We start from the raw sequence: 57,184 nt of genomic DNA, 5'->3' as shown, positions 1-57,184 counted from the left end.
TCTGGGCCTGCGGATCGCCCTTACAACAAGCGTGAGAATGCGAAATACCGAGGCCAGAGCTCTGCGGTTGGCAGTCGTATTAGTGGCGACAAATAAAATCTTGTTACCTTATAACATTTAAAGCCCGAGTAGAACGAAAGTCTATTCGGGCTTTTTTAATGCTTCGCTTTAGTGCAGGGTGTGTGTCGTTTTTGAGCATATTGAGTTAAGTCGTGAGGTCTATCGTTAACCCGCGAATAAAAACAATACTCAACAGGAGTTACATATGTCTCAATCGACTAACCGCGGAGTTGTATACAAAGGTCCTGGTAAGGTAGCAGTAGAGCCTATTGCATACCCAGAGCTGGCGCTAGGTGATCGTAAGTGTGAACACGGCGTTATTCTAAAAGTACTGACCACCAATATTTGTGGCAGTGATCAGCACATGGTTCGAGGGCGCACAACGGCACCAGAAGGCTTAGTGTTGGGACATGAAATCACAGGCATCATTTTGGAAAAAGGCCGTGATGTTGAGTTTGTTGATGTGGGTGACATAGTATCTGTGCCATTCAACATTGCCTGTGGCCGCTGCCGTAACTGTAAGGCAGGTCTTACAGGTATCTGTCTAAACGTGAACCCTGCCCGTCCTGGTGCAGCCTACGGTTATGTAGACATGGGGGGCTGGGTTGGTGGCCAAGCGGAATACGTGATGGTGCCTTACGCAGACTTCAACTTGCTGAAATTCCCTGATTCCGACCAAGCTATGGAAAAGATCCAAGACTTGACCCTATTGTCTGATATCTTCCCAACTGGCTTCCACGGCTGTGTTACAGCTGGAGTCGGCCCAGGTTCTACGGTTTACATCGCTGGAGCGGGGCCGGTGGGTCTTGCTGCCGCAGTGTCTGCACAACTTTTGGGGGCAGCCTGTGTCATCGTTGGGGATATGATCGAAGACCGTCTAGCCCAAGCTCGTAGCTTTGGTTGTGAAACCATTGACCTGCGTGAAGAAGGTTCCATGGAAGATAAGATCGAAGCCATTATTAATGATCGCGAAGTGGATTGCTTCGTGGATTGTGTTGGCTTTGAGGCTCATGGCTGTGGCTGTAATTCTCACAAAGAGGCCCCAGCGACGGTATTGAACTCTGCCATGCAGATTACTCGTGCGGGTGGTCAGATCGGTATCCCTGGTTTGTACGTCACAGATGATCCAGGCGCGGAAGACGAAGCTGCTCGCGAAGGAGCCTTGAGCATGCGTTTTGGTCTAGGTTGGGCAAAATCTCATTCTTTCCACACAGGACAATGTCCAGTGATGAAATATCACCGTGGTCTGATGCAAGCGATCTTGTTTGACAAGGTAAAAATCGCTGACGCTGTTAATGTGCAAATGATCTCACTAGAACAGGCACCTCAAGGCTACGCTGACTTTGATGGCGGTGCTGCGAAGAAATTCGTTATAGATCCCCATGGATCGTTCAAAGCCTAACCATTTCCCATCAACATGAAAAAAATGCCACGCATGTCGTGGCATTTTTGCTTTTCGTCTCGCAAAAAATGTCTAAACTCAGCACATTGCCCTAAATGTCAGGCTCCCAATTTATTGGGCATTTCAATCGTGGTGTTATATAGGTAAAGGAGAGCTGTATGAATATCATGACCGGGTACAACCCAACTTACGATGACTCAGATCTTGTTGTTGAAGAGGTTTTGCAGGCAGAAGACGAGCTGCTGATCGAGTTCGGTACACCTTGGTGTGGTCACTGTAAACAAGCGTTGCCAGTGATTGAATCCGTTATGGATGAGTACTCGGATGTTTCCCATCTAAAAGTGTTCGACGGCAAAGGAAAGCGACTAGGACGACACTTTAGCGTGAAATTGTGGCCCACTTTGATTTTAGTGCGCAACGGTAAGGAAGTTGGGCGCGTCGTGCGCCCTGATTCGGAAGCCGAATTAAGAGATTTATTAGAGCAGTAGATAGAGGATTCATGTCGTATAAAGGGATCAAGGTAAACATCATTACGGGGTTTTTAGGGGCGGGTAAAACGACTCTTATTAAACAATTGCTAAAACAGGTGCCAGACGGGGAGTCCTGGGCAGTACTCGTGAATGAGTTTGGTGAAGTAGGGATAGATGGGGCGCTTTTAGAAACTGAGCAAGTTGCCATAAAACAAGTCCCCGGCGGATGCTTATGTTGTGTTTCCTCTGCAGCCTTCAGTGTCGGTTTAAACGAACTGATTAAACAGGCTGCTCCTAGCCGAATTTTGATTGAACCGACTGGGATTGGACACCCCCAGCAAATCATGCAGCAGTTGCTGGCCGACCATTATCAGGGCGTATTAGATATCAGGGCTTCTATTTGCCTTATGGATGTACGTAACTTGTCCGATCCAAGGTATCTAGGGCACCCTGCTTTTTTTGATCAGATCGAGCAAGCGGACGTGCTTTTGGCGAGTAAAGCAGATACTTATGACGAGAAGGATGAAGAAGGTTTTGTGACGTTCGCCAAACAGTTTGCAGATGCAAAGTCTGTGGTGGCTTTGAGTGCTCAGGGTTCATTTGACCTAAGTTGGCTGGATTTACACACCAAGCATCGCACCCATTCTCACGACCACGACCACGACCACGACCACGACCACGACCACGACCACGACCACGACCACGATCACGATCACGATCACGATCACGACCATGGCATTAACAAAGTTCAAACAGCGTTAAGAGGTGGGGTCATGCGATATCAGAAAGTTGATCAAAATCTACTCAGTGTTGGGTGGCTATCTGAGGGGGCTTTGAGTGCTACCGATGATCGATTTAATCAGTTAGTTTCAGTTTTAACCGATTGTGACAGCTTTTGGCGTTTCAAAGGTGTTGTGGAGATTGATGGTCGTGTGATGAACATCAATATTACCTCCAAAGAGATTCATGTCAGCCCCAGTGATTCATCTCTAACTTCAAGATTTGAATGCATTTTTTCAGATTTTGACGGTGTTTCAGAGGTGTTGAAAACCATAGAAAACACCTTCCGGATTTATGAGTAGGATCAGTGTTTTTTAGATCGGTCTCTGTTGTAAAACGCGTCTGCGTGGCGCGTTTTGTTATTTAAGTTGGTTTTAAATGTTATTGAGAGGAATGCGGCTTTAGACAAAGCTTAATACATCAATACAAACCTACTGATGCAGAATAACAATACAGAGGTAATACACCATGCCGGAATACAAAGCACCGTTACGAGATTTAAAATTCGTTACAGAGGAAGTGCTCGGAATCCACGATCACTATGCCAAATTGTCAGGTGCAGAAGACGCAACCCCAGATATGATTGATGCCATCTTGGAAGAAGGGGCAAAGTTTGCAGAGCGAGTGCTTTCGCCTCTCAATCAAGTGGGTGATCAACAGGGTTGTCAGTTTAAAGACGGTCAAGTCACTACCCCTGAAGGTTTTAAAGAAGCCTACCAGCAGTACGTAGAAGGTGGCTGGCCATCACTGTCTCATTCTCCTGAAATGGGTGGGCAAGGCCTTCCTGAATCACTTGGCATGATGGTGACTGAGCTGGTTGCCACCTCTAACTGGGCTTGGAGCATGTACCCAGGATTGAGCCATGGGGCCATGAATACCCTAGAGCAACACGGCACAGAAGAGCAGAAACAAGCCTACCTAACTAAGCTGGTATCTGGAGAATGGACTGGCACCATGTGCTTGACAGAGCCTCACTGTGGGACTGACTTGGGTATGCTAAAAACCAAAGCAGTGCCAAACGAAAATGGCAGTTACGCCATCACAGGTACCAAGATTTTCATTTCTGCCGGTGAGCATGATATGGCAGACAATATTGTGCACATCGTATTGGCCCGCTTGCCTGACGCGCCGGAAGGCACCAAAGGTATCTCCCTATTTATCGTTCCAAAATTTAAAGTCACTGAGGCTGGAGAAGTGGGCGAGCGCAACCAAGTTGCCTGTGGGTCAATCGAACACAAGATGGGGATTCACGGCAATGCTACCTGTGTCATGAACTTCGATGGCGCCGAAGGCTTCCTAATTGGTCCACCTAATAAAGGTCTAAACTGCATGTTTACCTTTATGAATACGGCCCGTCTTGGTACGGCTTTACAGGGCCTAGCCCATGCGGAATGGGCTTACCAAAACTCTTTGGCTTACGCGAAAGATCGTCTACAAATGCGCTCTTTGACTGGCGCTAAAGCTCCTGACAAAGCGGCTGACCCAATTATCGTGCACCCAGACGTACGCAAAATGCTGCTGACTCAAAAAGCCTTTGCTGAAGGTGGTCGTGCCCTGATCCATTACTGCTCCATTCTAGTGGATACTGTTAAGACTGGATCAGACGCAGAAAAAGAGGAAGCGGAAACTTTATTGTCTTTGCTGACTCCAATAGCTAAAGCCTTTTTGACAGAGACAGGCTTTGAGGCCGCAAACCAAGGCCTACAGATTTTTGGTGGTCATGGTTACATCGCAGATTGGGGGATGGAGCAAAACGTACGGGATAGCCGTATCTCCATGCTTTATGAAGGCACCACAGGCATTCAAGCGTTAGATCTTTTGGGACGTAAAGTGTTAATGACTCAAGGTGCGACCTTGAAGACTTTCACCAAGGTGATCCATAAATTCTGTAAAGCGAACAGCTCAGAAAAGAGCATCGCACATTTGATTAAGCCCCTAGCAGAATTAAACAAAGAATGGGGGGACATCACCCTGAAAGTGGGCATGAAAGCGATGAAGAACCGAGATGAAGTAGGTGCTGCCTCAGTGGATTACTGTATGTATTCAGGTTATGTGACCCTAGCGTACCTATGGGCGCGCATGGCGCTGGTAGCGAAGCAAAAATTAAATGAAGGCACCTCAGAAGAAGCTTTCTATAAAGCAAAGATGCAGACAGCTACCTTCTATTTTGAGCGTATTCTGCCGCGTACCAAGGCCCATGCTCAGATGATGTTGTCCGGGGCGAGCTCCTTGATGGAAATGGACGAAGACCAGTTCTTTTTACGCTAATTGAAGTAAATAACAGATTTTTTGGAGTTTATCTATGAGTGACGCTAAGATGATATTTGATGCAATGGTAAAACGTTTTGATGCCAATGCGGCAGATGATATGGACGCTATTTTCCAATTTGAATTGGAAGATGCCGATGATCACTATGTGATAGTATCAAATGGTTCCTGTGAGTTGGCTCAAGGGGAGCACGACGATCCAACCGTGACACTCAGTATGGATTCTGAGACTTTAGAGGCTGTCATGGCGGGAGAGCTAGATGGAATGGAAGCCTTTATGGAAGGTAAAATTCGTGCGGACGGTGATATTATGCTGGCTACCAAGCTGACAGAAATTTTTCCTAATACCTAACTCATTAGGGACGACGCGTGGAGTGAGAGCTTCCCGCGTCGATCACCAGAAACGACTTTATATCTCCATATAACGACAATAACGGAGAAGCTATATGTTAAACGACAATACTGCCGCCAAGCTTAATTTTGAGCCGGGCAGCTACGTACCCGATAACCTAAACCCACACGGCTTTAAGTCGGTTGTGGATGTTTTGGAGTTTGGCTGTACGAAATTCGGAGCGCTCCCTGCGTTCACGAGCCTTGGTCGAACCTTGACCTATCAAGAGCTGAAACAAAAGGCTGATGCCTTCACAGCCTACCTGCAGAATTACACGGACCTGCAACCTGGTGATCGCATAGCGGTTCAACTTCCTAATGTTATTCAGTTTCCTATTGCTGTGTTTGGCGCGATGCAGGCCGGCTTAGTCGTAGTCAATACCAACCCCTTGTACACCCCTAAAGAGTTAGAACATCAGTTTAATGATTCCGGTGCCAAGGCAGTGGTTGTGTTTGCTAACATGGCAGCAAACGTTGAGAAAATTCTTGCCAAAACTCAAGTTCGCCACGTCATTGTGACCGAAATTGCAGATCTGCATTCACCGGTGAAACGTTTATTAGTTAACTCGGTAGTGAAGTACGTCAAAAAAATGGTGCCAGCGTACCATCTCCCTACTGCTATGACTTTTAATGAAGTTCTAAAACTAGGAGCAGGCCATAAACCTAAAGCCGTTAGTCTCAGCCATCCGGATTTAGCGGTTCTACAGTACACTGGTGGTACTACCGGTGTTGCTAAAGGGGCAATGCTGACCCACGCCAACTTGCTGGCCAATATGCAGCAGCTCAAGGGGCGACTGGAAACGGTATTAGATGAAGGTAAGGAAATCTTTGTTGCTCCGCTGCCTTTGTATCACATTTATGCTTTTCTGATTCACGCTTTGACCCTGCTTGAGTTTGGTGCTCATACCATTCTTATTCCAAACCCAAGGGATTTACCTGCCTTTGTTAAAGAACTTAGTAAATGGCGTATTACTGGCTTTATTGGTCTTAATACCTTGTTTGCTGGCTTGTGTAATCGAGAAGACTTCAGAGCGTTGGATTTTTCAGGATTAAAATTAACCGCTTCTGGTGGTATGGCGCTCACCCATGCGGCGGCAGAACGCTGGAAAGATGTCACCGGCTGCCAAATTACAGAAGGGTATGGCTTAACCGAAACCTCACCTGTGGTGTCCTTTAATCCTGTTGGTAAAGAACAGCTCGGCACCATTGGTAAGGCGGTCGATGAAACAGACGTGAAAGTCATTGATGACAATGGCAATACGCTACCAGCAGGAGAGCCAGGCATGTTATGCGTCCGTGGACCTCAAGTGATGCGTGGTTATTGGCATCGTGAGAAGGCCACCCAAGATGTGACGACTTCTGATGGTTACTTCATCACAGGTGATATTGCTTCGATTCAAGAAGATGGCTTTATTCGCATTGTAGATCGAGCAAAAGACATGATCATTGTGTCTGGCTTTAATGTGTATCCTACGGAAGTAGAAGACGTATTAACTCAACATCCAGACGTGCTCGAAGCGGCCGCCATTGGGGTTGAAAATGAAAAAACCGGTGAAGCGGTAAAAGCGTTTGTGGTGTTAAAGGCGGGCGTTAGCCTTGACGAAGATGCCATGGTTAAGTTTTGTCGCGAAAGCCTTGCAGCTTACAAGGTACCCCATCAGTTTGAAGTTCGTTCTGAGCTTCCTAAAACCAACGTTGGTAAGGTTCTGCGACGAGCATTACGTTAACGGATATGGCTCTGTGTCTACTTTGGCCACAGAGCCAGTGTTTGTCTTTAGCACTGGTTTCCTGAGCAAATAGGGGTTAAAAGTCCCATGAATGATCACATCAACGAGTCCATCGAGCAGGGTGTTCATACCATCTGTTTGAACCGTCCCGATAAGAAAAACGCGATCACAGTCGACATGTATCAAATGCTCAGTGAAGCGTTACATCGAGCGGAGAAAAACGATCAAGTTAAGGTGACCTTGATTACAGGAACGGGCCCTGATTTTTCGGCTGGCAATGATATTCGAGAATTCGTAGAAATTGCCAAATCTCCGGAGAAAATGGCTTCTGTGATGGCCTTTTTGCAGGCTTTAACCGCCTATAAAAAGCCTTTGATTGCAGCAGTTGAGGGGTGGGCGGTAGGCGTCGCCAGTACTTTATTACTCCATTGCGACATGGTGATTGCGGCCCGAAATACGCAAATGGTGTTGCCCTTTGTGCAACTCGGACTGGTGCCGGAAGCAGCCTCCAGTTACCTCTTGCCAAAGCTCATCGGTCATCAAAGGGCCTTTGAAATTCTCATGCTTGGGGAGCCACTGACGGCGGAATATGCGTCAGAGCTTGGCCTGGTCAACCATCAGTGTGAGCCGGGAGAGGCATTGGAGATGGCGACCCATTACGCGAATCGAATTTGTGCTCTGCCAACGGAGGCTGTGCTGCTATCTAAAGAATTATTGAAATGCCGAACCATTGATGACGTGCAAATGGCGTTGATGCGGGAAGGGCGGATTTTCAAAGATAGACTGAAATCTCCAGAGGCCATCGCCCAGTTCGCAAGCTTTATTCAAGGGAAAGGCGGACAATAATGTGCATAATTTAACCATGGAATTTACATGGCGAAAACTCGCATAACCCCCAAACCTGTCTATAATTTAAACAGTATGGTTTATCCCTAATAGGCTATGCTCCTAGTTCGCCAACCTCAGACTCTGCCCCAATCGACCCGCTTGATTGGGGCTTTTTTTGATCTTTAAAAATTTTGTTGCGACAAAATGTCATAAAACAGGGGCTTTTTTGTTATTGAGGAAAATACCCATCAAACTAATCTTTACTAACGGAATAAAAATTAATGTGCGCATCAGCGCGGTGAGCCGTAAGGCCATATAATAAAAGGTGGAGGCGACTATGATCTTCGAAGGTAAATCACTTCGATTGGCATCAGGTGACGATGGGATAGCGACATTGACGCTAGATCTGAAAGACAGTTCTGTCAATAAATTTGGGGCTTTGGCATTAGGCGAGCTTTCGCAAGCGATTGAGCAACTAAAGACGGCAGACGATGTGCGTGGTTTAGTGATTTGTAGTGCTAAAGATGCATTTGTCGTAGGGGCAGATATCACCGAGTTCATGGGGTGGTTTCAGCTTAACGATGAAGACCTTTCCCAAAGATTACGTGATACCCATGATATTTTCTCAGAGTTATCCAATCTACCTTTCCCAACGGTTGCGGCCATTAATGGCCTAGCATTAGGTGGTGGTTTTGAATTGTCTCTGGCCTGTGATTATCGTGTCATGGGGCAAACTGCAAAAATTGGCCTACCGGAAACTCAGTTAGGTATTTACCCTGGCTGGGGCGGAACGGTGCGTTTACCTCGACTGATCGGCGCAGACAATGCCTGTGAATGGATTTGCAGCGGTGCACAGAAGCGTAGCGCAGATGCAATGAAAGACGGTGCTGTGGACGCTGTGGTGGATACGGCCCAAGTATTAGAATCGGCCTACCACCTTATTTCACAAGCGGTTGCAGGTAAGTTTGATTGGCAAGCTCGCCGAGATGCTTTGCGTGCCCCAATGACATTCTCTCCGATTGAAAAAATGATGGTGTTTGAATCCGTGCGCGGTGTAGTGGGTGCCAAAGCGGGTAAACATTACCCAGCGCCAATGGAAGCCATCAAAGCCATTGAAAAAGGCATTTTCCAACCGATCGACAAAGCGATCGAAACGGAAATCAAAGGCTTCGTAAAACTGGCGAAATCTCCGGTTGCTCGCTCATTAGTGGGTCTTTTCTTGAATGATCAGGTAGTGAAAAAAGCCGCGGGATCTTACAGCAAAGAAAGTAGCAAAATTGCTCACTCGGCGGTGCTTGGGGCCGGCATCATGGGGGGCGGCATTGCCTACCAATCTGCGTCAAAAGGCACGCCAATCATTATGAAAGACATTCGACCAGAAGCTCTAGATCTGGGTATGAATGAAGCAAGCAAGTTGTTTGGTAAGCAAGTTGAGCGGGGCAAACTGACCACAGACAAAGCGATGACCGCGCTAGGTAAAATCACCCCAGTTTTAACGTATGGTGAATTCAGTAACGTGGACATGGTTGTGGAAGCTGTGGTTGAGAACCCAAAAGTGAAGCAATCTGTATTGGCTGAGACGGAGTCTCAAATCAGTGACGATGCCGTTCTGGCTTCCAATACTTCAACGATCTCTATCAACTTGTTGGCGAGTGCTCTGAAGCGCCCTGAGAACTTCTGTGGCATGCATTTCTTTAATCCTGTGCATCGCATGCCCCTAGTAGAGGTGATCCGTGGAGAGAAGACTTCTGATGCCACGATTGCCAAGACCGTAGCCTATGCTCAAGCATTGGGTAAAACCCCAATTGTTGTGAACGATTGCCCAGGATTCTTGGTGAACCGAGTCTTGTTCCCATACTTTGCTGGCTTCTCGGCTCTATTGCGTGACGGAGCGGATTACCAAAATGTTGACAAGGTTATGGAAAAATTCGGCTGGCCAATGGGCCCTGCGTACTTACTCGATGTGGTAGGTATTGATACGGCTTTCCATGCGGACCAGGTGATGGCTGAAGGCTTCCCTGATCGAATGGGGCATGAGGGAACAAATGCTATCGATTGTTTCTATGAAGCGGGCCGATACGGTCAGAAAACGAGTCAGGGCTTTTACCAATATGAAGTAGATCGCAAGGGTAAACCTAAAAAGCTCCCTTCAGAAGAAGCTCAAAAAATGATCAAGGAAATCCACGTAGATTCTGCAGAGTTTTCTGACGAAGATATTATTGCTCGTATGATGATTCCTTTGTGTATTGAGACAGCCCGTTGTTTGGAAGAAAACATCGTTGCTTCCGCTGCCGAAGCGGACATGGGCTTGATCTATGGTATTGGTTTCCCTCCCTATCTCGGTGGCGCGTTGCACTACATGGATGAAATGGGGTTGGCGGCATTCTGTGAACTTGCAGATCGCTTCCAGCATTTAGGTAAGTTGTATGAGCCAACGCAAACCATGCGTGATATGGCGGCATCACAAAGTCGTTACCATAACCATTAATCCATCACGGGAAGAATTAGGAGCTATATCATGAAAATGAATCCAAACGATGTCGTTATTGTCGACGCGATACGTTCTCCGATGGGGAAATCTAAAAACGGTATATATCGCAATGTTCGCTCAGAAAGTTTGTCAGCGGAAGTTGTAAAAGCTTTATTGTCGCGCAACCCTGAGGTAAACCCTAAAGACATCGAAGACTTGATCTGGGGATGTGTGAACCAAACCCTAGAACAGGGTTTTAACATGGCCCGTGCGGTGGCCCTGCTGGCTGGAATGCCTGTGACGACCGCAGCGCAAACGGTTAACCGCTTATGTGGTTCCTCCATGTCCGCCATTCATACGGCTTCTCAAGCGATTATGACAGGCCAAGGCGATATCTTTGTGGTGGGTGGTGTCGAACACATGGGCCACGTGTCCATGATGCATGGCGTCGATGTGAACCCTGAGCTGTCAAAGCACATGGCCAAGGCCTCCATGATGATGGGAGTCACGGCTGAAATGCTAAGTAAAATGCACGGTATCTCCCGTGAGGCTCAGGATCAGTTTGCCTTGCGTTCGCATCAAAAAGCCCATGAAGCAACCCTAGAAGGTCGCTTTGCCGCTGAGATCGTGCCGGTTGAAGGCCACGACAGCGTGGGCAATAAAGTCTTGGCTGAGATCGATGAGGTGATTCGCCCAGAAACCTCTCTTGAAGGTTTGGCGGCACTGCCAACAGTCTTCATGCCTAAAGGGGGAACAGTCACAGCGGGCTCTTCCTCTGCCTTATCAGACGGTGCGTCTGCCTTGTTAATGATGTCTGCGCAAAAAGCGCAAGAATTAGGCTTAAAGCCAATGGCTCGGGTGCACAGCATGGGGCTAGCTGGGTGTGATCCAGCGATTATGGGTTATGGCCCAGTACCCGCAACTAAGAAGGCGCTTAAGCGCGCTGGGTTGACGATTGACGATATTGGTTTAGTTGAGCTTAACGAAGCTTTCGCGGCACAATCGCTACCTGTTCTTAAAGATCTGAAATTGCTGGATCAGATGGAAGACAAGGTAAACCTAAACGGTGGTGCAATCGCCCTAGGGCATCCACTGGGTTGTTCTGGCGCTCGTATTTCCACGACCTTGTTACATCAAATGGCAGCGAAAGATGTGCAATTTGGTTTGGCAACCATGTGTATCGGTATGGGGCAGGGGATTGCGACGGTTTACGAGAAGCTTTAGACCGAACCATATCAAGTTCTAACGGGTGTAAACAAAAAAGGGGGCGTTCATCGCCCCCTTTTTATATTCGTCTTTGGCATGTGCATTAAGTGATGTGGTAAAGCATGCGTAATTCATTGCGTTTTTCATCTCGTTCTTGTTTCAAAGTAGCTAACATTTTCTCTGCAATGCTACGTGCTGTGGTGGTATCAAGCTCAGTGCCACCAGACAGTTTGACTTGCTTTAGGTCATTTTCATACTGATCTAACACTTGATCGACACTTTCTTGGTAGTTCTCTTCTAGCTCATCCAAGGCTTCATAATAGGCGGTAAAGGCTTGGGTGATGCTTTGTTTGTAAGCGTAGTTGTGAACATTGCTAATGGACAGTGCGAGCTGCTGTTTTTCAGGGTAAATAACACTGGTAGGGTAAGCATTATCTGTTTTTACGGTACGGTGTTCCGACTCATAGACTTTTACTTCAAAGTCATTCAAATCTGTCTTGTCTGAACCTGATAGGTCTTTAGCGTTAGCAGCAGGCTGTAACAGCGTCAGAAATAATAGGGACGACAAGGAACCAAATCGTTTTTTGCGTATGAGTATTTTCACGGTAGCGCTCCCGCACTTTAATCTGTCAGAAGGTGTCAGAATATTCAGAGGTTTGTAGCTACGCAATAGGCCTTCTCTAACTTGCATATTGTTAAGTCTAAAAATAATGTGTAGTCCTTTTAGTTAAATAGGTATGGGTGTTCAGCCCATTTTCAGATCCACAATCAAACAACTTCTTTACAAACGAAAAGTCACTATAAAATAAAAAATTCGCCGAATTGTAATGCTCCTATTTCTCAAGATTATGTGTTTTATGGTAGCTTTGGTTTCTTATCCCAGCCTTAATGGAAGTCAAAGAATGGCCAATTACCCGATATCTGGAGCATGTCAGTGCGGCAAGGTAACGTATGAGTTACTTGCGCCACCTAAGCTTGTGGTGGCTTGCCACTGTAAAGAGTGTCAGAAGTTGTCTACCAGTGCTTTTAGTATTACGGCAATGGTGGATCTAGCAGATTTAAAGATCTCGGGAGATCTTAGTGAGTGGAGCCGCATGGCAGACAGCGGTAATAGGTCTGCGGCGAAGTTTTGCTCCACATGTGGTAATAGAATTTACCACTTTGACCCAGCAAATCCGACAGCCATCAAGCTAAAGCCTTCGAATTTGACAGATACAAGCATAATTCAGCCAGTCGCTCACATCTGGGTCAGTGAAAAGCAAGAGTGGTATCAGATCCCGGAAGGCGTTAAAACTTTTGATAAGCAGCCTTCCTAAGATGTTCCTCTTCATGGATGCTATCAGGCTTCGATAGCATCCAAGTCATTGCGCTTTTCAACTTTGTGTTGGTCTTCGTTCAATCCCATTTTCCAATAGCTGGAAACATAGAAATCGGCTTTAGAGACGTCTCCACGATCTTTAAAATAAGCTCGAATATTGCGCATTGAGCTGAATTCACAAGCGGCCCACAAAGATAAACTGCCGTCTAACCAGTCTAGAGACTTAATGTTGTCCAATAGGGCGTTGCTGTCCTGTCCTGGACGATCGTTGATCAGCCATTTAATTTGGATGCCTTCTGGCTTATTCAGTGGTTGAATATCCGATTCAGTTTGAACTTCTAAAAGCGCATAGCCTTTTGCGTCAGTTGGTAACTGCTCTAAATTCACGCTGATGGCGGGTAGAGAGGTCATGTCGCCCACAAACAACATCCAATCAGTATTCTCGGAGGCGAGTTTTTTAGGGCCAGGGCCGCCAATCAAAATTTCATCCCCTGGTTGAGCGTTCAATGCCCATTTACAGGCGATGCCTTGATGTTCGCCTTCACCATGAATAGCAAAGTCGATGTCCATTTCATCTTCTCGCTGTTTGCGAATGGTGTAGGTTCGCATCAGTCGACCATGTTCGGATGGAAAAATAAGCTTTATGTAGCCGCTTTCTTGATCCTTAGGGAAGTTCTTCATAGCCTCGCCACCAACGGTGACACGAAGCATATTAGGTGTGACATATTCGCTACGCACAACGGTAAATAATTTAGGTTCTGGTTTAGCCATAGTGGTTCTTAGCTCTTTTTTATTTGAGAATGATTATTAATTTATATTGATCTGCTGACTAACACAATCGTTCAGCGAGGTATTTGGTTGACTTACGCAACTATTTCACATTTATAGGGTCACTGTTTTCATCGCAGATATTGCTAGAAGATGAGCTCTCCTATCAAGTTGCATTATGGTCAAGGGTGAGGTCAGTGGTATGGATGCGTATTGGTTCGCTGCTTTGTTTCGCCATGTACATGGCGTGATCGGCGGTGTTTATCAGCTCTATTAGATTTGACTGGTTATTGTTAAAGATCACAAGTCCAATGCTGGCACTAATGTTTACCTGGTTTTCTAAGTTTTTATAAGGGGCGCTTAGGGCCTCTATAATGGACGAAGCTAATTTCTCCGCTTGGGTATGAGTTTCTAGATTGGTGGCAAGGAGGGTGAACTCATCACCCCCACGGCGAGCCACACAGGCATCTTGCTCACAAAACCCCTGTAAACGAGTTCCTACTTCTTTTAGAACCTGGTCGCCTTTATTGTGGCCAAATAAATCGTTTACCTGTTTAAAACCATCTAAATCAATAAACATAAGGCAGTGATTATGGGCTGAAGATAAAGCAGGGGTGACCTCTTTGAGATGTTGTTCAAAAGCCGCTCTGTTGAGTAGTTTGGTTAATGGGTCTGTGAATGCCAAGGTGGCAAGTTGTTCCTGCTTCTCACAGTCTTTACTTACGTCTTCAATGCGCCATACGGTAATAGCTTGTTCCCCATCGGTGGCGCAAGATTGCTCAACCTTTAGACGGGCTCGATTAAAGGCTATGTCTGACAATGTCCAAAAGCCCGAGTTGTTCTCATCGGGAGTAATGAGATCTTGTATGCGGTGTTGTTTAAGTTCTGTGTGCGAAATCCCCAGTAGCTCTATAAATCGTGGGTTTTCGTTCAATAAATATCCTTCACTGTCTGTGAAGACCATGGCAGAGGGCATGTCATTAAGTAAGGCGTCAATGAGAGAGTGTTCACTTTCTAACTCTTTCACTCGGCGACGATAGAATACCGAGGCGGCGATAAAATTTAATATGGCCAGTGCTAATGCCACGGCTTGATAAACTCTAATTTGGTAAGTTTCAGAACGGGCCTGGCTCTCAATGGCAAACGCAAGATCATTCATATTATTTAACAGAGTTAGATTATGCTCCTGCAGTTGCTGATTTAGCCTAATAAACAATTCCGGAGTGGGTGTTTTGGTGTATTGGTAAATAGACTCCCTAAGGGGTGACCATATAGTCCAACTGGTTTCTATAATGTTGGAGTAGGGGCGAGGGCTAAAGCTCTTAATGGTAACCAAGGAATTGTCAGTGTTAACTGTGGTGCCGCCCTGACGAAAAGCATTCAGAGTGCGATCAAATAGGGTGGTGGTTTGTGCTAGTAAGGCAAGCCGTTCGGATGACGCAGCACCAGGTGGCGTGGATAAAAACTCTTTTACAATTTTTTGCGTCAGCATACGCTGACGGCCTGCTAAGTTAAGCTCGACAGCATGGTTTTGGATTTTTTCTGTAATCCAAACGTTTAATCCCAGTGCAAGCCCATCAAAGATAAAGAAAAGAACAATGGCATAGGCGATGAATGAGCTGGCTTTATTGCGTCGCCAAAACATGCAGTACTCCTTGTGGTATTTATGTGCGACTTGTTCCTGTTGATCAGTTTCAAATGTCTAGTGAAACTGTAGTCGCTTTTTCATGTTTTTATAAGCAAGATCCTAGCCAAACGGACAAAAAAAAGGGAAGCAAAGCTTCCCTGAACGAACAACACACTAAAGTTAGTGTGGAATAATTTCGATGAGGGTTTCCCCAGGGGTTACCCGGTCGCCTTTCGTCACATTGACGGCGGCAACCTTGCCCGCGATAGGGGCTTGAATTTCAGTTTCCATTTTCATGGCTTCGGTAATCAGTACCGCTTGCCCAGCAGTGACGTCGTCGCCAACTTGCACTAAAACATCCACAATATTGCCCGGCATGCCCGTTGTGATGTCACCTGGGCCTGAAGCTTTTGTGCGTTTGCTGGCTGAGCTGGCATTACCTTCGTACTCGTTAAGGGATTCAAACAGCACTTCTTCTGGCATGCCGTCCAGTGTGAGGTAGACATGGCGTTTGCCACTGGAGTCACCACCAACGCCTGTGATCTCAACTTGGTAAGTCTCACCGTGCACATCGATCTTGAACTCCGTGGAGATGCCTGCTGAGCCTTTGGCATTAGGGGCGACCGGTGGTGACAGGGGTTCTGGTACTAGGGTGCCCGCGGCACGCTGTTCAAGGAACTGCTTACCAATGTCTTGGAACATGGCATAGGTCAAAACGTCTTCTTCAGACTGAGCTAGGTCGCCAATTTCTGTGCGAAGACGGGCCATTTCTGCCCCCAATGCGTCCGCAGGGCGACCTTCGATCACGTCTTCTTTACCAATAGCTTTGGTGCGCACCTCTGGGTCCACTGGCGCTGGCGGGTGACCGTAGCCACCTTGTAGATAACGCTTCACCTCATTGGTGATGGTTTTGTAGCGTTCTCCAGCCAAGATATTCATTACCGCTTGCGTGCCTACGATTTGCGAAGTGGGCGTCACCAATGGCGGGTAACCTAGGTCTTTACGTACTCGAGGGATCTCAGCAAACACGTCGCGGATGCGATCCAGTGCTTGTTGTTCTTTAAGCTGGTTGGCAAGGTTCGACATCATGCCGCCCGGTACTTGGTTGATCTGTACCGAAATGTCTTCTTTGGTGAACTCGCTTTCAAACTGGTGGTATTTTTTACGTACTTCACGGAAATAGTCTGCAATCTCAGACAGCAGCTCCAGATCCAGTCCTGTGTCCCATCGGGTGCCTTTCAGTGCGGCCACTTGTGATTCCGTGGCTGGATGGCTAGTGCCAGAGGCAAAGGCGGAAATGGCTGTATCGATGTGCTCTGCCCCAGCTTCAATAGCTTTTAGTTGGCAAAGTGGTGCTAAGCCTGCTGTAGAGTGGCTATGGATAAACAGGGGGAGGTCGATCTCAGCTTTGATGGCTTTCACTAGGTCATAGGTATCGTATGGGGTTAGCAGACCTGCCATATCTTTGATGGCAATGGAATCTGCCCCCATGTCTTTCAAGGCCTTAGCCTGTTCCACAAACAGTGCCGGAGTGTGAACCGGGCTGGTGGTGTAGCAAATCGTGCCTTGGGCATGTTTGCCCGCTTTTTTCACCGCTTTGATGGCCGTTTCTAAGTTGCGTAGGTCATTCAATGCGTCGAATACTCGAAACACATCAATGCCGTTTTCTGCGGCTTTTGCCACAAAGGATTCCACTACATCGTCTGCGTAATGGCGGTAGCCAAGCAGGTTTTGTCCTCGCAGTAGCATTTGTAGACGGGTGTTTGGCAGTGCTTTACGAAGCTCCCGCAAGCGTTCCCAAGGGTCTTCTTTTAAGAAGCGAACGCAGGCGTCAAAGGTGGCGCCACCCCAGACTTCAAGAGACCAAAAACCCACTTGATCCAGCTTGTCACAGATAGGCAGCATGTCTTCGGTGCGCATGCGGGTAGCAATCAGAGATTGGTGAGCGTCTCGTAGGATAACGTCGGTAACTAGAACTTTACTCATGTTTGTTTTTCTCCTAATTCTTTTTCCTAAACACCCGCGTGAGCGACGATTGCGGCGGCAATGGCTAATGCAATTTCACTTGGTGCACGTTTGTCGGAGTAATTCAGTAGCTCTGGGTGATTAGGAACGAAGCTCGTATTAAAGCTGCCACTGCGGAATTCTTCGTTCTTTAGAATCTCTTGGTAATAGTTGGCGGTGGTTTTCACGCCCTGCACACGCATGTCCGCTAGGGCGCGAGCGCCACGGTCTAAAGCGTCTTCCCACGTAAGTGCCCAGACCACTAGTTTTAAACACATGGAGTCAAAATAGGGCGGGATGGTGTACCCCGTGTAGATGGCTGTGTCGGTGCGTACACCAGGGCCACCCGGAGCGTAGTAACGGGTAATGCGGCCAAAGCTTGGTAAGAAATTATTCTTAGGGTCTTCCGCGTTAATACGGAATTGCAGCGCAAAACCACGGAAGGAAATGTCTTCTTGGCGATAGCTCAACGGCAAGCCTGACGCCACACGGATTTGCTCACGGACGATGTCTACACCGGTGATTTGTTCGGTAATGGTGTGCTCAACCTGAACTCGGGTGTTCATCTCCATAAAGTAGATGTCATTGCCCGTGACAAGGAATTCTACGGTACCGGCATTTTCATAACCCACAGCTTTTGCTGCCTTAACGGCCAGTTCACCCACGTAGGAGCGTTGTTCCGGGGTTAATTGTGGGCTGGGGGCAATCTCGATCAGTTTCTGGTTTCGGCGTTGAATTGAACAATCCCGCTCATAGAGATGAATGGCTTCCCCTTGGCTGTCGGCCAAAATCTGCACTTCGATGTGTTTAGGGTCAAGGATGCACTTTTCTAAAAAGACTTCGGCAGAGCCAAATGCTTTAGTGGCCTCAGAGATAACACGAGGGTACTGATCACGAAGTTCTTTTTCGCTGTCACAACGGCGGATACCTCGGCCGCCACCGCCGGATGTCGCCTTCAACATCACAGGGTAGCCAATGGTATTGGCCAGCTTAATGGCTTCATCGATGTCAGTAAGATTGTTTTCTGAGCCGGGAGTAACAGGGACCCCAGCGGCGATCATGCTTTTTCGAGCTTGGGTTTTGTCACCCATTTTTGAGATCACATCCGCTTTAGGGCCGATAAAGGTGATGCCTCGCTCTTGGCAAATTTTTGCGAATTCCGCGTTCTCAGACAAAAAGCCATAGCCTGGGTGGATGGCATCACAACCGGTTTCAACCGCTAGGTTAACGATACGGCGAGCATCTAGGTAACCCGCTAGTGGGTCGTCTCCCATGCTGTAGGCTTCATCTGCACGTTTAACGTGTAGGGCATTTCGATCTGCTTCGGTGTGGATGGCAACCGAACGTATTCCCATTTCGGCGCAGGCCCGTACGATACGTACGGCAATTTCTCCACGGTTAGCAATTAGTATTTTTTTTAGCATGACGGTCTCCATGTGCTCATTCGAAGCATGGGAATTACAGTATTGGATCTAGAGTTAAATAAAAAATTGATATTTTTTTGGTAAACTATAAGCAATGGCTTATAGTTGTTTTAAAGTTCAAATAATTCAGTAGGTTAGTGATGGCTTATACATTAAATCAGTTGCTAAATAGGCTCACTTTTAGGCAGCTACAGGTGTTTCAAGTGGTGTTCCGCAAACTGAGTTACTCCAAAGCGGCAGAGCAGTTAGGGCTGACACAACCTGCGGTGAGTGCTCAGATGCGGCAGTTAGAAAGCGCTCTAGGTCAGCCCATGTTTGATTATGTGGGTAAGCAGCTTTACGTGACTCCTGCTGGAGAGCAGCTTGAGCAGGTGATTCGTGGCATATTCAGTGATCTGGAATCCCTGCAAATGAATCTTTACCAATTAGAGGGGCAGCTTCGTGGAGAGCTAAGAATCTGTGTGGTGAGTTCCGCGGAGATCATAGTGCCTTATCTGTTAAAAGGCTTTTTGGAGCGTTACCCCCAAGTGAACGCGCGTCTGACGGTGCTCAACCGAGCCAACGCCACAGAGCGCCTGCTGCAAAACCGAGATGACATGGTGATTATGGGAATCGTGCCAGACACCCGCTTACTGAGCCGTCAGCCCTTCTTTGACAACCCTTTGATACCCGTGGTGAAAGCTGGGCATCCTATTTTGCAGCGGGAGAATATCGACCAGCAGGCATTTTTTGACGCGGGAATATTGATGCGTGAGTTGGGGTCTGGCTCTCGGGCAGCCATTGAAGACTGGTGTAAGAGCCAGCGGGTGCAACTTAAGCCAGTAATGGAGCTTGGATCAAACGAAGCCACTAAGCATGCGGTTTTAGCGGGATTGGGGGTGGCGGTGTTGCCCTATGCCAACGTGCTCGCGGAGCTTCGTTTAGGGACTTTGGTATCTCCTAGTATCAAGGGATTTCCGCTTAAACGAAGTTGGTGTGCCGTGTACCCCAGTAGCAAGCAGCCTACACCAGTGATGCAGGCATTTTTAGATCACATTGGTGGTGAAGGGGCGTCCAGGCTGGAAGCGGAATTCGCATACTCCTGAGCGTCAGAAAAGACCCAAAAACTAATGCTGTAAGGGCTCACTAGGTCTAATTTGGAGAGTTTCGGAAAGTCCTTAAGAGATACCTTGCCCTTGCGGAATTTTGGCTCTACTCCATTAATTAGAAGTTTTTTGCTGGTGAGCTTTGCCCCTGTGACTTCAAAACGGCGCTTGGCCTTACCAACGTTTTGAAAGCGTACTCGCTGGGGTTGGTTGGTCATATTGATGATCAGTAAGGTGCGGCGATAGCGTTTATGCCCCCCATGACAATAGACGATTAGGTTTGGGTTCTGGCTCGACACCGAATACACGTCAGGCCCCATAAGTCTTTTCCATAGCCAACTGACCCAGAAATCTGGGTTGGGTTTTAAACTTTCCCGCTGTATCAAGCCATAATCCCCGCCGATTAACGACTGACGAATCATGACTTTTTGTCCAAGGCGTGCTCCACGACCTAATTGATCTGCCCACCAAAAACAGGAGGCAAATCGATCTGATAGTTTGGGCTGTCCCCCGCATTGGGCAGAGCCGGACTCGCCGGTCCATAATTCCGCTTGAGGCTGATAAGCCAGACGATATTGATTTAATCGGTTGGAATAGGTTTCAAAGTCCCTTAAAGAGTTAGGGTCTAAGAGTTTTTCTAAGCGGGCGGTGCGGGTTCGTATTGGAGACCGTTGACTTTGGAATGGGTAATAGTGCCAGTCCACTATGTCCAGTTGACCGGCTAGCTGCTCTAGAAACGTAGGGGTGATATTAGAGAAGGGTTTAATGGTTTCCCCTAATAGGGGCCAAAATGCGCTCCCAGGCCCCGCGATACGGCTGTTTGGGCTCATTAAACGTACTTGATTAATAAAGCGCTGATAATCCAATGCCAGTTGTTTAGCTTTAGGCTGGGCGCGCATACCATGAAAAGCCCAATAGGCATTTAGCTCATTCCCTAATTCACAGACGTCGATTTCCACGCCACGTTTAAGGGCGTGTTGATGAAGGGCTGCACTGTCTGCACCATTCCAATTACCATGTCGCGAACGATCAAATGCCCCGTATTTGAAGGTGAACATAAACTTCAGTTGGTGCTGTTTAATGAAGTCTAATAATCGATTCCAAATGGCTTCCGACAGTTCTGGCTCCTTGTCGTTGGGGGCATCCTGAGAACAAAAATAGTGAATGGTATCCGCTTCGCTTCCCCCCACTCTTAGGTAAGCGGGTTGTAAGTGGGACACAAATTGATTGAGCTTAGGATGTTGTAAATTGAGGGGGGGGACTCGATTTGTGCCAAGGCCACGCTTAGAGTCGTTACTGCCTTCCCACCACTGTCCGCCAATGATTAAAGAGATGTCGATGGAGAAAGATAAGTAGCGATCATCTACCCGGTGAATCGGGGCTTCTTGTTCCAATTGAATGGTATTAAGACTGGATGGGCGCAGTGCTGGTCGACGTCGGAATGGGTAAAACATCGAAATTACCTTTTCTAGCATGGACGACCAGTTTGCCAAGGGAATGTGACATCAAGGTGACGTGAGTGAATCTGTTAGCAAAACCTATATAGAGATTTCTCATGTAAAGATCGAAATAATTCGTGTGATTTAAAAGCGACTGAGGTTGCATTGAAATCCAATAAAGCCAATGATTTAGCTACCCCTTTAGCAAAATAAAAAAGCGAGTTGCCAGTGAATCCCGTCGTCAATCCTTATGGGTTAACCATGCATTCTCAGCGTGATGATTTATACGCTGAGTTGCATTCACGTCCTTTCCAAGTAATCGCCAGTCCTGCTCGGGTCAGCTACCTTGCGGTACTGATGAATGTTGAGCAGAAGCGCCGTGATTTTCAGCATTTTTCTGCCCTGTATGAGCGTTACGGGGTAGTACCTCCAGCCAAAGATTCAGTGTGTTTGGAAGTGGTGTTTGGTGATGTTCGTATTCGTCGTGAGTCCCACTTAGAGTTTATTTCCTACACCATCATTAACCAAGGTGCGCCATTTCTAGCGGATCCTTTTGCCAATAACGGTTTAAGCTGTTTGCCAAGGGATTGGATAGAAGGCATTGAAGGTACGGTTGTGTCAGCGTTTCATGTGGCTATTGAAGATGCCAAAGAACAGCCTGAGCCGGAACTTGCCCATGTGAAATCTTACTTTGAAGGGATGCGCTTGGTGGGCAGTCGGCCACAAAACGGCGACGCACAAGTATGGACCACTTTCCAAGTGCATAGCGATGGCTGTGGTCGTATTCTGGTGTACAACCGCAATATGAGTGACAGTCAGTTGGGCCGGATGGTGCAGCGTTTAATTGAGATCGAATCCTACCGACTGTTTGCTTTGTTAGGTTTGCCCACGGCGCGTTTGTATAACCAACGACTTGCCACCATGGACCAACGATTATCCGAGTTGACCGCACAATTAGCGGAGACGGAAGCGGAAGTGGACGAGCAGGCGGTCCTTACACAGATTATTGATATGGCGGCATGGGTAGAAGCAGCCCGAGCTAAAACCACCTTCCGCTTTAGTGCTACATCTGCCTACCATGATCTGGTGCTCATTCGCTTGAACGAATTGAAAGAAGACGAGGTGTCTGGACACTTAACCATTACTGAGTTTATGACTCGTCGTCTGACTCCGGCCATGCGTACCTGCAAGGCTACCAGTGACCATTTAGAAAACCTTTCGCGGCGTATTGACCGAGTATCGGACATGATGCGCACCCGAGTGGAAATGACCATTCAATCTCAAAACCAACACCTGTTAGCTTCTATGGATCGTCGCTCTAAGATTCAGCTGGCCATGCAGCATACGGTAGAAGGCCTGTCAGTGGCGGCCATTTCTTACTACAGTATTGGATTGATCAAATACCTAATCGAAGCCGCCTATGAGCACGGTGCGCCAATCGATAAGAGCCTGGCGGTAGGTGTGTCAGTGCCCTTGGTGATAGGTGGTGTCTGGTGGGCTACTCGGCGTATCCATAGGCGCTTTATTAAGCTTGCGAAAGAGCGGGGTGAGGACCTTTAAGGTTATTTAGAGTAGGCCAATGGCCGTCATGGACGGCCTATGGCTCTATTGGATTACTTCACCACTTTGTACACTGCTGCGATGTCTTGATCCGCACAGCCTTCTTTGCGGGCTTGCTTAAAAAGCTCGTTAGCGGCGGCTGCGGTAGGCAGAGGTTGGTCCAGTTTATCTCCCAAGGCAATGGCAAGGCGCATGTCTTTCTGCATGTGCTTTAGGGGAAAGCTGGTAGCGTAGTTGTCGTCTAATAGCATCTGGCCTTTGACTTTGAACATAGGGTTGGCCATAGCGCCGTTAGCGAGCACTTCCAGTAATTGATTGGCGTCGAGGCCGCTTTTTTGTGCCAAAGACATGCCCTCTGAGAAGGCGGTTAACATGCTGCCCATGACCATATTCACCACTAATTTCATGTTAGCGCCTTGGCCAATAGGACCAAGATAAGGGGCCATCTTACCCATCACTTCAAAGCAAGGCAGGGCGTCTTGATAAAGAGACTCGTCCCCAGCCGCGAGAATGATCAGGGTGCCATCAATGGCCGGTTGCTTGGTGCCAGACACTGGGGCTTCGAGAAAGCGTCCTCCAGCGGTTTGGATGGCCGCTTCAATGGCTTTTGAGGTGTCGTCATCGACCGTGGACATGTCCACATAGCCACGACCTTCGCCAATACCTTTCGTGACACCGTTTTCCCCCAACGCAATGGCCTTGGCCGCTTCTGGGTCAGACACCATAGCAAAGGTGATGTCACACTGAGCTGCCACGTCTTTTGGGCTCTTGCCTTGTTTGGCTCCTTGTTCAATGAGCTCAGCGCAGGCTTCTGGAGAGCGATTCCAGACGGTGACATCAAACCCTGCCTTAAGGAGGTTAAGTGCCATTGCTTTACCCATGATGCCTAAGCCTAGAAAGCCATAACTTGCCATAGTGTTTTCATCCCTTGTTAATCAGTTATTTCAGTTCATCACAGTGTAATGAGATTCTCTATGGGTTTCATCCATCCTAGGAAATGCTCATTATCACTTGGCGCTGCATAGCAGGCATTAAAAAGGCCACTTTGTAGTGGCCTCTTGTTGTGAGTGCGGTTTTCTAGGCAATGTCTACCAAGGCAGCATCTTCGGGGCTAATGGCAGCCTGTGATGCTAAATAGCGTTCTAGGGTTTGTACTTGGTTGTCATCAAACTCTAAGCCCAGTTTAGTGCGACGCCAGAGAATGTCTTGAGCCGTATGAGCCCATTCGTGTTCGATGAGGTAGTCCACTTCTTTTTGGTACAGGTCCGAGCCAAAGCAGGTGCCTAAGTCCTCTTCGCTGGTGGCGTCACCTAATAACACGTAGGACAGGGTGCCGTAACTGCCAGTAAAACGGCGGGCTAAGGATTCACTTAAGAACGGAAACTCTGCCATCAGCTTGCCGATCAGGACGCTGTAGTCGTTGCTCATGTCGCCACCAGGTAGCGGCTTTGCATGAGTCCACTCTTTGCCCATGGCTGGGAAGTATTCCTTCAGGTCATTCATGGCAGACAAGGCCAGTTGGCGGTAAGTGGTGATCTTGCCTCCAAAGATACTGAGCAATGGGGCTTTGCCGTTTTCATCTTCCACGTGCAAGGTGTAGTCGCGGGTAACCGCTGAGGCATTGGACGATTCGTCATTTAGCAATGGACGCACACCTGAATAGGTCCAAACTACGTCGCTGGGTTTAAGCTGAGCTTTGAAGTGCTGGTTCGCCACGTCCAGAATGTAATTGGTTTCTTCTTCGCTGATGGCCACATCCTTAGGGTCGCCCTTGTATTCTTGATCGGTGGTGCCGATTAGGGTGTATTTGTCACGGTAAGGAATGGCAAACACAATGCGCTTGTCAGCGTTTTGCATAATGAAAGAGTTAGACTGGGAATATAGCTTTGGCACAACAATGTGACTGCCCTTGATCATGCGAATGCCGTATGGCGCTTTGCGCTGTACTTTTTTCTCAATGAAGCTCGACACCCAAGGGCCAGCCGCATTGACAATGCCCTTGGCAGTGAATTGATGGCGCTCGCCGGTGACAGTGTCTTCAGTCTCGATCACCCATTGGCCATTTTCACGGTGGGCAGATTCACAACGCATGCGTGGCATGATGAGGGCGCCGCTTTCTTGGGCGCTTTGAGCATTTGCCACCACAAGGCGTGCGTCATCGACCCAGCAATCTGAGTATTCAAAGCCTTGGGTAATTTCGCTTTTTAGGGCACTACTGGCATCGTATTTTACCCCTTTAGAGCCCGGTAACAGCTCGCGCTTACCCAAATGGTCGTAGAGGAACAGTCCTAATCGAATCAGCCAAGCAGGGCGTAGGTGAGGGCGATGGGGCATTTGAAAACGCATAGGCGTCACTAAGTGAGGTGCAATTTTCAACAGCACTTCACGTTCGCTCAAGGCTTCTCGTACTAGGCGGAACTCGTAATGCTCCAAGTAGCGTAAACCCCCATGGATCAACTTACTGCTGGCAGAGGATGTGGCGCTGGCCAAATCGTTCATTTCACAGAGGGCAACAGATAAACCGCGTCCAGCCGCATCGGCTGCGATCCCTGTGCCATTGATGCCTCCCCCAATGACGAAGAGATCAAAATGCGTTTGTTTCATGGTTTACCTCTTTTGAAAACGAATATGGATGTTCAAAAACGAAAATATATGTTCGATATTAGACGTGAAATAGTCGTTTCGCAAGTTCAAATGATGAAATAAACGAGATGTCATATAACCGTCATTGGACGGTCATATGTATAGAGAGAAGAAACTGGATTTGGAAATCAGTGGTGGCAAAGTTCCAGCTTGACGGAATGCTCTTTCAGCAAGGCTTGGATGGTCTTAGGGGGGACGTCGTCCGTAAACAGACGATCAACCTGGGTGATGTTACCCAGTCTGACCATAGCGTTACGGCCAAATTTTGCATGGTCGGCGGCTAAAAAAACGTGTCGTGAATTGGCGATGATGCCTTGAGCCACGCGTACTTCTTGGTAATCGTAATCCAGCAGTGATCCATCTGTTTGATCGATGGCGCTGATACCGATGATGCCGTAGTCGACACGAAATTGATTAATAAAGTCTACGGTGGCTTCACCAATAATACCGCCGTCTCTAGAGCGTACGGACCCCCCTGCCACAATCACGTTAAAGTCTTCTTTTACCCGCAAGATCGACGCAACATTGATGTTATTGGTGATGATTTTTAATCCTTCATGTTGCAGCAGGGCACGGGCAACTTCTTCGGTTGTGGTACCGATATTGATAAATAGAGAAGCACCATTAGGAATCTCTTGGGCGATACGTTTAGCGATCTGCTTTTTGGCATCCAGTTGTAATGCTTGGCGAGTATTGTAATCCACATTGGTGGTCGAGGAGTCAATACTTGCGCCCCCATGGTGGCGGCGTAACTTGTTTTCATCTGCCAAAGCGTTGATGTCACGGCGAATCGTTTGCGGTGTGACTTTAAAGAGAGCGGCTAACTCCTCAATGGAGGCATAACCTGACTCACTCACCAGTTGAATGATTCGATCTTGACGTGTTTGTTGCCCCATAGGTGTATTAATCTCCTCGATAGTGACTTGCTAAACGCTGCGATTATCGCTTTAATAACTATATTCGATTTTGAACATTTATGTTCGAATAACAAAAATAACAAACACCCATCGATTTTGGTTCATTGGATGGGTGACACTGATAAGAGAATCCTTCCATGAGTCAGTATCTACTTGCAATTGACCAAGGCACCACCAGTAGCCGTGCTATCCTGTTTGATACCCAAGGCACTCGAGTGGGGCAAGCCCAGCAAGAATTTCCGCAGATCTTTCCTAATGACGGCTGGGTAGAGCATAACCCTGATGATCTCTGGTCAACAACGTTAACCGTTTGTCAAAACGTGTTGAAGGATACAGGCATCGATGCCAGCGCGGTAGCCTCAATCGGCATTACAAATCAGCGCGAAACCACCATTCTTTGGGATACCGAAACCGGTCAGCCCGTTTATAACGCCATTGTATGGCAAGATCGCCGTACCAGTGAATACTGCCAATCTTTAGTGGAAGCAGGGCACAGTGAATCAGTGCAAGCCAAAACAGGCCTTTTAATTGACCCTTATTTTTCTGCTACCAAGATTCGCTGGATTTTGGAAAACGTGGAAGGTGTGCGCGAACGAGCCCAACAAGGCCATATTGCTTTCGGTACAGTGGACAGCTATTTACTTTGGCAACTCACCAGCGGGCGTTACCATCGCACGGATGCGACTAACGCAGCACGCACCATGGCGTTTAATATTCATACGCAAAATTGGGACGACGAACTCATTGAGTTGCTGGGCATTGGGGATGTGATCTTTCCTCAAGTCATGGATTCCAGTGATGATTTTGGGGTGATCGATGAACAGTGGTTGGGCGCGGCGATTCCGGTTAATGGCATTGCTGGAGATCAACAAGCGGCGTTAGTAGGACAGGCCTGTTTTACACCTGGCATGGTGAAAAGCACCTATGGTACTGGCTGTTTCTTGATCCTTAATACCGGCGATCAAGCCCTGAAATCAGAACATAAAATGCTGACAACTGTTGGCTACCGTATCAACGGTAAAGTGACCTATGCCTTAGAAGGCAGTATTTTCGTTGCTGGTGCCGCGATTCAATGGTTACGAGATGGCTTGAAGCTGTTTGCGGATGCCTCAGAAACCCAAAGCCTTGCCCAGCGCGCATTAAATGCGGATACGGTTTACTTGGTGCCCGCGTTCACGGGGTTGGGGGCGCCTTATTGGGACCCTGATGCTCGGGGAGCCATGATAGGTTTGACCCGAGATACCAGTGCCTCTGACATCGTCAGTGCGGGGTTGCGCTCCGTGTGTTACCAAACTAAAGATCTTGTGGATGCCATGGCCCAAGACGGAGCCGACTTTGCCACCTTACGTGTGGACGGTGGCATGGTGGTGAACGATCTGGTGGTGCAATTCTTAAGTGATTTGCTTGGTATCACGGTGGAGCGTCCGAAGGTCACAGAAACCACTGCCCTAGGGGTGGCCTTCTTGGCAGGCTTAAAAGTCGGTATTTATGAATCCTTAGAGCAAATCAGTGAGCTTTGGCAGTCTGAACATCAGTTTACCCCTGATATGGATGGGGACAATCGTACTAAGTTGTACGACGGTTGGTTGGATGCGGTCCGTCGAGTGCGCACAACGCTGTAATCATCGAATATGGTATTCGACGAAAGTAAGGGGGCTTTGGCCTCCTTTTTTCGTTATGGTAGTGAGTATGACCTTGGGGGTGGGCTACAGTTTGCTACACAATCCCCCAATACTGGTCACAAACTCTCGAGATGGCTTGGGATATACTCGCCATATTAGGCTGACAAACCGATTTAAATTGACGGGAAAGATAAGGAAAAGAAGATGATTCGAGTGGTGTATGAATGGCAGGTAAGCCCAGAAAATTTACAAGAGTTTTGTGAGGCATGGCGTGAGACAACCCACATTGTGCGTGAGACTTATCCCGGTGCCCACGGCAGCTGTTTGCTGGAAGACGAAGCAAAAGCCAGCCACTTTCTGGCCATTGCCCGCTGGAATTCTAAAGAAGAATGGCGCGACTTTTGGTCAACAGACAATCCGCCAGAAGTCATCCGCATGAGCACCCTAGGGGAGTTGGTGTCGGTTAAAATCTTTGACGAGATTGGTGATCACACTTCTTAAATACCCCATTAGCCCGCTTGTGCAGGCTGAGTGCTTAGCTCAGCCTGCACAAATTTAATAAAGCGCCGTATGGCAGCAGGTACAAACCTCGACTGGCTATGCTGGGCGTACACGTCCCCATGATAACTCCCTTGATAAACCCAATCGGTCAGCATCGGCACCAATTGCCCAGCAGCAATGGCCTCTGCTACGACAAATTCTGGAAACACGGAAATCCCTAGGCCTTCTGTCACCGCAGCCAAGCGGATCTCGGAATGATTGCTGGCGAAGAACCCTTGAGTGCGCACCTGTTCTAGTTCTCCTTCTTTGGCAAAGTACCAGCAGTGGTCATCACTGCGTTCTCCTAAGGCTATGCAAGGATGATCCAGTAAATCTTGAGGGTGGCAGGGCTGAATGCGATCAGCCAAATAATTGGGAGTCGTACACACCACCTGATTCACATGACCTACCTTATGAGCCACCAAGTTCTCAATCGGGGAGTCGGTCACATGAAAGACAATATCGACGTCGCCACTGGTGGGATCGATTAGGTTATCCGAGGCAGTTAGTTGGATGCGAAGCTTGGGGTGCAGCGCCATAAATCGAAACACCAAGGGCGTCATGATGTGCTTACAAAAAGCCTTTGGAGCCGCCACTCGCAGCACGCCTTTTAACTCATCCTGTTCGCTTTGAGTGGAAGACACGGCCGCTTTGGCGGCATCCATCATGGACACGGCTTGTTCATGTACCACACGCCCAGCAGATGTGAGCGCTAAGGTTCGAGTGGTGCGCTCAAGTAATTTTGCGCCTAACTCTTCTTCCAGCTTTGAAATGGAGCGACTAATGGATGATGGAGGCAAACCAATGCGTCTTGCAGCCGCGGAAAAGCTGCCTGTCTCAATAACAGTCACCAATATGCCCAATTCAGGAAGCACTCTTAATAGTCTATTTATGTTCATTTGATATAAGTGATGTGCCAATTATCTGTATTAATGTTCTGAAGGTTACAAATTAGACTCCTCCAGGTCAAAGTTATTGTTGGAGAAACAGATATGATCACGGGAGCAGCGACTCATCAGGCGGGTAGAGGTTGGACAGAGGTAATGCTTTTGCTGGTGGCTATTGTATGGGGCACCAGTTATGGCTTAACCAAAGACGTCTTAGTGTACGTGGGAGTGTTTTCGTTTATAGCCTTGCGTTTTGGATTGACGTCTTTGTTTCTATTGCCTCAAGTTTTGGCAGATTTTCGCGCCGGTAAAAACCGCGAGTGGTATCGGGCGCTGCCTACAGGTGCGGTGTTGGCAATTATTTTTGCCTGCGAGGTGAATGGGATTGCCAACACCAGTGCCACCCATGCTGCGATCTTGATTAGTCTGTCGATGATCTTAACGGCTTTATTGGAAAGCCTATTAAATCGTGCTGCTGTGCCATTGTTTCTCTGGAGCATGGGGATTCTCAGTGTATTGGGAGTGGTCTTGTTGAGCACTAAACAGGGCTTTGATTTGACCCTAAACCTAGGGGATTGGTTGATTTTAGGGGCAGCCCTAGGACGTGCGGTGATGGTGACTCTGACCAAGACCTTGACCCAAGGGCGTGCCATCACACTGTTTAGCCTCACGGCGATTCAGTCGTTAGTGGTGACCTTGGTGGCGATCACTGTGGCGTTTCAATTAGGTGAGCAGGTGTCAGATAGCGCCTTGCTGACGACGGAGTTTTGGCTGATTACCTTGTATCTGGTGGTGATGTGTACTCTGTTTGCCTTATTTGCGCAAAACATGGCATTAAGCCGAACCTCTCCTACTCGGGTGGCTTTGCTCATGGGCAGCGAGCCTTTGTTTGGGGCTTTGTTCGCCATGCTGTGGCTGGGGGAGAGTTTGTCCTTAGTGCAATGGTTGGGGGCTTTGCTGATTATTGTCAGTGTGATGTGCGTCTCCATCCAACGTAAGTAGTGCTTACTTGTTGCGGGATAAAAACCGGGCAAAAAAAGACCGGCTAAAAAGCCGGTCAAGAACCTAGAGGGTGATCATAAACGGGACGATTATTCCCAAGAACGAATCAGTTCATCGTAATCAACGGTTTTACCCTGAACTTTTTCGTTAGCAAGCTTCGCTTTTGGCGCGCCTGGCTGGCTCAACCAGTAAGACTCGTCGCGAGGCTCGTTTAGCTTAGGCCCACAGTTATCGTGGACGCGGGCACGCTCAAGACGGTTTAGAACTTTGTCTTGTGCTTCCGCAAGGCCATTCAAGGCTTCTTGTGGTGTGGCTTCACCACTGGCTGCCTGAGAAATGTACTGCCACCAAAGCTGAGCAAGTTTTGGGTAATCCGGAACGTTGATACCCGTTGGAGACCATTGCTCACGAGCTGGCCCCTTGTAGAATTCAACTAAGCCGCCTAGGAATGGCGCGGCTTCTTGCATCTCCGGAGAGTTGATATCGGACTCACGGATAGGCGTTAGCCCCACCAGAGTTTTCTTCAATGACACCGTTTTTGCTGTGGTGAACTGAGCGTACAACCAAGCAGCGTTACGGCGATCCTCTGGCGTAGAGTTCATGAAGGTCCATGCACCCACGTCTTGGTAACCCAGTTTCATGCCTTCTTCCCAGTATGGTCCACGTGGAGAAGGCGCCATACGCCATTTCGGCGTGCCGTCTTCGTTGACCACAGGCAAACCTTTTTGCGTCATGTCTGCCGTGAAGGCGGTGTACCAGAAGATCTGCTGAGCCACACTGCCTTGAGCAGGGACAGGGCCAGATTCTGAGAAGGTCATGCCTTGGGCTTCTGGTGGCGCGTACTGGCGTAGCCAATCCACGTATTTAGTGGTCGCGTAAACCGCTGCTGGGCCATTGGTGGCACCACCACGTGCGACACTGGAACCCACAGGGTTACAGCCTTCTACACGGATACCCCATTCGTCCACTGGTAGACCGTTTGGAAGACCTTTATCCCCCGCGCCTGCCATAGAGAACCAAGCATCGGTGAAGCGCCAGCCAAGGGATGGGTCTTTTTTACCGTAATCCATGTGACCGTAGACTTTCTCTCCATCGATTTCGCCCACGTGCTTAGTAAAGAACTCTGCGATGTCTTCGTAGGCAGACCAGTTGACTGGCACACCTAGCTCGTATCCGTAGATGTCTTTAAATTGCTGTTTCAGCTCTGGACGCTGGAACCAGTCATAGCGGAACCAGTAAAGGTTGGCAAACTGCTGGGTTGGCAACTGGTAGAGTTTGCCATCTGGTCCAGAGGTGAAGTTCAAACCGATGAAGTCCCCTAGGTCTAAAGTCGGAGACTTAAGAGATGGCTCTTCGTTCATCATGTCTGTAATGGGTACGACTTTACCGTAACGGAAGTGAGTACCAATCAAGTCAGAGTCATTCACGTAGGCATCGTAGATGTTACGGCCAGACTGCATCTGCGTTTGCAGTTTTTCGACCACATCACCTTCTTGGATCAGGTCATGGTTAACCTTGATGCCAGTGATTTCATAAAAGGCTTTCGCGAGCACCTGAGATTCGTATTTGTGGGTGGTCAGCGTCTCAGAAGCGACGTTGATCTCCATCCCACGAAAACGTTCAGCGGCTTTTGTAAACCACGCAAGCTCCTTGATTCGCTCTGCTTCTGAGAGCGTTGAAACTGTGAATTCGCTGTCAACCCACTTCTGAGCGGCATCTGAATATTGGTCAGCCCATAGATTTGCCGAATTCAACGCAACGGCAAATGGGATGGCAGCTAAAACGAGTTTCTTTTTATTGTTGTACATGTTTTACCTCAACAGTTAATGATTGTTGTTTTGCTTCCATGCAAAGTCGTCCTTGTCTTTCACGCTCATTAGCCCCAGCGCATCAGGATCATCATCCAGAACACGCAGAGCACGGTTGCAACGTAGAGCGAGATTTCGCTCAACGCCACAAAACCTAAATGGATAAAGGCACTGGTTAACAAACCAATGAAGAGTCGATCTCCACGGGTGGTGTCGATGGGCAAAAAGCCCTTGCGTTCAACACTGGGAGACACGGTTTGCCATACGGTCATTGCGACTAAAATCAGCGCAATACCCGCAAAAAATGCGGCGGTAGGCAGAGTCCAAGACATCCAAGCCATGATTCTTCTCCTTACACTCGGCCTAGGGCGAAGCCCTTAGCCACATGGTTACGAACAAAGTAGATCACCAAAATGCCCGGTACTATGGTCAGTACACCGGCTGCGGCGAGCAGCCCCCAGTCCATCCCTGAGGCGGACACGGTACGGGTCATGATGGCGCCGATAGGCTTGGCATCTACCGAAGTCAGTGTGCGTGCGAGAAGCAACTCCACCCAAGAGAACATGAAGCAGAAGAAAGCCGTCACACCTATCCCTGAGCGAATCAAAGGTAGAAAGATGCGCACAAAGAATTTCGGGAACGAGTAGCCGTCAATATAAGCCGTCTCATCGATTTCTCTTGGCACGCCACTCATAAAGCCTTCCAAAATCCAAACGGCTAGGGGGACGTTAAAGAGACAGTGGGCAAGGGCGACCGCGATGTGCGTATCAAACAAGCCAACGGACGAATACAGCTGAAAAAACGGCAGCAAGAACACCGCTGGGGGAGCCATACGATTAGAGAGCAACCAGAAGAACATATGCTTGTCGCCGACAAACTTGTAGCGGCTAAAGGCATAGGCAGCTGGCAGTGCCACCAACAAGCTGATCACCATGTTCATGGATACGTAAATAATTGAGTTCACGTAGCCCATGTACCAAGTGGGGTCGCCAAAAATCTTGGCGTAGTTCTCCAACGTGAAATCCTGTGGAAAGAAGGACAAGCCCCCAAGGATTTCGGTATTGGTTTTGAACGACATATTGATCAGCCAATAAATCGGCATCAGTAGCAGCACCAAGTACAAGGTAATGCCAATGCGTCCACGCCATAGGGCATGTTTCGCCTTGCGCTCCGCGTGGCTAAACACTGGAGCTTGGGGGGCACTATGGGTGTAGCTGGCTTCAGCAATAGGTTCGTTTGCTTGAGCTTTATGACGGGTCAATGCAGCGTTATCTGACATGATCGCCTCCTACTTGTCTTTTTGCATGTGCATGATGGTTGTGTAGAACACCCAACACACGAGAAGAATGATTAAGAAGTACACCAGCGAGAACGCCGCCGCAGGGCCTAAGTCAAACTGACCGATGGCTTGCTGTACCAAGGACTGACTCAAGAAGGTCGTCGAAGTACCAGGGCCGCCACCCGTGAGCACAAAGGGCTCGGTGTAAATCATGAAGGAGTCCATAAAGCGCAACAGCACAGCGATGATGAGTACGTTGGTCAGCTTAGGTAGCTGGATGTAGCGGAATACCGCCCAACGGGATGCCTTATCAATGCGAGCTGCTTGGTAGTACACCTCAGGGATGGCGCGCAGACCGGAGTAACACAGCAGAGCCACCAGTGGCGTCCAGTGCCATACATCCATTAGCACTACGGTTAGCCAAGCATGCATAGGCTCAGAGGCGTAGTTGTAGTTGATCCCGAGCTTGGCCATCATGGCACCAAATAAACCAATGTCCGCACGGCCAAAGATCTGCCAAATGGTGCCGACTACGTTCCATGGGATCAGCAATGGAATCGCCACTAGGATCAGGGACAAGGACGCGCCGCGGCCTTTGGTTGGCATCATCAGCGCGATACCAATACCCAGCGGAATCTCAATCGCCAAGATGGTGAAAGAGAAGATGAACTGGCGTACTAAGGCGTCGTGCAGGCGGGTGTCCGTCATGACTTGTTTGAACCATTCAGTCCCCACGAAATAGCGGGTGTAAGGATCAAAGATGTCCTGTACCGAGTAATTCACAACCGTCATTAACGGGATGATCGCGGAGAAGGCAACGATCAAGAAGACGGGCATCACCAGCCACCAAGCTTTGTTGTTTTCCACCTTATTCATAATCGACCTCCACCAAAAATTCATCCACGTAGATCTTGGTCCACTGCTCAGGGAAGCTTACATAGGCTTTGCCCTGGGGGACTTTTTGATCTTCGCTTAAGCGAGCTTTCATCTTTACGCCAGCAAAGTTGAATGTGAGGATCTTGTAGGTGCCAAGATCTTCTACAAACTCCACATCCACGAGAAAGGCGTCATCGTTTGCACCGTCCCAAACGTGAACAAACTCAGGACGAATGCCGACTTTTACATGGGTGGCTTCCATATCGTTTAAGCGCTTTTGCAGCTCAGGGTGAAGGGGAAGCGAGTGGTCACCGAATTCCAACAAAGCGTCGCTGACTTTGGCTTCGATAAAGTTCATACCTGGAGAACCAATGAAGTACCCCACAAAAGTGTGTGCTGGGTGTTCAAACAGCTCACGTGGCGTACCAAATTGAACAATCTGGCCCTCATACATGACGGCGATCTTGTCGGCAAAGGTTGATGCTTCGAGCTGGTCGTGGGTCACATACACCATGGTGATATTGAACTGCTCATGGATCTGCTTCAGCTTACGGCGCAGCTTCCATTTCAACTGTGGGTCAATCACGGTGAGGGGTTCGTCAAACAAGATGGCTGACACATCGTCACGGACTAGACCGCGCCCCATGGAAACCTTTTGTTTTTGGTCTGCGGATAAGCCTTTGGCTTTGCGTTTTAGCTGATCCGTTAGCTCAAGGATCTCGGCCACTTCGTAGACTTTGGAGCGAATCTTATGCTCTGGCACACCAATGTTGCGTAGAGGGAAAGCGAGATTGTCGTACACCGTCATGGTGTCGTACACCACTGGGAACTGAAACACCTGAGCGATGTTACGCTCTTCAGGTTTTAGCTCATTCACCCGTTTGCCATCAAACAATACTTCCCCGTCAGAAGGCTCAAGCAATCCAGAAATGATGTTCAGCAGGGTGGATTTACCACAACCGGACGGACCGAGCAGTGCGTAGGCGCCTCCTTGGTGCCAGATGTGCTGCATCTGGCGGATGGCATAGTCTTCCGGCTTGCTTGGGTTGTCGCTGTAAGTGTGCGCCAAAGCGTTTAAGGTAATCTCAGCCATCTTATCGACCTCCTAAGCCAGCCGGTGCATGGACAAGGTGACCCGCTTCATTGAAGGCGTACAACTTGTGGGTAGGGAAATACACCTTGATCTGCTGATCCACGTGGTACTCATGTACACCAGATAAATGCAGCACCAAATCAAAGTGGGGGTTGTGTACGTGTAAGAAGGTTTCGGAGCCACTGATCTCAGCAATGTCCACTTGAACAGGCAGTTCAAGGTCGTCATCGGAATGGGGGACTAAGCCAATATGAGAAGCTCGTACACCAAAGCGGTAGTTACCTGGCTCAAGGGGACGAAGGTCACTGTTGAGCTGGAAATGTACCGTATCATCAAAGGTGACTTCAGTATCGCTCACGCGCCCAGGTACCACGTTGATCGGTGGCTCAGAGAACATCTCAGCAGTAATGATGTCCTTTGGACGATGGTACACCTCAGCGGTTTCGCCGAATTGCAGTAGCTTGCCCTCATGAAGTACCGCCGTATTACCCGCAAGGGCCAAGGCTTCATTAGGCTCAGTGGTGGCGTACACAGCGATGCAGTTACGAGCTTTAAATAGGGCGCGTAACTCTTGGCGTAACTCTTCCCGTAATTTGTAGTCGAGGTTAACTAGAGGCTCATCAAAAAGAATGATTTGGGAGTCTTTTACCAAAGCACGTGCCATGGCGGTACGTTGTTGCTGACCACCCGAAAGCTGCAGTGGTAAGCGGTCTAGGTAGCTGTCGATACGCAGCATTTCTGCGGTTTCGCGAACCCGCTTATCAATGTCTTGTTTGGACATCTTAGCCAGTCGCAAAGGGGATGCGATGTTGTCGTACACCGTCATGTTGGGGTAATTGATGAACTGTTGATACACCATAGAAATATTACGTTCACGCACTGGTACACCAGTGACATCGACGTTATTCATCATGATGGATCCACTTGTCGGGCGATCCAGCCCCGCCATAAGGCGCATCAGTGTTGTCTTACCGGAGAGCGTTCGACCCAGCAGCACATTAAATGAGCCTGGCTCTAACGTCAGATTGACATTATCAATCCACGTTTCTCCGTCGACAACGCGGGACACGTTGTTGAGCGTCAGTGACATTGTAATTAACCCTTTGTTGTTGTTATGGCCGCCACAATGAAGCGGTTTCTTAAAGCGATGTTTCGTGTCCATTGCGGCAGTGATTGGCTTGTCGCTTTTCGCAAATGAACACACATCAAGAGTGTTGCTAAGGACTATTCAAAGGGCGTGCCAAAATTATTTAAACTTAATTAAATGCTATAGGTGTTTGAAATTTATGAATTTTATTATGTTTGTGTCAGGTTTTTTGGAATTGTTCATTTGTGAACAAGAGTGTTCATTTTCGTGTAAAGTGTTCGCCTGATCAGTGTTTTGAACAGTCGGCAACCTGATGCATGTTGTTTTTAAATATGATCGGTTATTTACATTGACCTGACGGTTAGTGCACCGCAAAATAACAATCGGCTTGTCGCTCCTGAAACCGTTCCGGAGCTCAAATGACAGAAAAAAAACAAGAAGAAAAGGGTGACGACGAGGCAATGCTTAGGCCCAACGTCAACTTAACGGACGACGAACACAAACAACAAATCGAAGCGTCATGGTATCGCTGTGAGCAATTTGGATTGGAGCATTCTACCGAGCCTAACTTTGCTACCTTACCCACGGGTGAGTTGAAAGATCTTCGTGACCAGCATCGGGATCTGTTGGAAACAACAGAAAACGAGATCATTCCCTACTATGAGAACATCCTCAGTAATTCCGCGTGCATGATTGTTTTGGCTGATCGCCAAGGCCACGTGCTGAATACTTGGGGACAGAAGCGTTTTGGCCGTGGCCAATACCATGGTCTGGTAGAAGGCAACCAATGGACAGAGCAGGGCGTGGGCACAAATGCCATAGGGACGGCCCTGATCAGTGGCCGTGCGATCCAAGTGGGACGAGACGAGCACTACCTGCGCGCCAATCGTTACATGGTGGGTTCTGCTTCTCCTATTTATGACACCGGCAATGAGTTGCTGGGGGTATTGGATATTTCCTCCGACGCATATCTTCCTCAAGATCATACTTTAGGCATGGTGAAACTCATGTCTTTAAGTGTGGAGAATCGCCTGATTTTCGCCGCCTTCCAACAGGACCATTTCATACTGAGTTTTAACACCAACCTTACCAGTCTCGACAGTCATTGGTCTGGCTTATTGGTGTTGGACGACCGTGGCACCATTATCTCCGCCAACCGACGAGCGGAAGTGGTTTTGGCCCGAGATTTGTCCCTGTTAAATGTGTCACAAATCTTTGATTGCGATATGCGCGAGATTAAAAACCAACCTTTGCATATGCCTATGAAGACTCGGGCGCTGGGGCGATATCAGTTTTACATGAAAGTGCTGCCACCAGTGACCCATGTAATGAAGGTTCCGGATTACCGCCGTGACAGTGCTTACCAAGCACCGCCTAAAGTCATTGGGGCTGAAAAGCCCATGCCTACTGAGATCCCAAGTAACGTCATTCCTTTAGAAGAGTTAGAGCATGGGGATGAGCGTGTGCGGCGTATGGTGAAGCAGGCCCATAAAATCATGGAAAAGGACATCCCTATCTTGATCCATGGGGAAACTGGTGCCGGTAAAGAAATCTTTGTGCGCAGTTTGCATTACCACAGCTCGCGACATAAAGAGATGCTGGTGGCGGTAAACTGTGCTGCCATCCCAGCAGAGTTAGTAGAGTCTGAGCTATTTGGTTATGAAAAAGGGGCGTTTACGGGGGCGCAAACAAAGGGCTCTATTGGCCTCATTCGTCGAGCCCACAAGGGGACGTTATTTCTGGATGAAATCGGTGAAATGCCCCTAGCAGTGCAATCCCGATTATTGCGTGTGTTGCAGGAGCGTGTCGTCACGCCTCTTGGCTCCACAGAAGTGTATCCGGTGGATGTGAAGTTGATTTCAGCCACCAATCGTCATCTAAAAGACGAGGTTAACGAAGGCACTTTTAGACAAGATCTCTACTATCGTATTTCAGGGCTTAACGTTGAGCTGCCGTCTCTACGAGATCGACAGGACAAGCGTAAACTCATTGCCTATGTACACGAACGGTTGCGCAAGGAAGAGCCTGGTCCACCCTTATCAGACTCTATGCTGGACCTGTTAGTCTCTCATCCTTGGCCGGGTAACATGCGTCAATTGATGCATGTACTGAAAGTCGGGATGGCTATGGCGGATGAAGAAGAGCTGGAAGATTGGCATTTGCCCGATGATTTCTTTGACGATCTTAAGTTACAAACTGAAGTAGAGAGTGAGTTAGGAGGGAAGGCCACTTCTCTGCCAAAAGACGAGTTAGAGGAGGTGATTGTGCGCTTGCTTGAGGAATACCAAGGGAATGTTTCTCGCACCGCAAAAGCAGCAGGGGTGAGTCGTAACACCGTCTATAAATATGTGCGTCAACGGGCGGATTAAAATTTCACTCAACCTCAGCTCACGAATAGCCTATGATTAACAAGTGTTAACAATCACGCAAGTAGGGAAAGAGATGAAGGCATTTCATTATGTGCTGCTGGTTATAAGTGTGTTTGGTCTGAGCGCCTGTTCAAGTTTAGACAAGCATCCTGAGTATTCATTACCCATGTTGTCGGCTTGGTATAACGGTCAAATGGTCAACTATGTGACCACTGACGTATCCGATGCGGACATGGCCCGTGAAATGGGGGCGAACTATGCGCCAAGATTGCGAGATGCCATTCCGGAGTACCCTAAGCCACCGAGACAAAAAACCGTGCTTGAGCGTGTGTACGGATTTCCCGGGGGTGAGCAACCTAACAACGTGTTTGGCTCGGCTCCGTCACCAGTGGGTTACAACAGCACTGACGAGCAATATTCCCCAGTCTGGCACATGTATTGGGTGAAGTGGGTGGACCCTAGTCAGGCAAAAGTGTTGACCTCTGAGGAGGCAATTCTGGATGCGGAAGAGCTTGGTTTGGTGACAATTGAACGAACAGATATTGTGGTGAACTGCCCGATAGTCTCTTCCCCAGATAAAATAGAAGGAACACCGAGCACGGCGTTCCTTTTCTGGAGTTTTAGCTAACCTGGCCTGAAACTAGGGGTTATTTGAAAGAGATAGACGCTAAGATTCGGCGTTCACCTTCAAACGGTTGACGTGCATGCAACACCGTATGGTTGTTGATCCATAGTACGTCACCTGCCTGCCATTTAAAGTTCACACATAGCTCATCCATAGCGGTTACCAGTTGCTCTAACGCTGTGGCGTCCATGGGCTCACCATCTGCCGTGGTGACGGCTTTTTCCCCTTGGTTACGGGCATCATTCCAACCTGTGAACACAGCGACAATGGAGTTAAAGAAGGTTTTTTGCTGGGTTTCGTCATCAAACCGAATACCCGGTAGCACACGTGTTTCGGTGCGAACATCGCCATTTTCTAACCATTCCCAATTCATGCCCGCTTCGCGCATTTTCTCTTCAGCGTCTTCACGAGTAGTCACATGAAAGGTGTCTTTCCAAGAGCGACCAATGGCAGAAGTATTGTCCGTCACTTCTGGCATCACGCGTACATAGCGAACCCCTTGTTCTTCAACTTTTTTGGCAAAGTCTGGAGCAATCTCAAAGAACTTTTTGCAAATCTCACCCGAGTGAAGAATGGAGGTTGCGCCCCCTTTGGCTGCTGAGGTTTCGCAATAAAAGAAGATATAGCCTGGAGGAGTGGGGACTTGTGCCATCTCGTGGTGGAACGGAATCTTTTCTGATGCAGGTGACTCGTTAGCTGTGACAATGCGAGAGGCGGTTACTTGTGCGCGGGGAGCCGCGCCACCTACGTAGGGCATGTTTTGGTAATTTGTTTGATCAAGCATCTTCTCGAATTCGTCCGAGTTTTCAACTGGAAAACCACGGAAAAGCACAGCGCCGTGTTTGATCAACAGATCATGAAGCTCAGCTTTGTTGCCCTCAACCCAGTTGAAAAACTCCATTTTATTGCTTTGAACGTCCGAGTTGTGAGGCGTCACTAGCAATGGAAAATCCAACCCATTTACTTGTTTTTGTTCTTCTAGTTTGGAAATTACCACACTCATATTTACTCCCGATTTGGTCATCGTGTTGTTAGGGATTCATTCAATGATATGAATCAATAGTGAATGAATTAAAATAACTCTAATCACGTTCCTCTAAAAAGTAAATCAATAGTGAATGAATTTTTTGTAAGAAACGCCCTGTTCATTCATTAGCTATTGATTTACTTAGTTTTATTTTCTGAAATTAATTTACGCGAAAGCGTAACCAGAATCCGTGATTGTGACCGCTTGGCCCGTTTGTGCAGAATGTTGTGCGGCTAAACCGATGACCACCGCTTTCAAGCCATCTTCCACTGTGACGTCCACTGGAGCATTTTCAGTAATGGCTTTGAAGAAGCCGAGGTGTTGGTAAAAGGTTGAACCATTGTGGTCGCCCGCATCCAATAGGGCAGGGTCGACTGGAATGTCAGATTCAATCGGGCCTTTAGGATCGCGAGGGCTAAGGACTACTTTTGGAATCGGCGCAGCCCCTAGGGTTTCTGTTGGCCAGAAGCGTCCTGGACCTGGGACAAAACACTCAAGCTTGGCTTGCGGACCGATGGCGCAGATTTCTTCTTGGTAACGGGACCCTTCTGCAAACATGTTGAGATCCAAGCAGGCACGCTGACCGTTTTCAAAATCCACCACCACAAAGGCGTTGTCTATGATGTCTGGGGTTTCACCGTCGTAGCGCTCTTCTAGATGATTGCAGTCTTGCCCAGTGGAAGCGTACACACGTTTGACTTCGCCTTGCATCAACAGGCGCATTAGGTCGAAGAAGTGGCAACATTTTTCCACTAAGGTACCACCGGTTTGATGATTGAAACGGTTCCAATCATTCACCTTCTCTAGGAATGGGAAACGGTGCTCACGGATGTTTAGCATTTTTAACGGGCCAATGTCTCCATCCAACAGTTGCTTGCGGAACTGAGCCACTGGAGGCATGTAACGGTATTCCATAGCGACCCAAACTGGCGCTGGGTGCTTGGCCGCGGCCTCTCGGATTTGCGCTACTTGCGCGATATCGCTGACCACTGGTTTTTCCACCAAGATCGGCAAAGTGGTGCGCTCAAATAACGCTAGCAGTTGATCCGCATGTTGGTAATTGGGGGTAGCGATGACGAGGGCTTCAAGGCCGAGATCGGCGTCCAGCATGTCCTCTAATGTGTCGAAAAACTGTGCGTTAGGGACGAGCTCTGCGCAGCGTTTTTGCATGTCTTGATTGGGTTCGGTGATCGCGACGACCTGTGCGCCATCGATCAAAGCCAAGTTTCTGAGGTGTTCTTGCCCCATCATTCCGCAGCCTAGGATGCCATATCGAACGGAATTACCCATTTTTCTAACCTCTTGTTTTTATTAAATGTTAGTGCCATCGGGCAACGTAACGACACTTGGCTGGGTCATACCATGTAAACGAAAACTCTTCGATTATGCCTTCGTTTGACCAACTTCTACGATGCACCTTTGGCATTGTTGTGTCTGGAGCGAGCTCCAGATTGTCCGTCACCCACTGAGGTGCGGGGGCACAGTCCACTTCGTCTTCCACTCGGCTGATCCAAAAGGAAAAGTGATCCCGATAGTGGAGGTAAAGTGACTCGTGCAAATCCTTAGGTTTGAGAGTTGGTGCATGGGCGTGCTTAAACCAAATCTGTTCCATAGCGACCAGTTCGCGATTGAGATAGCGTGCCCGTTTGATACACCAAAGCTTACCATCGGCTTCGACGTTTAACTGGCGCTTCACAAACTCGTCGTCATCAACCGTGATTGACAAAATATCAGCGGTGGGGACGCCACCACCTTCCAAGGTTTCCAAATGGAAAAACTGGTAGATGGCACGACCGCCGGGGGCGCGTTTAACATAGTTGCCTGAGCCTTGGCGGCGCTCCAAAAAACCATCTTCTTCAAGCTTTTTTAAGGCCTTACGAAGGGTACCAATGGCAACGCCTAACTTGGCTGCTAGTTCGGCTTCTATGGGTAATCGATCTCCCGGTAACCAATGTCCCGCTGCAATCTCGCGATTCAGTAATTCGCTAATTTGGATGTAGAGCGGTAGCTGTTTTGTCTTGTTTTTCTTTTCCACTTTTTCACCTAATCCTGCGCAATATGTATCCCTATCTTACAAGTCAAACGGGCAATTGTAAGTAGCTAAAATGCCCTAAGTGACTGACTTCGCAGTGTATTCGCCCATCAAACCGACCATGGTTTGAGCGGTGGAAAGAACTTTTTAGGAAAATTCATTCACTATTGATTTACATCACAAGAATACACTGTTAGGGTAAATATACAACCTCTCGTGACGGTATCGGTTTGCATCGACCAAAAGCGAGGAGCACAAAACAAAAACAAAAATTCTGAGCGTCCTATGGAAGCCAGGAACGCTCAAAATTCGGAGAGAGAAAACAATGCGAATGGTTCAAATTGGCAAATCTGACCTGCAATTCAGCCGTCTTGTGTACGGTGTTTGGCGTTTAGCAGACGCGAGTGATGTGTCTCTAGCCCACGTCAGAGAAAAGATTGACCTTTGCTTAGATCAAGGTATCACTACCTTTGATCACGCAGACATCTATGGTGATTACGAATGCGAAGCGCTATTCGGTAAAGCCTTAGCCCAAGACCCAAGCTTGCGTTCTAAGATGCAGCTTATCTCAAAATGTGACATCGCCCTGATGTCAGATAAATTCCCAGATCGCCGTGTGAAGTTCTATGACACCAGTGCTGCTTATGTGACAGCGAGTGTTGAGCAAAGTCTTAAAAATCTTCATACGGATTACCTAGATTTGTTGCTGATTCACCGTCCTGACCCCTTGATGAACGCTGCTGAAACGGGGGCTGCATTAGACGCCTTGATCGACAGTGGTAAGGTGCGTGCTGTGGGCGTGTCGAACTTTGATGTATGGGATTGGCGTCTTTTACAAGCCAGCATGCGTCATCCATTAGTGGTGAATCAGGTGGAAATGAGCCTGTTACAGCGTGATGCCTTCACCAATGGCAATTTAAGTGCCATGCAATTGGATCAATTGACGCCAATGGCTTGGTCTCCTCTAGGTGGTGGCGCCTTATTTGGCGATACCCCTGAAACACGTCGCCTTGCACCTTTGTTTGAACGCTTGGCAAGCGAGCAGGGGGCATCCTCTGACCATGTGGCCTTGGCTTGGTTGTTGGCGCATCCTGCGAACATCTTGCCTGTGGTGGGGACTAATAACCCAGAGCGCATCAAAACCCTTTCCAATATCTTGGATATCCAGATTGACCGGGAAACTTGGTTCGAGCTTTGGACCGCAGCAGCCGGACATGAAGTCCCTTAAACTGTAAGACACGATAACAATAACAATACGTTTTTGAGGGAGTAACACATGGCAATTCTCAGAATGCTGGTGTCCTGCTTTACCACCATCAATTTACTGCTCAATCGCATCGGGCGAAACATTGCTTGGGTGCTGGTCGCAATGATGATCAGTGTGATCTTGTTGCAAGTCTTCTGTCGCTACGTGCTCGGCAATGCCTTGCCGTGGCCAGAAGAAGCCGCCCGCGCTTTGATGATCTGGATGATGGCAATGGTAGCCGGGGAAGCCTATCGACGGGGCTCATTCGTCGCGATTGATATGTTCTTAAGCGCCTTACCGGGACGTGCTTCCAGCTTACTTAAACTGATTTTGCTGTTGGTGGCAGGTGCCGTACTGGTGAAGCTAACCGTCTTAGGGGTCGACTTCTTTGATCGTGGATTCCGCTCCAGAGCGGCGTCGATACACATTTCTCGTGCGTGGATTTACTTGGCAATGCCTGTGTGCTTTTTCACCATGTTATTGGCAAATATCGAGTTATGTCTGCGGGAGATCGGCTGTTTGCTTGGTCAGAAGCAATTTGCTTTGGGGACCGAAGTCCGTGCTGATGCTCCTGCCGAATAGACGGTTGGTCATTTGACGGCGTGTATTTAGAACAACAATAACAAGAGACGTACAGTATGTTAGCTCTGTTTTTACCTTTATTTTTAGTCTTGCTGTTAATCGGGATGCCCGTGTTTTTCGCCATGTTGGCGGCACCGGGTGCCATGCTTTATGTGACAGGCATGGAGCGTGATATCTCCCTGTTGTTTCGCAACATCTATAACGGCATTGACTCTTTTCCGCTGATGGCGATCCCATTTTTTATGCTGGCCGGTGAGCTGATGAACCGAGGCGGTATCACCATGAATTTGGTGCAGTTTTCACAAGCCTTTATTGGTCATGTGCGAGGCGGTTTGGCCCATGTGAACGTACTGTCTAGTATGTTGTTTGCTGGCTTGTCAGGCTCTGCTGTGGCGGATACCTCCGCGATTGGTTCTATGATGATTCCCGCCATGGAAAAAAATGGCTACAGCCGTAAATTCGCTACGGCGATCACGGCAGCGTCTTCTGTCATCGGCCCGATCATTCCGCCGTCAGGCATCATGATCATTTACGCTTACACCATGGAAGTATCCGTGGCGGCTCTGTTTGCTGCGGGCATTGTCCCTGGCGTTATGATTGGTGCTGGCTTGATGGTGATGATCGCCTTAATGGCAAAAAAATACGACTTCCCTGTGGCTGGGCCTAAGTCCACTTGGAAACAGCGTGGCACCGCTACCCGTAACGCTATCTTCCCGCTGTTTGCTCCAGTGATCATTTTAGGTGGCATTATCGGTGGTATCTTCACGCCGACGGAAGCATCAGCCATTGCCACGGCTTACGCCTTAATCATCAGTGTGTGGGTGATGAAAACCGTAAAATTGCGCGACCTGCCTGATATCTTTATCAAAGGTGCGCAAGCTTCTGCTGTGGTGCTGTTATTAGTTGGTTCTGCCATTGCCTTTAAAACAGTAGTGAGTTTGTCTCACAGTGCTGAGATCCTCGCGGATTGGGTGCTGACCATCAGTGAAAACCCGCTGATGCTGTTGTTCTTGATTAACCTATTATTGTTCATAGTAGGGATGTTCTTAGATGCAGGTCCAGCGATCATTATCTTGGGACCTATCTTAGGGCCAATCTTTATTAATTTGGGCATCGACCCAGTACATTTCGCCATCATTATGAGTGTCAACCTCACCGTCGGGTTGGCCACACCGCCCATGGGCTTGGTCTTGTTCGTAGCATCCAGTGTGTCTGGTGAGCGTATCGAAACCATTTCCAAAGCGATCCTGCCGTTCTTGGCAGTGGAAGTCTTGGTGATCTTCCTAGTGACCTTTTTCCCATCTCTATCCATGACCTTACCGCGAATGCTCGGGTTGGTGGCTGGATAGGCACAAACGCAAAGCAAAACCATTAAAGAGGACTGTTACATGTTCACGAAAACAAAAATAAACAGTGTTGTTGCCGCGACGTTAATCGGTGCTGGAGTCATGTTAAGTGGCCTAGCTCAAGCAGCGGATTTTAATCTGCGCGCCGTAGCAAACTCCAACGAGAACGATGAAGACTATGATGGCCTAGTGGTCTTTAAAGACTTTGTAGAATCCCATTCAAACGGCAAAATTGCCGTGGACATCTACATGGGGACTCAGCTTTGTGGCAATGGCGTAGAGTGTCTGGAAGCAGTGGAATACGGATCTGTAGACATCTACATTTCAACTTCTGGCGGTGCCTCCGCTATGTACCCTTATGTACAAGTGTTGGATCTGCCTTATGTCTTGCGTGACGACCGAGTTGCAGAAGAGGTGTTCACAGGCGACTTTACCCGTGAACTGCGTGCGCAAATCCTAGAAGATTCAGGGGATACGGTTCGCCTGATGACGATTGGCAACACAGGTGGCTGGCGTAACTTTGCCAATACCCAACATACGGTAAAAACCCCAGAAGACCTCGATGGGTTGAAAATTCGTACTGTTGTATCTGATCTACCCCAGGAGCTAGTGCGTTCATTAGGTGCTAGCCCAACACCGATTCCATGGGGTGACTTGTTCACGTCGTTCCAAACAGGTGTGGTTGAAGGCTCTAAAAACGGCATCACCGACATCATGGGCATGAAGTTCACTGATGCGGGCTTGAAATACGTTACCCTTGATGGCCACGCGTACATGTCAGCCCTTTGGTACATGAACAACGATGTGTTTATGGACATGCCAGAAGAGTTACGCCGTGTGGTGGTCGATGGTTTCTCTGCGTTGCAACAGGCCACCTTCGCGTCGCCTAAGCGTAAGTCGATTGCTGCGTATGAAGCCTTTGGTAAAGCCGGTGGTGAACTGTATGTGCCTTCTCCAGAAGAAAAAGAGCAGTTCGCAGACGCAGCTAAGCCTGTTTACACTTGGTTCCAAGAAAACATCCAAGACGGTGAAAAGTGGTACAACCTACTTAACGATGCTGCCAAAGAAGCGGAACAAAAAATCCAAGCGGAATACGACGCGGATTTGAAATAAGCCTTAGGGCGACTCCGATCAAAGGGGCGGAATTCTCCGCCTCTTTTCTCTCTTACAACTGATTTAACAGATATGGGTACGTCATGTTCAACCCAATGAAAACCTTTGCGCCTAATGTTCCCGGAATCATGCTTGCCATGGTTATGGGGCTGTCTGCGGCCTTCCTAAGTGAGCACTATGGTGCGCCTGTGATGCTGATGGCATTACTACTGGGTATGAGCTTTAACTTTATGTCCGACTCGGAAAAAACCGGCCAAGGACTAGAGTTCAGCGCGACAACACTATTACGCATTGGGGTGGCCTTGCTCGGAGCACGTATCACCATAAGTTCCTTAACGGACTTTGGCTGGCCGATTTTACTGCTGACGGCAGCCTTGATTTTAACCGTGATTATTATCGGCGTGGTGGCTGGCCGTCTGTTGAAACTGCCAGAAAACATGGGCTTGTTAGCGGGCTGCGCCGTGGCCATTTGTGGCGCATCTGCCACGGCTGCCGTGGCCGCCGTACTGCCAAAAAATCAAAATACCAACCGTTCTGTGGTGTTTACCATTGTTGGCATCACCGCCATGAGCACCACCGCCATGATCGTTTACCCTATGTTTGCCAACTGGCTGGGGCTAGACGAGCGTCAAACGGGCTTCTTTCTAGGTTCTACCATTCATGATGTGGCGCAAGTGGTGGGGGCTGGCTACGGTGTTTCCGATTATGCCGGTGACAATGCCACTGTGGTAAAGCTGTTTCGGGTAGCCATGTTAGCGCCTATCGTGTTTGTGTTGGCACTGATGTTTGCCCGCAAAAGCCAAGGGCAGGGCAATGGCCAAAAATTCCCCATTCCTCCCTTTCTACTGGTGTTTATTGCGTTAGTGATCATGAATACTATGGGCTGGATTCCACCCCTTGTAGTGGACATCTTGGCGGATCTATCCCGCTGGTGTTTGGTGTTTGCGATTGCTGCCATTGGTATGCGTACCCAGCTCAACAAACTAAAAGAAGTGGGCATGGCGCCATTGGTTTTGCTGATTGGTGAAACCATTTTCATGGCGGTTTGTGGCGCGTTATTGGCTTACTACTTCGTGTAATCTATTGGAAAGAGTCAGATATGAAAAAGCCCCATTGGGTCATCCCGATGGGGCTTTTTGTTGATTCAAACAGTATTGTGGATTTCTGCCACGAAGTCATAGGAATCCCCAGGGAACCATGAGCGAGTAAACTCAATGGGCGTACCATCTTGTGTGACTGCGGTACGCTCAATGTAGAGTACGGCGCTCAGTTCAGGGATATCCAATAAATTGGCTCTTTGGGCATCGATACTGACTGCTCGTAAGCGCTGAAAGGCTCGTACAGGGCGACAGCCTTGCTTTTCCAGTAGGTCATATAATGAGCCTTCCATTGCGAAGGGGTTTACAATATAGCTGCTTGGAATGGTGGCCAGCTCCAATGCCATGGGTTTACCATCCGCATAGCGCAGGCGATAAAAGCGCACTACCTCTTGCTCCGGCGACAACTGTAACGCTTTACACTCATCTTCATGGGGCATTCCTAGGGATCGATCTAACCACTTGGAGGTGATTTCTTTACCACGGGCCATCATGACTTCGGTGAAGCTGCGGAGATGGTTGAGTGGTTGCTCAACCCGTTCGCTAACGAAGGTGCCAGCCCCTTGGCGCTGGGTAAGCACATCTTCCTTCACTAGCTCATCAATGGCACGACGAACGGTTACCCGTGAAACGTCTAAATATTTAGCCAAGTCCCTTTCCGGTGGGAGGGTGTCTCCGCTTAATAAGCGACCAGCAGAAATAGAAGCTTGAATCGCTTTTTTAACCTGCATATAGAGAGGAATTCCTTTTTCTCTCAAGGCGTCTGCTTCACCAAATAGCTCGTTTACCCGATTTCGGCTCATGTTAATTCCTAAACGGACACAATATCCGTAGTAAAACTGGGATGCCCATGGGTCTCTCTACAAGGGGGTCGCAGGAGACAGATGTGCATTGACTCTGTTTAACGCTTTGCCATCTTTATCGAAGAGGTACAAATGGGTTGGCTTGATACCAAACTGAATGCGGTCGCCCGCTTGATGATGGTTATCACCATCTACCTTCAGCACTAACTCTCCTTCTTGGCCAATATCCACATACAAATAAGACAATTCACCAAGATGTTCGAGTAAGGTAACCGTGCCTTCAAAACGGTTGTCACTACAGTCCAAAGACATGTGTTCAGGGCGTAGACCAATTTGAACAGAGTCGCCTTTTTGCAGTGCTGAACTGTCGATGGAGGCGTGAATAATACGGCCAGATTCTAACACAAGCTGGGTATCTTCTGGGTCTGCATGATGGACTTTTGCAGTCAGAAAGTTCATTTTTGGTGACCCAATAAAGCCAGCAACAAATTGTGTCTTAGGGTGATGGTAAAGATCCAAGGGGGCGCCCACTTGCTCCACACGACCTTGATTCATTACCACGATTTTGTCTCCTAAGGTCATGGCTTCCACTTGGTCGTGGGTCACGTAAATAACCGTCGCTTTTAGCTCTTGATGCAGCTTGCCTAGCTCTACGCGGGTCTGTACACGCAGTGACGCATCTAAGTTCGACAGAGGCTCATCAAACAGAAACACCTTAGGATCACGCACAATGGCGCGACCAATGGCAACCCGTTGGCGCTGACCACCAGACAGCTCCCGAGGTAAGCGGTCTAATAGATGATCGATTTTAAGTTTCTTGGCGGCTTCAATGACTTTTTCACTCACTTGGTGTTTGTCTTTGCCGGCAATTTTGAGTCCAAATGCCATGTTTTTGAACACGTTCATGTGGGGGTACAAGGCGTAAGATTGAAACACCATTGCAATGCCACGTTTCGCAGGTGATCGACCATTAACACGCTCGTCATCAATGTATAAATCACCTTCTGAAATGTCTTCAAGACCGGACAGCAGGCGCAATAGGGTGGACTTACCACAGCCGGACTCACCGATCAGTACAACAAACTCGCCATCTTTGATATCCAAATCAATGCCATGGAGCACGTCAACGTTACCAAAGCGCTTTTTAATATTATTCAGTTTTACACTAGCCATAAAATAGTTCTCCGGCGGTCAGTTTCGAGGGGTTACTTGACCGCACCGCTGGTTAAACCGCGGATCAATTGTCTTGAAAAAATGGTGTATAGGATCAGTACAGGGACGATCGCCATGGTCAACGCCGACAAAACAGAGTTCCAGTCAGTCACGTATTGACCAACAAACTGCTGTACGCCCAAGGTGATGGTACGAGTAGATTCCCCTGGCGCTAAAATCAGTGGGAACCATAGGTCATTCCAAATCGGGATCATGGTGAAGACGGCCACTGTTGCCATAGCTGGTTTCAGCAAAGGCAAAATAATGCAGAAGAATATTTTGTACTCACTGACCGAATCACAGCGGGCTGCTTCCGTGAGTTCCTTAGGAATGGTGCGCACAAACTCTGATAAGATGTACACCGCCAAGGGCAAGCCTTGCGCGATATACACCAGCACCAGAGCCGTTAAGGTGTTGACCAAGTTTAGATTCACCATTAAGCCCAAAATACTGACAGTACCTAAGCGAATCGGGATCATGATGCCCATGGCGAATAAGAAGGTGATGAACAAATTACCTTTGAATTTATATTCTGTCAGCGCCCAAGCAGCCATAGCACCCAGTAATAGCACCAAGCCCACCGCAATAAGGGTCACCACCAAGCTATTCCAAGAATACAAACCAAAATCGGAACGCTGTAACACCTGCTCAAAACCGATCAAGGTAAATGAATCTTGGGTCGGCAAACCCAATGGGTCACGGAAGATTGCCCGGCGCTCCTTAAAGGAGTTAATCACCACCACCAGAATAGGGAACAGAGCGATGACCGTGTACGCCAATAGCACAGCATGTACGGTGACACTCTTGGGTAGTTGGCGGTATCCGTTCGAGGGCATAAAGCGATTAATCAAATTCATAAAAACGTCCTCAGAACTGGAATCGCTGAATGCGACGTTGGATAAAGAACAGGAACAACATGACTCCGACCAGAATGATTAAGAACATCAGTGTGGCCACCGCGGCACCCATGGAGGCGCTACCCTGTTGCAACTGGAAACCGAAGAAGGTTCGGTAAAAGAAGGTGCCCATCAGATCGGTGGAGAAGTTTGGTCCAGCAAGGGCGCCTTTTACCGCATAGATCAGCTCGAACGCGTTAAAGTTCGCCACAAACGTTAGGATCGAAACCATAGCAATGGTGGGTAAAATCAGCGGCAGCTTAATGTGCCAGAAGGTCTGGAAAGAGTTTGCGCCATCCACCACACTCGCATCGATAATATCGTCTGGAATATTCAGTAAGGTGGCATAGATCAGCATCATAGGAATGCCTACGAACTGCCATACAGAGATAAAGCCTAGGGTAATCAAGGCGCTGCCTTCTTTACCTAGCCATGCATCGAAGTAGTGCCCAAGGCCAATATCGTAAAGGAAATTTTCTGAAATGCCCCAAAGAGGGCTTAGCAGTAGCTGCCAGACAAAGCCTACGATGACCACAGACAACATGGTTGGCATAAAAATGAGCGTGCGGTAGGTGCTGGATAAACGCAGCTTAGGTGAACTTAATAAAACCGCCAATATCAGGCCGATGGGGTTTTGCAGCAACATGTGAATCGCAAAAAACTTGAAGTTGTTGACCAAGGCATTCCAAAACGCCTGTGACCAAGTTTCATCCGTGATCAGCGTAATAAAGTTTTGTAGACCAACAAAGCTGCTCTGTCCGTTTTGCTCATCATATAAGCTTAAAAATAGGGTATCGAGCAGTGGGTATACACTAAAAACGACGTAGATGAGCAAGCCGGGTCCAAGGAAAAACACCAAGTGCCAAGGAAACGGCTTCTTCTCGTCATGTTGGTTGGATGAAGTCATAACGTATCTCGAATTGTAATGCATATTGACCCCCTCCCAACCTCCCCCTTAACAGGGGAGAGGAGTAGTTATCCTTAGAGGGAGGGTGACAGGGTGGGTTAGTTTATTGCTGAGGCTCGTACCACTGTTCTAAGCCATCCTGTGTTTCTTTGGCAGCTTGTTCTGGTGTCATAGTGCCGTTAATTACCTGAGCACTCACATTCCAAAGCTGGTTTTCAAGGTTTGGCGTACCACGAGACAAGATTTGGTAAGAGTTACGAATAGTGGATTCACACTGGTTACGCCAGCTCAAAAACTCTTGTGCAACGGGGTCTTTTAGCTCAACTGATGTGTTTGAAAGCGGAAAAAATCCCGGAACAGCATTGGCATATAGCGTTGCAAACTCTTTGCTTGCCATCCAGTTTAAGAACACCTTGGCAGCTGCTTGGTTGTCTGAGCCAGCATTAATGCCGATACCCATGTCAGTGTGGTCACTGATGTAACAGGTGTCACCCGCTTTTGGAACTGGTGGTGGGAAAGCGCCAAACTCAAAATCCGCTTGAGTGTTAAAGGTTTGGATATCCCATGAGCCAGCAGGGTAAATCGCTGCACGACCTAGGGTAAATAGGTTTTGGGAGTCGGAGTATTTTTGTGCTTCAAAACCACGTCCCAAGTACGGCTTCCATTGAGCTAACTCTTTCCAGGTGTCTACATAAGGCGCATCTGTTAGCTTGGCTTCGCCGGTCAACAAGGCTTTACGACCTGCTTCACCTTTCCAGTAATTTGGTCCAATGTTCTGAAAGCCCATGGTGGCCGCTTCCCATTGGTCTGCAGTACCCATTGCCAATGGTGTGTAGCGGCTCTCACTCTTAATGGTGTCGAGCACTTTGAAGAACTCTGCACGGGTTTTTGGTGGCGTCAGATCCAACTCTTCGAAAATTTCTTTGTTGTACACGTAACCGTGAATAACTGATGCCACAGGTAAACAGAATTGGTCTTTACCATCGTCTGTTACCCACGCACTTTTTGCCACATCAGAAAAATCTTTTAGACCTTCTAAGCCATCAAGGTTGGTGAGATAGCCTTGCTTGTATAGCTCCAGTGACGTATCGAATGGGCGACAGGTAATCAGGTCACCAGCAGATCCCGCTTTTAACTTAGCTTGCAATGCCGAGTTGTATTCCGTTGGCGGGGTTGGTGCAAAAGTCACCTTGATATCAGGGTGGCTCTTATTGAACGCAGGGATGATGACATCATTCCAGATATTAGCGTCGTCGCTACGCCAACTTTCGATTGACAGTGTGTCGGCTGCTTGGGTAGCACCAATGCTGCTTAGCACTAGGGCTGTGACACAGGTGAGCTTGGACACGGGTAAAACGGAACGAACGTTGAACATGGTTACTCTCCGATTGTTTGTGGTTCTCTTGGCTTTGTTTTTTATTAGTAAAAATACGCATATTGGTATTTTTTAGGTATTATTGATTTTTAGAAGCTAGCACCAATTTTTCTTTCAGGCAAACAAATATGGTTAATTTGTGGAAAATATTTTGACCTTTGGTCTTAATTGGTTCTATATTGGTGTTAATTAAGGAGAGGTTTTCCATGCAAATAATTATTCTCCCAACCGCTGATGATGTGGCGCATTACGCTGCTGACCGTGTCGCGGATGTGGTAAACACCCATGGCAATCCCGTATTGGGCTTAGCTACGGGATCAACGCCGATTGCCCTTTATCAAGAATTAGTGGCTCGTTATCAGGCTAATGCCCTGTCATTTAAAGGGTGTGTGTCTTTCAATCTTGATGAATACATTGGTATTCCTGATACCCACAACCAAAGCTATCGGGCTTTTATGGACCATCATTTATTCGAGCAGATCGATATCGAGCGTACTAATACCCATGTTCCTTTAGCTGAGGCTACTGATGTAAAGGCGCTTGAGCACAGTGCGAAGGCATATGAATTGGCCATTCAGCAAGCAGGGGGGATTGACCTACAAATTTTAGGAATAGGTGTAAATGGTCATATTGGTTTTAATGAGCCAACGTCCAGCTTTGCCTCTCGTACACGTATTAAAACCCTGTCTAAATCCACGGTAGAGGCGAATAAACGCTTCTTTTCCGATGATGAGTTTCAGCCTCATCTGGCACTGACCATGGGAATTGGTACTATTTTACAAGCCAAAGCTGTCCTGTTGATGGCCACAGGCAAGGGCAAGGCGGATGCAGTAAAAGCTATGGTCGAAGGTCCGCTGTCCTCCATGTGTCCAGCGTCTGTGCTACAGCAGCATGAACGCGCCACCATAGTGTTAGATGAAGACGCGGCCAGTGAATTAGCCTTAAAAGATTACTATTTATGGTGTGAAAAACAGCGACTGCTATTGGTTTCTGGTCACCCCCATACAGATACAAAGAATGAAGGATAAAAAGCGATGACGAGCCTATATATTGGTGTGGATGGTGGCGGAACCTATTGCCGTGCTCGCCTAGTCAATTCAGAAGGTCAGACCCTTGGGGAAGCCATATCAGGGTCTGGCAATCCTCGAATTGGTATTGATGCCGCATGGCAAAATATTCAATCAGCCTGCTTGGAAGCCTGTCGCCTCGCAAATATTGATACCAGTGAGTTCGCCAATATCCGCCTCGGTTTAGGTCTGGCGGGAGCTAATCAACCTGTCGAGCAAGAATTGATCCTATCCCAAGACTCACCGTTTGGTGCGACCTATTTGCTCACCGATGCCCATGCGGCCTGTTTGGGAGCCTTTGATGGAGAAGACGGCGGCTTACTGATTCTTGGGACAGGAAGTTGTGGCGTCGTTCATCAAAATAAGACGTTTACGATTGTGGGTGGCTGGGGCTTTCCTTTGTCTGATCAGGGTAGCGGTGCTCGCATTGGTCTGTTGGCCTTGGAACATTCCCTTGCGGCGTTAGATGGCCTGTCACCCACATCGGATTTTACTAATGCCATTAACGAAGATTTTGAATTCTCACCTGTGCAATATGTGCAATTTCAAAACCAATCGCCTCTGCCAAAAGACTATGGTGCCTTCGCCATCAAGGTGTTTGAGTATGGAAAGCAACAAGATCCAGTCGCTTTAAAAATCATCGACCAACAAGTGGCGTGGGTGAGCCAGTATCTGGACACCTTAATCGCAAAAGGGGCAAAACAAGTTGCCTTAGTGGGTGGGGTATCCGAGGCCATCGTTGGGTATTTGCCGGAGCGCTTTTTAAACTATCTCTGTCAGCCCAAAGGTGACGCCATGACAGGTGCAATTCGTATGGCTCAGTCTCAAATTGGGAGGAGCTCAATATGAGTAAAGTATTCGCCAAACGCTTATTTGATGGGGAAAGCTGGCTGACAAATCAGCAAGTGACCTTATCTGGCAATGTGATTGAGTCCATCATGACAGTGGAAGTGCCGTCAGCGGATGCACAATCAGTAGATGTGCTGGCACCTGGATTTATTGATGTACATGTTAATGGCGGTGGTGGCGCTTTGTTTAACCATACGCCAACCCTTGCCGCACTTCAGCGCATGGTAGAAGTGCATGCTCAATATGGCACAGTGGCTATGATGCCGACCTTGATCTCCGATGACTATGAAATCATGTCTCAGGCACACCAAACCGTATGCCAAGCACTGACCGAAAACATGGGGGGAATTCTTGGTCTTCATTATGAAGGTCCTTACTTGAATCCGGTGCGCAAAGGGGTGCATAACGAATCCAAGTTGCGCAAACCCACCGAAGGGAAACTCGCCGATTTATTAGATGTGTGTCGACTGAGTAAATTAATGGTGACCTTGGCGCCGGAGCAAGTGCCGGAAGACTTTATCGAATGGTTAACAGCCGAGGGGGCGATTGTCTGTATTGGTCACTCTGCAGCGACCTATGATCAAGCTCGGCAGGCGGTGGAAAGCGGAGCAAAAGGCTTCACCCACTTGTTTAACGCCATGACTCCGCTGGTGAGCCGCGAACCTGGGGTGGTGGGAGCAGCGTTACAAACGGACAAGCCAACTTGGTGTGGATTGATTGCCGATGGGCATCATGTGCATCCTGCTACCATGCGTGTGGCGATCGCAGCGAAAGGCTGTGAGCACATGTTACTAGTGACTGATGCCATTCAAAGTGTCGGTTCAGATGAAAAAGAAATGGCTTTTCTGGGTAAGAAAGTTCTCCGCAGTAACGGCAGAGTCACCACAGAAGATGGCACCTTGGCTGGGTCGGATTTGGATATGGCCACCGCGGTGAGAAATACCGTCTCCTTGATCGGTCGAACCGAAGCAGAAGCACTGCAGATGGCCTCATTACGTCCGGCGGAATTTCTCGGCATTGATAAAGAGTTTGGGCGTATCAAAGTGGGTTATCGGGGGAGCCTAGTGGCCCTGACGGATGACTTCTTTGTTGAGGCCACTTGGATAGATGGTCAAAAAGTCTGGGGATAACCTGATTCATCAACCAAGCCAATAATAGGTTTTAGTTTTAGCACTTATTGGCTTGGTTCAAGTATTTCTGGATGGGGCTAAGCGAGCATCTTGATGCCAAATAAAATCATGACACCGCCACAGCAACGCTCAATTACCCGCTTAAATCGCGCTAGATGTTGTTTAAAATGCTCTCCAGTAAACAAGCTAGCGATTAAAGCAAACCAAATCACATGGGCTGCTGCGATAAAGGCACCATAACCAAGTTCTGTTGCCATGCCAGTATCTGGTGAGACCACCTGGCTGTATAACGCCACGATAAACAGCATGGTTTTAGGATTGAGGGCATTACAGATAAAGCCGGTCATAAATGGGGGATGCTCTGATCCCAGTGCTCGGCCATTCTCGACCTGTGTTGGTTCATTTGTGTCTGTTTTAGAGGGCCGAATGCGCGCCTGAATATCAGGCCAAAAACTCTGTAGCCCCAGCCAAATCAGATACCCAGCCCCGATCAATTTTATGCTTTGAACCAACCAGCCTTGGCTGCTCAGCAATATTCCAAACCCAAGTAACGTGTAAGTCAGGTGTAGGGTAACCCCTGCGCCAATTCCCAAGGCACAGAGTATGCCTGACCGGCGTCCTTTACTGATTGCAATCTTAGACACCATCGCAAAATCTGGCCCTGGGCTGATCACGGCTAAGCAGGTAATGAGGATGACGCTGAGCCATTCGAAGGGAAGCTGGTACATATTTAATTCCTATACAGTGCCGACAACGGCGGATTGATTTGTGAGTAAATCCATCATGGGGTAGATTTGGTCTCATGAATATCGAGATTTAATAGGAATTTGTGTGAATAAAAGTCACAGTAAGCACTTGTTGCCTTCTCTCAATGCCTTGCCATTGTTTGAAGCGGCGGCCTTTTACGAAAGCTTTTCTAAGGCAGCCC

52 protein-coding genes (2 of these 52 running past the window's edge) are annotated in these 57,184 nt (G+C 48.2%); 27 read left to right on the top strand and 25 right to left on the bottom strand.

Annotated features, from left to right (window positions below; all coding sequences use genetic code 11):
• The 10 genes from dcd to fadA all read left to right on the top strand — a co-directional run.
• Window positions 1-96, top strand: the end of a protein-coding gene (dcd, locus tag ACZ5DR_RS17325; RefSeq protein WP_377365316.1) for a dCTP deaminase. 489 nt of this gene lie to the left of the window's left edge; only the last 96 of its 585 coding nucleotides appear in the window; its start codon lies off the left edge, out of view; its stop codon occupies window positions 94-96.
• A gap of 169 nt (window positions 97-265) precedes the next feature.
• On the top strand, window positions 266-1,462 hold the full coding sequence (gene fdhA / locus ACZ5DR_RS17320; RefSeq protein ID WP_377365318.1) for a formaldehyde dehydrogenase, glutathione-independent: 1,197 nt from the start codon (window positions 266-268) through the stop codon (window positions 1,460-1,462).
• A 158-nt stretch (window positions 1,463-1,620) separates the two neighbouring features.
• Window positions 1,621-1,950, top strand: a complete 330-nt coding sequence (locus ACZ5DR_RS17315) for a thioredoxin family protein (protein ID WP_377365320.1) — start codon at window positions 1,621-1,623, stop codon at window positions 1,948-1,950.
• Window positions 1,951-1,961: 11 nt separating this feature from the next.
• Window positions 1,962-3,014, top strand: a complete 1,053-nt coding sequence (locus tag ACZ5DR_RS17310; RefSeq protein ID WP_377365321.1) for a CobW family GTP-binding protein — start codon at window positions 1,962-1,964, stop codon at window positions 3,012-3,014.
• 166 nt (window positions 3,015-3,180) lie between these two features.
• The gene (locus tag ACZ5DR_RS17305) at window positions 3,181-4,980 is read left to right on the top strand and encodes an acyl-CoA dehydrogenase C-terminal domain-containing protein (RefSeq protein WP_377365323.1); all 1,800 of its coding nucleotides are present in this window, start codon (window positions 3,181-3,183) and stop codon (window positions 4,978-4,980) included.
• Window positions 4,981-5,014: 34 nt separating this feature from the next.
• Window positions 5,015-5,332: an SCP2 sterol-binding domain-containing protein gene (locus tag ACZ5DR_RS17300; RefSeq protein ID WP_377365325.1), complete on the top strand. Its 318-nt coding sequence runs from the start codon at window positions 5,015-5,017 to the stop codon at window positions 5,330-5,332.
• A gap of 94 nt (window positions 5,333-5,426) precedes the next feature.
• Window positions 5,427-7,097, top strand: a complete 1,671-nt coding sequence (locus ACZ5DR_RS17295) for an AMP-binding protein (protein ID WP_377365327.1) — start codon at window positions 5,427-5,429, stop codon at window positions 7,095-7,097.
• Window positions 7,098-7,184: 87 nt separating this feature from the next.
• Window positions 7,185-7,943, top strand: coding sequence for an enoyl-CoA hydratase-related protein (locus tag ACZ5DR_RS17290; RefSeq protein ID WP_377365329.1), 759 nt, complete (start codon window positions 7,185-7,187; stop codon window positions 7,941-7,943).
• Window positions 7,944-8,262: 319 nt separating this feature from the next.
• Window positions 8,263-10,413, top strand: coding sequence for a fatty acid oxidation complex subunit alpha FadB (gene fadB / locus ACZ5DR_RS17285; protein WP_377365331.1), 2,151 nt, complete (start codon window positions 8,263-8,265; stop codon window positions 10,411-10,413).
• 30 nt (window positions 10,414-10,443) lie between these two features.
• A complete protein-coding gene (gene fadA / locus ACZ5DR_RS17280) occupies window positions 10,444-11,619 on the top strand; it encodes an acetyl-CoA C-acyltransferase FadA (RefSeq protein ID WP_377365332.1) in 1,176 nt (391 codons plus the stop codon).
• Between the two features lie 85 nt (window positions 11,620-11,704).
• Here fadA and ACZ5DR_RS17275 read toward each other — a convergent pair whose 3' ends face one another.
• Entirely contained in the window at window positions 11,705-12,205 is a 501-nt protein-coding gene (locus ACZ5DR_RS17275; RefSeq protein ID WP_377365334.1) for a hypothetical protein, read from the bottom strand.
• 298 nt (window positions 12,206-12,503) lie between these two features.
• On the opposite strand from ACZ5DR_RS17275, the gene ACZ5DR_RS17270 reads away from it, so the two are divergent.
• Window positions 12,504-12,917, top strand: coding sequence for a GFA family protein (locus ACZ5DR_RS17270; RefSeq protein WP_377365336.1), 414 nt, complete (start codon window positions 12,504-12,506; stop codon window positions 12,915-12,917).
• Window positions 12,918-12,940: 23 nt separating this feature from the next.
• Here ACZ5DR_RS17270 and ACZ5DR_RS17265 read toward each other — a convergent pair whose 3' ends face one another.
• The 4 genes from ACZ5DR_RS17265 to ACZ5DR_RS17250 all read right to left on the bottom strand — a co-directional run bounded on the left by ACZ5DR_RS17265 (window position 12,941) and on the right by ACZ5DR_RS17250 (window position 18,742).
• On the bottom strand, window positions 12,941-13,690 hold the full coding sequence (locus tag ACZ5DR_RS17265; RefSeq protein ID WP_377365338.1) for a siderophore-interacting protein: 750 nt from the start codon (window positions 13,688-13,690) through the stop codon (window positions 12,941-12,943).
• A 163-nt stretch (window positions 13,691-13,853) separates the two neighbouring features.
• Window positions 13,854-15,332 carry a diguanylate cyclase domain-containing protein gene (locus ACZ5DR_RS17260; protein ID WP_377365339.1) on the bottom strand — a complete coding sequence of 493 codons (1,479 nt, stop codon included), beginning with the start codon at window positions 15,330-15,332 and terminating at the stop codon, window positions 13,854-13,856.
• A gap of 162 nt (window positions 15,333-15,494) precedes the next feature.
• Window positions 15,495-17,300, bottom strand: a complete 1,806-nt coding sequence (gene oadA, locus ACZ5DR_RS17255; RefSeq protein ID WP_377365341.1) for a sodium-extruding oxaloacetate decarboxylase subunit alpha — start codon at window positions 17,298-17,300, stop codon at window positions 15,495-15,497.
• A gap of 26 nt (window positions 17,301-17,326) precedes the next feature.
• A complete protein-coding gene (locus tag ACZ5DR_RS17250) occupies window positions 17,327-18,742 on the bottom strand; it encodes an acetyl-CoA carboxylase biotin carboxylase subunit (RefSeq protein WP_377365343.1) in 1,416 nt (471 codons plus the stop codon).
• A 140-nt stretch (window positions 18,743-18,882) separates the two neighbouring features.
• Between ACZ5DR_RS17250 and ACZ5DR_RS17245 the strand changes: the two genes are divergently transcribed.
• Window positions 18,883-19,827 carry a LysR family transcriptional regulator gene (locus tag ACZ5DR_RS17245; RefSeq protein WP_377365345.1) on the top strand — a complete coding sequence of 315 codons (945 nt, stop codon included), beginning with the start codon at window positions 18,883-18,885 and terminating at the stop codon, window positions 19,825-19,827.
• Here ACZ5DR_RS17245 and ACZ5DR_RS17240 read toward each other — a convergent pair.
• The gene (locus tag ACZ5DR_RS17240) at window positions 19,773-21,281 is read right to left on the bottom strand and encodes a glycosyl hydrolase family 79 N-terminal domain-containing protein (RefSeq protein ID WP_377365347.1); all 1,509 of its coding nucleotides are present in this window, start codon (window positions 21,279-21,281) and stop codon (window positions 19,773-19,775) included. The two genes, ACZ5DR_RS17245 and ACZ5DR_RS17240, sit on opposite strands and share 55 nt — an antisense overlap.
• Window positions 21,282-21,527: 246 nt before the next feature.
• On the opposite strand from ACZ5DR_RS17240, the gene ACZ5DR_RS17235 reads away from it, so the two are divergent.
• On the top strand, window positions 21,528-22,826 hold the full coding sequence (locus tag ACZ5DR_RS17235) for a DUF3422 family protein (protein ID WP_377365349.1): 1,299 nt from the start codon (window positions 21,528-21,530) through the stop codon (window positions 22,824-22,826).
• Window positions 22,827-22,879: 53 nt separating this feature from the next.
• Here ACZ5DR_RS17235 and ACZ5DR_RS17230 read toward each other — a convergent pair whose 3' ends face one another.
• From ACZ5DR_RS17230 to ACZ5DR_RS17220, 3 genes are all read right to left on the bottom strand, one after another.
• On the bottom strand, window positions 22,880-23,740 hold the full coding sequence (locus tag ACZ5DR_RS17230; protein WP_377365351.1) for an NAD(P)-dependent oxidoreductase: 861 nt from the start codon (window positions 23,738-23,740) through the stop codon (window positions 22,880-22,882).
• Window positions 23,741-23,903: 163 nt separating this feature from the next.
• On the bottom strand, window positions 23,904-25,430 hold the full coding sequence (glpD, locus tag ACZ5DR_RS17225; RefSeq protein ID WP_377365353.1) for a glycerol-3-phosphate dehydrogenase: 1,527 nt from the start codon (window positions 25,428-25,430) through the stop codon (window positions 23,904-23,906).
• Between the two features lie 167 nt (window positions 25,431-25,597).
• Entirely contained in the window at window positions 25,598-26,365 is a 768-nt protein-coding gene (locus ACZ5DR_RS17220) for a DeoR/GlpR family transcriptional regulator (RefSeq protein ID WP_377365355.1), read from the bottom strand.
• Window positions 26,366-26,523: 158 nt separating this feature from the next.
• On the opposite strand from ACZ5DR_RS17220, the gene glpK reads away from it, so the two are divergent.
• The gene (gene glpK, locus ACZ5DR_RS17215; protein ID WP_377365357.1) at window positions 26,524-28,008 is read left to right on the top strand and encodes a glycerol kinase GlpK; all 1,485 of its coding nucleotides are present in this window, start codon (window positions 26,524-26,526) and stop codon (window positions 28,006-28,008) included.
• A gap of 204 nt (window positions 28,009-28,212) precedes the next feature.
• Window positions 28,213-28,509, top strand: a complete 297-nt coding sequence (locus ACZ5DR_RS17210) for an antibiotic biosynthesis monooxygenase family protein (RefSeq protein ID WP_377365359.1) — start codon at window positions 28,213-28,215, stop codon at window positions 28,507-28,509.
• Window positions 28,510-28,517: 8 nt separating this feature from the next.
• Here ACZ5DR_RS17210 and ACZ5DR_RS17205 read toward each other — a convergent pair whose 3' ends face one another.
• Complete coding sequence (locus tag ACZ5DR_RS17205) at window positions 28,518-29,423, bottom strand: LysR family transcriptional regulator (protein WP_377365361.1); 906 nt, start codon at window positions 29,421-29,423, stop codon at window positions 28,518-28,520.
• 117 nt (window positions 29,424-29,540) lie between these two features.
• Between ACZ5DR_RS17205 and ACZ5DR_RS17200 the strand changes: the two genes are divergently transcribed.
• Window positions 29,541-30,437 carry a DMT family transporter gene (locus ACZ5DR_RS17200; protein ID WP_377365363.1) on the top strand — a complete coding sequence of 299 codons (897 nt, stop codon included), beginning with the start codon at window positions 29,541-29,543 and terminating at the stop codon, window positions 30,435-30,437.
• Window positions 30,438-30,526: 89 nt separating this feature from the next.
• On the opposite strand, the gene ACZ5DR_RS17195 is transcribed toward ACZ5DR_RS17200, so the two are convergent.
• From ACZ5DR_RS17195 to ACZ5DR_RS17170, 6 genes are all read right to left on the bottom strand, one after another.
• Window positions 30,527-32,245 (bottom strand): ABC transporter substrate-binding protein, encoded by a 1,719-nt coding sequence (locus ACZ5DR_RS17195; RefSeq protein ID WP_377365364.1) that lies wholly within the window; start codon window positions 32,243-32,245, stop codon window positions 30,527-30,529.
• A gap of 68 nt (window positions 32,246-32,313) precedes the next feature.
• Window positions 32,314-32,586, bottom strand: a complete 273-nt coding sequence (locus ACZ5DR_RS17190) for a DUF2160 domain-containing protein (RefSeq protein ID WP_377365366.1) — start codon at window positions 32,584-32,586, stop codon at window positions 32,314-32,316.
• A gap of 11 nt (window positions 32,587-32,597) precedes the next feature.
• Window positions 32,598-33,347, bottom strand: a complete 750-nt coding sequence (locus ACZ5DR_RS17185; protein WP_377365701.1) for a carbohydrate ABC transporter permease — start codon at window positions 33,345-33,347, stop codon at window positions 32,598-32,600.
• A 186-nt stretch (window positions 33,348-33,533) separates the two neighbouring features.
• Entirely contained in the window at window positions 33,534-34,400 is an 867-nt protein-coding gene (locus ACZ5DR_RS17180) for a carbohydrate ABC transporter permease (protein WP_377365368.1), read from the bottom strand.
• A complete protein-coding gene (locus ACZ5DR_RS17175; protein WP_377365370.1) occupies window positions 34,393-35,493 on the bottom strand; it encodes an ABC transporter ATP-binding protein in 1,101 nt (366 codons plus the stop codon). Before ACZ5DR_RS17175 ends, ACZ5DR_RS17180 begins: the two co-directional genes overlap by 8 nt.
• 1 nt (window position 35,494) lies before the next feature.
• Entirely contained in the window at window positions 35,495-36,583 is a 1,089-nt protein-coding gene (locus tag ACZ5DR_RS17170) for an ABC transporter ATP-binding protein (RefSeq protein ID WP_377365372.1), read from the bottom strand.
• A gap of 416 nt (window positions 36,584-36,999) precedes the next feature.
• Here ACZ5DR_RS17170 and ACZ5DR_RS17165 point away from each other — a divergent pair, with 416 nt between their 5' ends.
• Both ACZ5DR_RS17165 and ACZ5DR_RS17160 read left to right on the top strand, forming a co-directional pair.
• Window positions 37,000-38,949: a sigma-54-dependent Fis family transcriptional regulator gene (locus ACZ5DR_RS17165; protein ID WP_377365374.1), complete on the top strand. Its 1,950-nt coding sequence runs from the start codon at window positions 37,000-37,002 to the stop codon at window positions 38,947-38,949.
• Window positions 38,950-39,022: 73 nt separating this feature from the next.
• Entirely contained in the window at window positions 39,023-39,577 is a 555-nt protein-coding gene (locus ACZ5DR_RS17160; RefSeq protein ID WP_377365376.1) for a DUF7482 domain-containing protein, read from the top strand.
• A 19-nt stretch (window positions 39,578-39,596) separates the two neighbouring features.
• Here ACZ5DR_RS17160 and ACZ5DR_RS17155 read toward each other — a convergent pair whose 3' ends face one another.
• The 3 genes from ACZ5DR_RS17155 to ACZ5DR_RS17145 all read right to left on the bottom strand — a co-directional run bounded on the left by ACZ5DR_RS17155 (window position 39,597) and on the right by ACZ5DR_RS17145 (window position 42,636).
• Entirely contained in the window at window positions 39,597-40,577 is a 981-nt protein-coding gene (locus ACZ5DR_RS17155; protein WP_377365378.1) for a TauD/TfdA family dioxygenase, read from the bottom strand.
• 189 nt (window positions 40,578-40,766) lie between these two features.
• Entirely contained in the window at window positions 40,767-41,891 is a 1,125-nt protein-coding gene (locus ACZ5DR_RS17150) for a Gfo/Idh/MocA family protein (RefSeq protein WP_377365380.1), read from the bottom strand.
• Between the two features lie 28 nt (window positions 41,892-41,919).
• Window positions 41,920-42,636: a GntR family transcriptional regulator gene (locus ACZ5DR_RS17145; RefSeq protein WP_377365382.1), complete on the bottom strand. Its 717-nt coding sequence runs from the start codon at window positions 42,634-42,636 to the stop codon at window positions 41,920-41,922.
• 322 nt (window positions 42,637-42,958) lie between these two features.
• Here ACZ5DR_RS17145 and ACZ5DR_RS17140 point away from each other — a divergent pair, with 322 nt between their 5' ends.
• From ACZ5DR_RS17140 to ACZ5DR_RS17120, 5 genes are all read left to right on the top strand, one after another.
• Entirely contained in the window at window positions 42,959-43,861 is a 903-nt protein-coding gene (locus ACZ5DR_RS17140) for an aldo/keto reductase (RefSeq protein ID WP_377365384.1), read from the top strand.
• A 48-nt stretch (window positions 43,862-43,909) separates the two neighbouring features.
• Complete coding sequence (locus ACZ5DR_RS17135; RefSeq protein WP_377365386.1) at window positions 43,910-44,461, top strand: TRAP transporter small permease; 552 nt, start codon at window positions 43,910-43,912, stop codon at window positions 44,459-44,461.
• 56 nt (window positions 44,462-44,517) lie between these two features.
• Window positions 44,518-45,810 carry a TRAP transporter large permease gene (locus tag ACZ5DR_RS17130; RefSeq protein ID WP_377365388.1) on the top strand — a complete coding sequence of 431 codons (1,293 nt, stop codon included), beginning with the start codon at window positions 44,518-44,520 and terminating at the stop codon, window positions 45,808-45,810.
• Between the two features lie 39 nt (window positions 45,811-45,849).
• Complete coding sequence (locus tag ACZ5DR_RS17125; RefSeq protein ID WP_377365390.1) at window positions 45,850-46,920, top strand: TRAP transporter substrate-binding protein; 1,071 nt, start codon at window positions 45,850-45,852, stop codon at window positions 46,918-46,920.
• Between the two features lie 83 nt (window positions 46,921-47,003).
• Window positions 47,004-47,999 (top strand): YeiH family protein, encoded by a 996-nt coding sequence (locus tag ACZ5DR_RS17120; RefSeq protein WP_377365392.1) that lies wholly within the window; start codon window positions 47,004-47,006, stop codon window positions 47,997-47,999.
• A gap of 65 nt (window positions 48,000-48,064) precedes the next feature.
• On the opposite strand, the gene ACZ5DR_RS17115 is transcribed toward ACZ5DR_RS17120, so the two are convergent.
• The 5 genes from ACZ5DR_RS17115 to ACZ5DR_RS17095 all read right to left on the bottom strand — a co-directional run bounded on the left by ACZ5DR_RS17115 (window position 48,065) and on the right by ACZ5DR_RS17095 (window position 53,210).
• On the bottom strand, window positions 48,065-48,820 hold the full coding sequence (locus tag ACZ5DR_RS17115; protein ID WP_377365394.1) for a GntR family transcriptional regulator: 756 nt from the start codon (window positions 48,818-48,820) through the stop codon (window positions 48,065-48,067).
• Window positions 48,821-48,877: 57 nt separating this feature from the next.
• Complete coding sequence (locus tag ACZ5DR_RS17110) at window positions 48,878-49,993, bottom strand: ABC transporter ATP-binding protein (protein WP_377365396.1); 1,116 nt, start codon at window positions 49,991-49,993, stop codon at window positions 48,878-48,880.
• A 32-nt stretch (window positions 49,994-50,025) separates the two neighbouring features.
• Window positions 50,026-50,889 carry a carbohydrate ABC transporter permease gene (locus ACZ5DR_RS17105; protein WP_377365398.1) on the bottom strand — a complete coding sequence of 288 codons (864 nt, stop codon included), beginning with the start codon at window positions 50,887-50,889 and terminating at the stop codon, window positions 50,026-50,028.
• A gap of 10 nt (window positions 50,890-50,899) precedes the next feature.
• On the bottom strand, window positions 50,900-51,835 hold the full coding sequence (locus tag ACZ5DR_RS17100) for a carbohydrate ABC transporter permease (RefSeq protein ID WP_377365400.1): 936 nt from the start codon (window positions 51,833-51,835) through the stop codon (window positions 50,900-50,902).
• A 103-nt stretch (window positions 51,836-51,938) separates the two neighbouring features.
• Window positions 51,939-53,210, bottom strand: a complete 1,272-nt coding sequence (locus ACZ5DR_RS17095) for an ABC transporter substrate-binding protein (protein WP_377365402.1) — start codon at window positions 53,208-53,210, stop codon at window positions 51,939-51,941.
• 206 nt (window positions 53,211-53,416) lie between these two features.
• On the opposite strand from ACZ5DR_RS17095, the gene nagB reads away from it, so the two are divergent.
• From nagB to nagA, 3 genes are read left to right on the top strand one after another with little or no spacing between them, the layout of a single operon-like run.
• On the top strand, window positions 53,417-54,238 hold the full coding sequence (nagB, locus tag ACZ5DR_RS17090; RefSeq protein WP_377365404.1) for a glucosamine-6-phosphate deaminase: 822 nt from the start codon (window positions 53,417-53,419) through the stop codon (window positions 54,236-54,238).
• A 6-nt stretch (window positions 54,239-54,244) separates the two neighbouring features.
• Window positions 54,245-55,126 (top strand): glucosamine kinase nucleotide-binding domain-containing protein, encoded by an 882-nt coding sequence (locus ACZ5DR_RS17085; protein WP_377365406.1) that lies wholly within the window; start codon window positions 54,245-54,247, stop codon window positions 55,124-55,126.
• Window positions 55,123-56,256 (top strand): N-acetylglucosamine-6-phosphate deacetylase, encoded by a 1,134-nt coding sequence (gene nagA, locus ACZ5DR_RS17080; RefSeq protein ID WP_377365408.1) that lies wholly within the window; start codon window positions 55,123-55,125, stop codon window positions 56,254-56,256. The genes ACZ5DR_RS17085 and nagA overlap by 4 nt, the downstream gene beginning before the upstream one ends.
• A 77-nt stretch (window positions 56,257-56,333) precedes the next feature.
• Here the strand turns inward: nagA and ACZ5DR_RS17075 are convergent, their stop codons facing one another.
• Entirely contained in the window at window positions 56,334-56,984 is a 651-nt protein-coding gene (locus tag ACZ5DR_RS17075) for a LysE family translocator (RefSeq protein ID WP_377365410.1), read from the bottom strand.
• A gap of 103 nt (window positions 56,985-57,087) precedes the next feature.
• On the opposite strand from ACZ5DR_RS17075, the gene ACZ5DR_RS17070 reads away from it, so the two are divergent.
• Window positions 57,088-57,184 carry the start of a LysR family transcriptional regulator gene (locus ACZ5DR_RS17070; protein ID WP_377365412.1) on the top strand. The gene runs 833 nt beyond the window's last position, so the window shows 97 of its 930 coding nt (coding positions 1-97); it begins with the start codon at window positions 57,088-57,090; its stop codon lies off the right edge, out of view.

It is taken from the genome of Marinomonas vaga (assembly GCF_055388305.1).
This window is presented reverse-complemented; position numbering and strand designations above follow the sequence as displayed.

Excerpts from the sequence above, each read along its gene's own strand:
- ACZ5DR_RS17315 (WP_377365320.1), top strand. The coding sequence starts at position 1,621 with ATGAATATCATGACCGGGTACAACCCAACTTACGATGACTCAGATCTT.
- ACZ5DR_RS17155 (WP_377365378.1), bottom strand. The coding sequence starts at position 40,577 with ATGAGTGTGGTAATTTCCAAACTAGAAGAACAAAAACAAGTAAATGGG.
- ACZ5DR_RS17105 (WP_377365398.1), bottom strand. The coding sequence starts at position 50,889 with ATGAATTTGATTAATCGCTTTATGCCCTCGAACGGATACCGCCAACTA.
- ACZ5DR_RS17270 (WP_377365336.1), top strand. The coding sequence starts at position 12,504 with ATGGCCAATTACCCGATATCTGGAGCATGTCAGTGCGGCAAGGTAACG.
- oadA (WP_377365341.1), bottom strand. The coding sequence starts at position 17,300 with ATGAGTAAAGTTCTAGTTACCGACGTTATCCTACGAGACGCTCACCAA.
- glpK (WP_377365357.1), top strand. The coding sequence starts at position 26,524 with ATGAGTCAGTATCTACTTGCAATTGACCAAGGCACCACCAGTAGCCGT.
- ACZ5DR_RS17075 (WP_377365410.1), bottom strand. The coding sequence starts at position 56,984 with ATGTACCAGCTTCCCTTCGAATGGCTCAGCGTCATCCTCATTACCTGC.
- fadA (WP_377365332.1), top strand. The coding sequence starts at position 10,444 with ATGAAAATGAATCCAAACGATGTCGTTATTGTCGACGCGATACGTTCT.
- ACZ5DR_RS17180 (WP_377365368.1), bottom strand. The coding sequence starts at position 34,400 with ATGAATAAGGTGGAAAACAACAAAGCTTGGTGGCTGGTGATGCCCGTC.
- ACZ5DR_RS17220 (WP_377365355.1), bottom strand. The coding sequence starts at position 26,365 with ATGGGGCAACAAACACGTCAAGATCGAATCATTCAACTGGTGAGTGAG.
- ACZ5DR_RS17125 (WP_377365390.1), top strand. The coding sequence starts at position 45,850 with ATGTTCACGAAAACAAAAATAAACAGTGTTGTTGCCGCGACGTTAATC.
- fdhA (WP_377365318.1), top strand. The coding sequence starts at position 266 with ATGTCTCAATCGACTAACCGCGGAGTTGTATACAAAGGTCCTGGTAAG.
- ACZ5DR_RS17195 (WP_377365364.1), bottom strand. The coding sequence starts at position 32,245 with ATGTACAACAATAAAAAGAAACTCGTTTTAGCTGCCATCCCATTTGCC.
- ACZ5DR_RS17170 (WP_377365372.1), bottom strand. The coding sequence starts at position 36,583 with ATGTCACTGACGCTCAACAACGTGTCCCGCGTTGTCGACGGAGAAACG.
- ACZ5DR_RS17115 (WP_377365394.1), bottom strand. The coding sequence starts at position 48,820 with ATGAGCCGAAATCGGGTAAACGAGCTATTTGGTGAAGCAGACGCCTTG.
- ACZ5DR_RS17210 (WP_377365359.1), top strand. The coding sequence starts at position 28,213 with ATGATTCGAGTGGTGTATGAATGGCAGGTAAGCCCAGAAAATTTACAA.
- ACZ5DR_RS17250 (WP_377365343.1), bottom strand. The coding sequence starts at position 18,742 with ATGCTAAAAAAAATACTAATTGCTAACCGTGGAGAAATTGCCGTACGT.
- ACZ5DR_RS17305 (WP_377365323.1), top strand. The coding sequence starts at position 3,181 with ATGCCGGAATACAAAGCACCGTTACGAGATTTAAAATTCGTTACAGAG.
- ACZ5DR_RS17110 (WP_377365396.1), bottom strand. The coding sequence starts at position 49,993 with ATGGCTAGTGTAAAACTGAATAATATTAAAAAGCGCTTTGGTAACGTT.
- fadB (WP_377365331.1), top strand. The coding sequence starts at position 8,263 with ATGATCTTCGAAGGTAAATCACTTCGATTGGCATCAGGTGACGATGGG.
- ACZ5DR_RS17260 (WP_377365339.1), bottom strand. The coding sequence starts at position 15,332 with ATGTTTTGGCGACGCAATAAAGCCAGCTCATTCATCGCCTATGCCATT.
- ACZ5DR_RS17295 (WP_377365327.1), top strand. The coding sequence starts at position 5,427 with ATGTTAAACGACAATACTGCCGCCAAGCTTAATTTTGAGCCGGGCAGC.
- ACZ5DR_RS17085 (WP_377365406.1), top strand. The coding sequence starts at position 54,245 with ATGACGAGCCTATATATTGGTGTGGATGGTGGCGGAACCTATTGCCGT.
- ACZ5DR_RS17130 (WP_377365388.1), top strand. The coding sequence starts at position 44,518 with ATGTTAGCTCTGTTTTTACCTTTATTTTTAGTCTTGCTGTTAATCGGG.
- nagA (WP_377365408.1), top strand. The coding sequence starts at position 55,123 with ATGAGTAAAGTATTCGCCAAACGCTTATTTGATGGGGAAAGCTGGCTG.
- ACZ5DR_RS17095 (WP_377365402.1), bottom strand. The coding sequence starts at position 53,210 with ATGTTCAACGTTCGTTCCGTTTTACCCGTGTCCAAGCTCACCTGTGTC.
- ACZ5DR_RS17175 (WP_377365370.1), bottom strand. The coding sequence starts at position 35,493 with ATGGCTGAGATTACCTTAAACGCTTTGGCGCACACTTACAGCGACAAC.
- ACZ5DR_RS17265 (WP_377365338.1), bottom strand. The coding sequence starts at position 13,690 with ATGGCTAAACCAGAACCTAAATTATTTACCGTTGTGCGTAGCGAATAT.
- ACZ5DR_RS17245 (WP_377365345.1), top strand. The coding sequence starts at position 18,883 with ATGGCTTATACATTAAATCAGTTGCTAAATAGGCTCACTTTTAGGCAG.
- ACZ5DR_RS17165 (WP_377365374.1), top strand. The coding sequence starts at position 37,000 with ATGACAGAAAAAAAACAAGAAGAAAAGGGTGACGACGAGGCAATGCTT.
- ACZ5DR_RS17135 (WP_377365386.1), top strand. The coding sequence starts at position 43,910 with ATGGCAATTCTCAGAATGCTGGTGTCCTGCTTTACCACCATCAATTTA.
- ACZ5DR_RS17120 (WP_377365392.1), top strand. The coding sequence starts at position 47,004 with ATGTTCAACCCAATGAAAACCTTTGCGCCTAATGTTCCCGGAATCATG.
- ACZ5DR_RS17200 (WP_377365363.1), top strand. The coding sequence starts at position 29,541 with ATGATCACGGGAGCAGCGACTCATCAGGCGGGTAGAGGTTGGACAGAG.
- ACZ5DR_RS17185 (WP_377365701.1), bottom strand. The coding sequence starts at position 33,347 with ATGCCGATTTATTGGCTGATCAATATGTCGTTCAAAACCAATACCGAA.
- ACZ5DR_RS17310 (WP_377365321.1), top strand. The coding sequence starts at position 1,962 with ATGTCGTATAAAGGGATCAAGGTAAACATCATTACGGGGTTTTTAGGG.
- ACZ5DR_RS17100 (WP_377365400.1), bottom strand. The coding sequence starts at position 51,835 with ATGACTTCATCCAACCAACATGACGAGAAGAAGCCGTTTCCTTGGCAC.
- ACZ5DR_RS17160 (WP_377365376.1), top strand. The coding sequence starts at position 39,023 with ATGAAGGCATTTCATTATGTGCTGCTGGTTATAAGTGTGTTTGGTCTG.
- ACZ5DR_RS17240 (WP_377365347.1), bottom strand. The coding sequence starts at position 21,281 with ATGTTTTACCCATTCCGACGTCGACCAGCACTGCGCCCATCCAGTCTT.
- ACZ5DR_RS17150 (WP_377365380.1), bottom strand. The coding sequence starts at position 41,891 with ATGGGTAATTCCGTTCGATATGGCATCCTAGGCTGCGGAATGATGGGG.
- ACZ5DR_RS17300 (WP_377365325.1), top strand. The coding sequence starts at position 5,015 with ATGAGTGACGCTAAGATGATATTTGATGCAATGGTAAAACGTTTTGAT.
- ACZ5DR_RS17235 (WP_377365349.1), top strand. The coding sequence starts at position 21,528 with ATGCATTCTCAGCGTGATGATTTATACGCTGAGTTGCATTCACGTCCT.
- glpD (WP_377365353.1), bottom strand. The coding sequence starts at position 25,430 with ATGAAACAAACGCATTTTGATCTCTTCGTCATTGGGGGAGGCATCAAT.
- ACZ5DR_RS17190 (WP_377365366.1), bottom strand. The coding sequence starts at position 32,586 with ATGGCTTGGATGTCTTGGACTCTGCCTACCGCCGCATTTTTTGCGGGT.
- ACZ5DR_RS17140 (WP_377365384.1), top strand. The coding sequence starts at position 42,959 with ATGCGAATGGTTCAAATTGGCAAATCTGACCTGCAATTCAGCCGTCTT.
- ACZ5DR_RS17230 (WP_377365351.1), bottom strand. The coding sequence starts at position 23,740 with ATGGCAAGTTATGGCTTTCTAGGCTTAGGCATCATGGGTAAAGCAATG.
- ACZ5DR_RS17290 (WP_377365329.1), top strand. The coding sequence starts at position 7,185 with ATGAATGATCACATCAACGAGTCCATCGAGCAGGGTGTTCATACCATC.
- nagB (WP_377365404.1), top strand. The coding sequence starts at position 53,417 with ATGCAAATAATTATTCTCCCAACCGCTGATGATGTGGCGCATTACGCT.